The organism is Amycolatopsis sp. cmx-11-12, assembly GCF_046269425.1.
GTDB lineage: Bacteria > Actinomycetota > Actinomycetes > Mycobacteriales > Pseudonocardiaceae > Amycolatopsis.
In genome coordinates this window covers 454,197-497,234 of sequence record NZ_JADNQM010000001.1, presented here as the reverse complement: position 1 = coordinate 497,234, position 43,038 = coordinate 454,197, and the positions used below count along the sequence as shown (strand labels likewise).

The following is a 43,038-nucleotide window of genomic DNA, read 5'->3' as shown; positions in this document are numbered from 1 at the left end:
GCCCAGCCAGCACCCGCTACGACACGCCACCAGTCATCACAATCCGTGCCCGAAGTGGACTGGAACAGCCTCCAGCACCCTCGCCTACCTGCGGAAATGCTAAGTAAGTGGCATTGGTCCCAGGGGGCGGCCCCACGGCCAGTCTATCGGGGGTTTGGGGGCGGGACCGGGGGAAAGTGCTGGTCGGGGTGGGGTTGTCCACAACGGTGCGGGGCTGTGGACAACTGGGCTGAGGTCTCGGTTGGTTGTCGGGAAGGCGTGTCCTGAAGGCCGCGGGGCTCGGGCCAATGCCGAGTTTGGGACGCTCAACGTCACCAATGAGGCATTGGGAGCGTTGAGTGCCACCAAAGCCACATTGGGGGCGCGAAGCACTCGGGGCGCACGGCAGCCAATGCCGAATTTGGGACGCTCAGCGCCACCAATGCGGCATTGGGAGCGTTGAATGCCACCAAAGCCACATCGGGGGCACGAAGCACTCGGAGCGCACGGCAGCCAATGCCGAATTTGGGACGCTCAGCGCCACCAATGCGGCATTGGGGACATCAGCAGCGAACGCGGGCTAGACCAGGCCTCGTGGGCGGAGGGTCACGTCCGTCGGGTGGGCGTCGGCGGTGGCGGAGACGGCGGCGAGGACGGCGGACGCGACGGATTCGGGGCGTAGGAAGCGGTCTGGCTCGTACGAGCCGCCTTCGTCGGCGACGATCGCCTGCTGCATCTCGGTGTCCGTACGGCCGGGGTAGATCGACGTCACCCGCAGCGTGGTTTCTTCGTCCCGCAACGCGTCGGCGAAGGCGCGGACGGCGAATTTGCTCGCCGCGTAGGGGCCCCAGCCCGGACGCGCGTTGTGCCCGGCACCCGAGTTGATCACGACGACGTGGCCCTTCGCGGCACGCAGCGCGGGCAGCAGCTGACGGGTCAGCGTGACGACCGCGAGGACGTTGACCTCGAAGTTCGCCCGCCAGTCGGCATCGGTGGCGGTTTCGACCGTGCCGAGCCGCGCGACGCCCGCCGAGTGCACCAGCACGTCCAGTTCGCCGAATTCGGCGGTCGCCGCTTCCAGTGTTTCGGCGTCGGTCAGCTCGACAGGCCACGCCCGGGCGCCGGGCAGGGTGGCGGCGAGTTCGCCGAGCGCGTCGGCGTCGCGGCCGCCGAGCAGCAACCGGTGCGTGGGAGCGAGCGCGCGGGCGACCGCCGCGCCGATGCCACGAGTGGCGCCGGTGACGAGAGCGAGGGGAAGATCAGCCATGCCCGCCACGCTAGTCACCCGCAGGCGACCGGCACCGACGCCACCCGCGGGAACCGCACGGAACCCCTGGTGAACGACCCGATGAGGTTGTCCGCGAACCGTCCAGCCGTCAGCGGATCCCGCACCGACGCGTCGATCGCGACGATCGCCGGGCAGCTGAGCGCCAGCCGCGCGGCGGCGACGTCTTCGGCGCGGACCGGGCCGCCCTCGGCGATCGGGAGCCGCGCCGAATTCGCCAGCTCCCAGACCGGCGGCAGCCATTTCTGGTGCCCGGTCCGGCCGTCGGGGAGCGACGTCGAATGCGCGGCGAACGGGTTGGCGAGACCGTAACCGTCACGCAGCCGCGTTTCGAGCGGGATCAGCAGGCCGAGGGCGCCCATACTGTCCGCGGCGACGGTCACGTACGGCCGGTCTGTCGGGTACGCGTACCAGCGTCGGGTCGAGTAGTCCTGGATCAGCACCGCAGGGCCCTCGACGGCGCGGATGGCGTCCAACGTCGCCGGCATCGACGGATAGTCGGCGTAGTCCTCGGCCAGGACCGGATGTTCGTGCCCGGTCGAGCGCGACCAGAACGCCCGCTCGTCGGTGATGCCGACGGCACGCGGCGCGGCGGAGTACGGCGGCCGCAGCGAGCCGGCGGCCACGGTCGCCCAGACGCCGACGACCAGGAGGACAACCGTCGTCGCTCTGGTCAGCGGCAGGGCCAGCACGGGCAGCAGCAGGCAGAACAGCGCCGGGAGCAGCATGCGCCCGTGCATGAAATCCCCGCCCACTCGGATCACGTACAGCGACAGCAGCACCGCGCCAGCGATCGGGACCGCGGTGAGCACCAGGAAAGTTTTGTCCACAGTGGACGTGAAAAGAGCGGCAGCGAGAACCAGTAGCGGGAGCCACAGCCAGTACGGCTGGACGAGATCGACCAGGTACGCCCAGCCACGAGCCCAGTTCGCCTCCGACGCTTCCTTGACCAACGCGGTGTTCGGCGTCAGCAGGCCGTAATAGCCCATCCGGAACACCTGATACGCCAACGGGAGCGCCGCCGCCACGGCCAAAAGGCCCAGCGCGCCACGACGTCCTGGCCGTGAAAGCACGAGCAACGCCATCAACGCGACGCCGCTGAAAAGCGCGAGATCCGGTCGCACCAACGGCCCCAACCCGGCGACCAGCGCGACCGGCCAGGTACGCGGTCCGTCCACTGTGGACATACAGCGGACGAGTAGCCACCAGGTTCCGCCCAGCCACAGGGTGATCAGGCCGGTCTCCAGACCGGACGTCGCGAAGTCGCGGAACGGCGGCAGCGCGCAGACCACCAGTGCCCCGGCGGGCGCGAGGCCGTGGAACGCCAGCGGCTGGTAGAGCCGCCGGGCGCCGTCCAGGCCGAAGAACAGCCCGGCGACCGAGAAGACCAGTCCGGTGACCACGGAGATCCACTCCAGGGGCACTCCCGGTAACAGGCCGAGAACGCTCAGTATCACTGTCCACAAGGGACTGGTGTTGGTCTCGACCCGCTCGCCGATGTTGAACACCGGACCGTTGCCCGCGAGGATCTGCCGGACCGTCCGCAACACGATCAGCCCGTCGTCGCTCATCCAGCGGCGGCGCCAGGCGAGGTCGGCGTAGGCCACCAGCACCAGGCCGAACCCGAACCACGTCCAGGTCGAGGGCCGCAGGAACCAGCCGCGCGAAGGCCACGCAGGCGTGTTTTCGCCCGTGGTCGTACTCGTTTGCGCCATGATCCCGCCCGACTCGGTTGCGTGCGCAGGAGATCAGGTCCGTGACCCGCGAGTCAAACCGTCTTGGCGAGTAAGCACGATTGCGGTCGCTTCCTCCCTTCCATGGCCAGGCGTGCGGTGACCTCGAACCCCGCCTCGCCGAGCAGGTCGACGACCCTCTCGGGCCGCAGCAAGTAGGCGTCGTAGGAGACCGGGTGGCCGTACGCCCTCTCCGGACTGAGGCGCTCGTCTCCGACGTGGAAACCGATCAGCAGATGCCCTCCGGGAACGAGCACGCGGCGGAACTCCGCGAACACCGCCGGAAGCACCTCCGGCGGCAGATGGAAGATCGACCACCAGGCGACGAGACCGCCCAGTTCACCGTCCGGGAGGTCGAGCGCGGTCATCGATCCGACGGAGAACCGCAGGTCAGGGTACTGACGCCGAGCGACGTCGATCATTTTCGGCGACAAGTCGACACCGGCGACGTCGAGTCCCAGTGCCGCCATGTGCGCGGTGACGTGCCCAGGTCCGCAGCCGACGTCGGCGACCGGACCGCGTACCTGTTCGGCGAACGCGGCCAGCATCGCTCGCCCGACAGGGTCCTGGCGGAAGAGCTGTTCGACCAAGACCGCGTAGTCCTCGGCGACAGTGTCGTAGGACTCGCGGGTGGCATCGAGGTGAGTGGTCACGGTGGGCGACGCTAGCGGCACCCACCGACAATTCAGGGCGCCGCGAGGTGACGTCCTCTACTTCCCGTAGTGGTAACGGCAGGCAGCGAACTTGATTTCGCCTTCAGCGACCTTATAGACGAGTCGATGTTCATCCGTGATCCGGCGAGACCAGTAACCCTGAAAGCCGTGCTTCAACGGTTCGGGCTTCCCGATACCTTCATTGCCGTTGCGCACGATGTCCTTGATGAGGTCATTGATGCGTTTGAGCACTTTCCGGTCCTGGGTCCGCCACCAGAGGTGGTCTTCCCAGGCGTTTTCGTCCCAGATCAGCTTCATTCAACGAGTTCGTGCTGTGTCCCGCCGCCCGACTCCAGTCGCTCGATCGCGGTGATCAGCCGCCGCGCGTTCTCCGGACTGCGGAGCAGGTACGCGGTTTCCTTGAGCGACTGATAGTCGTCCAAAGACACGATCACGACGGGCTCGTGCCCAGCGCGGGTGATCACAACCTCTTCGCGGTCGTTGACCACAGAGTCGAGTGTCTCGGCATACTTCGCACGAGACTCGGAGTAGCTCATGGTTTTCACTAGCACCCCCCTTCGACGTACAGATTATTGTACGTCTGGGGGTGGTGGGGGCAAGGGTGTCTGATAGGCCACGGGTCGCACTGCTCAGGGCTCGATCAGCCCGGCGTCCCTGGTCAGATCCTCCGGCGCGCCCAGTTTGGTCACCGGTGTGCACCCGGTCGCGGGGTCCGCCGCCGAATCCGTGCCGTTGTATTGCGCGGCGCCGGATCGGGTCAGCTGCCGGGCGCCGACGTCGAAGCAGACCTGGTACGAGCCCCAGCGCAGGCCCTCGAAGGCGTACCGGCCGTCCGGCCCGCTCACGGTCGAGCCGGCCTCCTTGCCGTTCGCGTCCTTCAAAGTCACCTTCACGTCCGGGACCCCGATCTCGTCCCGTGTCTGCAAACCGTCCTTGTCCTTGTCCAGCCAGACGAAATCGCCCAGTTTGCCCCTGGGCTCGACGAGACCCGCGGCGAGCGTCAGGTCCTGGCGTTTCCGGGGGCCGACCGTGGTGGTCGCGGTGCAGCCGGTCGCCGGATCGGCGTCGGAGTCCTTCGCGTCGTCACCCACGTCTTTCGAGGTGTAGCTGTAGCCCGGAAGTGCGCTGATGTCGAAGCAGACCTGGTAGATGCCGTCCTTCAGCTTGGCGAAGCGGTACTTGCCGCCGGCGTCGGTGGTGACGGTGCCCAGCGCCTTGCCCGAGGCGTCCTTCAGCGTCACCTTGACTCCGGCGACGCCCGGTTCGCCGGCGTCCTGCGACCCGTTCCGGTCGACGTCGTTCCAGGCGAACTCGCCGATCTCGTCGATCGCGGGTGGCGGGGTGACCTTGATGGTCGTGGTCGCGGTCTTCTTCGGCAGCGTGCCGCTGGAGACGGTCACGGTGCTGACGTGGCCGTTGTCGGCTTCGGTGACGTTCTTGTGGTCGCAGGTGACGGTGGCGGACTTGCCGCCGTCGAGACTCGCGATCGGGGCGGGCTTCACGTCGCAGTACGGGTCGTCGACCTTGATGTCGGCCAGCGTCGTGGTGCCGTCGTTGGTCACCGTGAACCGGTAGTTCGCGGTGGTGCCCGCTTCGATGGTGGCCGTGGCTCCCCAGGCACCGCTCGCCGGATCCCGCACCTCCGCCTTCGCCGCGAACGAGGCGACCTGGAGGTGGACGCAGTCCCACATGACCCAGTTGCGGTCGGTGGCGGCGAAGAACTTCACCGAGGTCGCCGACGCCGGGGCGGTCGACGGCGGGAAGTCCTGCCGCGCCAGTTTCCCGTCGGTCTCGACGGCGTGCGTGACCTTGAGCTTGTTCTCCAGTACGACCTTGTCCGACGCGTTATAGAAGCGCAGTCCTGTTTCCTGGACGGCGTCCGCGCGCCGGAGGTTGCCGTCTTTCGTGCCGGTCCAGTCGGTCAGCGTGTAGACGGCGCCGGGCACGAATTTCATCGCCGCGTAGGCGGTGCTGACCATCTTGTCGGGCGTCGCGATCAGGGCATACTTGCCGCCGTCCTGCTGGTAGCCGCCGGCAGTGGACAGCCGGGGCTGTTTGCTCTTCGGCGTGCCGGGCGGTACCGGGGCGGCCGGGTTGAACGAGTACCCGGCGGGTGGGCTGCCCTGCTCCACACTCGGGTTCGGCGCGACGCCACCGGTGCAGCCGGACGGAACGGCGGGTGACTGTGCCTGAGCGGGCGCGAAGCCCGAAATCAGTGCCAGCGTCCCTGCCGTCATCAAGACCAGTGCCCTTTTCACAGGGCCGAAGCTAGCCACCCCGTGGCCGTTCCGTAATCGCTGAACCGTGTCGACGATCGCCCCGATCAGGCAGAACCCAGAGTGATCGGGGTGCCGCCGCCGTCTTCCCACGGCGGCGGCGCCCCGCCTCCCCTATTTGACGCCGATGCGGCCGACCTGGCCCCAGCGGCCCTTCTTCCACACCGACACGATCGACGGCCGAGGCTGTGACGTGCCACCGTCCGGCCAGTGCGAGGTCGGGCTGCCGGAGTTGGCCGCGTCCTCACCGGGGTGCTGCACGGCGACGAGCACCAGGTGGTCGGTCACCACCGGACCGCAGCACTCCGCGCCGACCGGCACCGACAGGAACTGCTTGACGTGCCCGCGCTCCGGACCGTCGACCGGCACCGAGAACAGGCCGTCGTGGGAGCCGAGCGCGTTGCCGTCGGTGGAGATCCACAGGTTCCCGTGCCGGTCGAACGCGACGTTGTCCGGGCACGAGATCGGGCTGACCTGCTCCTTCGGGAAGCCGCCGAAGTAGGTGTCCGCGGTCTTCGGGTCACCGCAGACGAGCAGCAGGCGCCAGGAGAACTTCGTCGACGCGGCGTCCCCGCCGTTCTCCTCCCACTCCAGGATGTGCCCGTTGCGGTTGTTCGGCCGCGGGTTCGCCTCGTCGACGTCCGCCTTGCCCGCGGGGCCACGCTGGCTGTTGTTGGTCAGCGCCGCGTAGATCCGGCCGTTGACCGGGTTCGGCTCGATGTCCTCCGGACGGTCCATTTTGGTCGGCTGGACCTTGTCCGCCGCCTGCCGCGTGAAGACGTAGACCTCTTCGGCAGTGAAACCGTCCACAAAGGACTTATCGCCGGAAGCCAGCGGGATCCACTCGCCGACGCCGTCGAACTCGCCGTCCTTGGGGAGCTTTCCGGTGCCGTCGATCTCGCCGGGGCTGTCGCCGGTGAAGCGGCCGACGTACAGGATGCCGTCGTCGAGCAGGGCGGAGTTGTGCCGCCGCGCGTGCGCGCTCTTGCCCGGCTTGTACTTGCCCTTGGAGACGAACTTGTAGATGTACTCGAAGCGCTCGTCGTCACCGGAGTAGACGGCGACGCGGCCGTCCTTGGTGATCTTGATGTTCGCGGCCTCGTGCTTGAAGCGGCCGAGCGCGGTGTGCTTGATCGGCGCCGAGTTCGGGTCGTTCGGATCGATCTCGACGACCCAGCCGAACCGGTTGGCCTCGTTCGGCTCCTGCGCGAGGTCCCAGCGCTTGTCGTACCGCTCCCACTTACGGGTGCTCGCGGTACCGGAGAAGCCGTAGCGCTTCAGCCGCGCGGCCGCGACCGGGTCGGTGACCGACGCGGCGTTGGCGAAGTACTGGTTGACGTTCTCCTCGCCGGAAAGCACGGTGCCCCAAGGGGTCACGCCGCCGGCGCAGTTGTTCTGCGTGCCGAAGACCTTGCGGCCGGTCGGGTCCGCGGAGGTCTTGAGGTACTTCGAACCGGCGGCCGGGCCGCGCACCTCGAAGGCGGTGTTCAGCGTGATGCGGCGGTTGTACCGGCTCGGCGTGACGTGCAGCGCGCCGCCGACCGGGTCGCGGAAGGTCTGCACCACGGAGAGGCCGTGTGCCGCCCAGGCGATCTTGACCTGTTCCTCGGTCGGGTTGGCCGGGTCGTACTGGTCGGCCGGGAACATGTGGACCTCGGTGGTGTACTCGTGGTTCACCACCAGCAGGTTCCGGATGCCCAGCGGGTCCTGCGGGATCAGGCCGACGAAGTCGCAGTTGTAGCCGAACTGCTTCGCCTGCGCGGCCGCGGTCTGCTTCGCGAAGTCGAACTTCGGAGCGCCGAATTCGACGGCGTCACCCCAGCGGATGACGACGCGCTGGTCGTAACCCTCGGGGATGGTGACCGCGTCGAGCGTGTTCGGCGGCACCGCTTCGAAGTCGGTGCCCGGAATCGGCCGCCCCGGGCGGCCAGGCTTGCCGTGTCCCGCGGCGGCGACGTCGGCCGGTTCGGCAGCGGCGGCCGTGCCGGACAGCGCGGCGAAGCCACCCGCGGTGGCGGCCATCACCGCACTGGCCTTCAGCGCGCCGCGCCGGGACAGCACGTTCTTGACCATGTCGCCGAAGTACTCGTTGTCCGAGGTGTTGGGCTCGGGGTGGGCGCACGCGTTGCCGCAGCGGTACTCACAGGTGACCGCGGAGCGGCCGCCGGGATGGGAGGTGATCAACGGCAGGAGCCGCTGAGGCTCGAAGGACACAAGGCCTCCATGTTCGCGGTGGGTTCACGTAGTCCAGTCGGGGGGATCGCCGTGACGGTAAGCGACCAAAACGATCCAGTCCTGGACGGCAGATGAACAGCGCGCGAACGAGCGATGGCGCGCTGCCGGGACCGGCCGCGCGCCATCGACGGAAAGTACTGCTAGGACGTTGCTTACGACTAGTAGCGCGTCGCAACGTGCTTTAAGAGAACCAGCCTAAGAACCGATGTCGGACAGGCCGCGCCTGCCGGGTTTCCACACCGCCACCACCGACGGCCTTGGCTGGTTTTCGCCGCCGTCCGGCCAATGGGAGGCCGGTTTGTCGGCGTTCGCCCCGTCCACTTCACCCGGATGCTGGACACAGACTGTGACGATCTTCTCCTCGACGATCGGCCCACAGGTTTCCGCGCCACGCGGCACGGTGAGGAACAGCTTCAGCTCCCCGCGGTTGCGGCCCTCCAGCGGCACCGAGTACAGGCCGTCGTTGATGCCGAGCGCGCCCGCCGAATCGGTGGAGATCCAGAGGTTGCCGTGTTTGTCGAAGGCCACGTTGTCCGGGCTGGAGATCGGCGAGACCTGGTCCTTGGGGAATCCGGCGAAGTAGGTGTCCGGCGAGGCCGGGTCACCGCACACCAGGAACAGCCGCCAGCTGAACGTCAGCGCGAGCGCGTCGCCTCGGCGCTCCTCGAACTCCAGCACCTGACCGTGCTTGTTGTTCAGCCGCGGGTTGGGCTCGGTGGCACCTTCCTTGCCCGGCTTGCCGCGATCGACGTTGTTGCTCAGCGCGCAGTAGATCCGGCCGGTGCGCGGATGCGCCTGGATGTCCTCCGGGCGGTCCATCTTGGTGGCGCCCACCTTGTCGGCCGCCTCACGCGTGAACACGTACACCTCTTCGGCGGTCATTCCGTCCACAAAGGACTTCTTGCCCGAGGCCAGCGGGATCCACTCGCCGCTGCCGTCGAATTCGCCGTCACTGGGGAGTTTCCCGGTGCCGTCGATCTCGGCGGCCGGGCTGTCGCCGGTGAACCGGCCGACGTACAGCGTGCCGTCGTCGAGCAGGGTCATGTTGTGCCGCCGGGCATGTCCGCTGTCGCCCGGCTTCACGCGACCCTTGGAGATGAACTTGTAGATGTACTCGAACCGCTCGTCGTCCCCGGAGTAGGCGACCACGCGGCCGTCCTTGGCGATCCGGATGTTCGCCGTCTCGTGCTTGAACCGGCCCAGATGCGTGTGCTTGACCGGGGTGCTGTCCGGATCGTTCGGATCCAGTTCGATCACCCAGCCGAAGCGGTTGGCCTCGTTCGGTTCCCTGGCGATGTCCCAGCGCGCGTCGAACCGCTCCCACTTCCGGGTGGTCGCGGTGCCGTTGATGCCGTAGCGCGCGAGCCGTTTGCGCGCCACGGGATCGGTCACCGTGTCCGCGTTCCCGAAGTACTGGTTGATGTTCTCCTCGCCGGACAGGATCGTGCCCCACGGCGTGACGCCGCCGGCGCAGTTATTCATCGTGCCCAGTACGACCGTGCCGGTGGGATCGGCGGCGGTCTTGAGCAGGTCGCTGCCCGCCGCCGGACCGGTCACCTTGAACGGGGTGTGCAGGGTGATCCGCCGGTTGTAGCGGGACATCTTCGGCCGCAGGTGCCCGGTGTCGCGTCCGCGCGACACCTGGACGACGGTCAGCCCGTGGGCCGCCCAGGCGATCTTGACCTGTTCCGCGGTCGGGTTGTTCCGGTCGTAGCCGCGGAACATGAACTCTTCCGAGGTGTACTCGTGGTTCGTCACCAGGAGCGAAGAAAGCCCCGAATGGTCGAGCGGAAGCAGCGCGGCGAAGTCGCAGTTGTAGCCGAACTGCTTCGCCTGCGCCGCGGCGGTCTGGTGGTCGAAGTCGAACTCCGGCGCGCCCGGCAGCACCGCGTCACCCCAGCGGATGACGATGCCCTGCTGGTAGCCCTCGGGCACCACGACGGCGTCGAGCGTGTTCGGCTGGACCCGTTTGTAGTCGGTGCCGGGTGGCGGCTTCGGGCGTCCCCCGGGTGCGGCGGTGGCTGGCGCGGCGAGCGCGAGCGGCGTCCCGGCGGCCAGCGCGACGACGGCGGTCGCCTTGAGCGCGCCGCGGCGGCTCACCGCGCCGAGCACGTCGGCGAAGGTGGGGTTGTCCGAGGTGTTCGGCGCGTCGTGGAAGCACGCGTCGCCACAGCGGTAGGTACAGGTCACTGATGCCCGGCTTGGTGAGTGGCCGGCCAGCAACGGAAGGAACTTCACGGGACCTCCGGTCAGGCAGTTCGGGAGGTCGACGCTAAGGCACCGGACCAACGAGAGGAAACCCCTCGTTGGTCCGGCGTTCACCTTTTGTTCCGATTCACATCTCTTCGCCCACGAGGACCGCTTCGGCCGGAATCGTGTGCGGATCAGCGGACTTCTCACGAATCGTCAGCAGCGCGCCGGCGAGTACGCACAGGATCGCGGCGATCACGAACGGCGCCTGCTTGGCGCCGAACCACTCGGCAAGGTGACCGACGACGGTCGCGGCGACCGCACCACCGAGCCAGCGGCAGAAGTTGTATCCGGCGCTCGCGACCGGACGCGGGGCGTCGCTGATCGACATGGCCGTCCCGGTGAAGAGCGTGTTCAGCAGACCGGAGACCAGCCCCGACAGGATGATGCCGACGACCAACACCGGCTTGCTCGGGATCGCCATGATCAGCAGCAGTACGCCGTAGCCGAAGACGGCGACCACGGTCGCGTGCCGCTCGCCGAGCTTCGCGGCGAGTTTCGGCGCCAGCACCACGCCCGCGACGGCGACCGACAGGCCCCAGCCGCAGAAGATCAGGCCGACGGCGACGGCGCTCCACTCCAGTACGAACGGCGACCAGGCCAGCACCACGAAGAACGCGGCGGTGTAGAGCGCGGAACCGATCGAAGTGCGCAGGAGCCCGCCGTGCTTCAGTGCGCGGAACGGGTCGAGCAGGCGGACCTTCGGCCGCTTCACCTTGGCGTCACTGGTCAGGAAGATCGAGCACAGCACGAGACCGCACAGCATCAGCAGCGAAGTGCCGACGAACGGGCCACGCCACGAGATGCTGCCGAGCAGGGCGCCCAGCAGCGGACCGACCGCGAGACCGACCCCGAGCGCGGCTTCGTACAGCAGGATCGCGCCAGCCTGGCCGCCGGTCGCGGCGCCGACGATGACCGAAAGCGCGGTCGCGATGAAGAAGGCGTTGCCGAGACCCCAGATCGCGCGCAGCCCGATGAGCTGCTCGATCGACCCGGACGCGGCACACAGCGCGGTGGCGACGACGACCAGCGTCAGCCCGACGACCACGGTCCGCTTGGCCCCGAACCGGGCACTCATCGCGCCGGTCACCAGCATGGCGACCGCCTGGACGCCGAGATAGCTGGAGAACAGCAAGGTCACTTCGGACGGCGTCGCGTGCAGGCCTTCGGCGATCGACAGCAGGATCGGGTCGACCAGCCCGATCCCCATGAACGCGATGACCGCGGCGAACGCGGTGATCCATACCTGTTTGGACTGTCCTTTGAGGGCGTCCAGCAGGCTCGAGTGGGACTCAGCGCTCATCGCGGATCAGTTCCTCCTTCTTGTCTTCGTGCAGCAACCTGGCGAGGGCGGGGAGCGCGGCTTCGATCGCGTCGCGGTCGGTCTCGTCCAGTTCGATGAGCCGCTCGCGGAGGAATTCCTCCCTGGCGACGATCAACTGGCGATGGAAGCGCTGCCCCACCTCGGTGACCTCGACGAGCACGGCCCGGCCGTCGGCGGGATCCGGACGGCGACTGACCAGGCCTAGCCGTTCGAGACGGCGGACGACGTCGGTCATCGTCGGCATCCGGACCCGTTCGAGGTCGGCGAGCGTGCTCATCCGGCGGGGGCCGCCGTTCAGCAGCTCCGACAGCACCGACCCCTGGGTGAGGGTGAGCTGCACCTGCGGGGTCTCCCGGCGGACGAGGTAGTACAGCCGGAACACCAGCGGGCGGAGCCGGTGGGCGAGGTCGGCGACTTTCGAGGTCACTTAGTCATGCTAACTAAAATTACTGAGCATGGCTAAGTAATCTGCCGCACAAGTCTCCTCGGCCTAGGGTTGAGGGTGTGGAAGCGGTGATCTTCGATCTCGACGGTGTCCTGGTGGATTCGGAAAAGATGTGGGACGAGGTCCGGCGGGCGGTCGCCCACGAGTTCCACGGCACCTGGCGGGATGAGTCGACCAGGGCGATGCAGGGGATGAGCACCCCGGAATGGGCCGCCTACCTGGCACACGACCTGGGCGTTCAGCTCCGCCCGGCGGATGTCGCGCAGGTGGTGGTCGAGCGGATGGCGCGGCGGTACGCGGAGAAGCCGCCGATCATCCCCGGCGGGCCGGACGTCGTGCGCGAGGTCGCGAAGCACTGGCCGGTGGCGATCGCGAGTTCGTCGCCGCCGCTGCTGATCAAGGCGTTCCTGGACATCACGCGGCTGCCGGTGCCGACAGCGGTGTCCTCGGAGCAGGTCGGTGCTGGAAAACCGGCGCCCGACGTGTACTTGCGGGCGGCCGAGCTGCTGGGCGTGGAGCCGAAGAACTGCGCGGCCGTGGAGGACACGACGAACGGGCTGCGCGCGGCGCTGGCCGCGGGGATGACGGTGTACGCGGTGCCGAATCCGCACTTCCCGCCGGATCCTTCGGTGCTGGCGCAGACGACGGTGGTCTCGACGATCACGGATCTTCCGGCGGCCCTGGAGAGGGCTGAAGGGGCTTATTGAGGGAAGGGCAAGGGCGGCCCTGACGGCCGCACGCCACGTTCGCCTTACCCCTCAATAGCTCGCTTGAGATGCTATGAACGGCCCGTTACTTGCAAAATTTGCAAGTAACGGGCCGTTCATAGCGCGCTACAGGGGGCTTACGCCTCGCCCGCGATGAACTTCTCCACCTCGTCGCGAGCGGTGGCGTCGTCGTACTGTTCCGGCGGCGACTTCATGAAGTACGAGGAAGCCGAGAGGATCGGGCCGCCGATGCCGCGGTCCTTCGCGATCTTCGCGGCACGCACGGCGTCGATAATGATGCCCGCCGAGTTCGGCGAGTCCCACACCTCGAGCTTGTACTCCAGGTTCAGCGGCACGTCGCCGAAGGCGCGGCCCTCGAGCCGGACGTAGGCCCACTTGCGGTCGTCGAGCCACTGCACGTAGTCGGACGGTCCGATGTGGACGTTGCCCTTGCCGAGCTCGCGGTCGACCTGCGAAGTGACCGACTGGGTCTTCGAGATCTTCTTCGACTCGAGCCGCTCGAGCTCCTTCATGTTCAGGAAGTCCATGTTCCCGCCCACGTTGAGCTGCATGGTCCGGTCGAGCTGGACACCGCGGTCCTCGAACAGCTTCGCCAGCACGCGGTGCGTGATGGTGGCGCCGACCTGGGACTTGATGTCGTCACCGACGATCGGAACGCCGGCCGCGCGGAACTTCTCCGCCCACTCGGGGTCCGAGGCGATGAACACCGGCAGCGCGTTGACGAACGCCACACCGGCGTCGATGCACGCCTGCGCGTAGAACTTGTCGGCCTCTTCGGAGCCCACCGGGAGGTAGGAGACGAGCACGTCGACCTCGGCCTCGCGCAGGGCGGCGACGACGTCGACCGGGGTCTCGTCCGACTCCTCGATGGTCTCGCGGTAGAAGCGGCCGAGCCCGTCGTAGGTGTGACCGCGCTGCACGGTGACGCCCAGCGGCGGCACGTCGGCGATCTTGATGGTGTTGTTCTCGCTGGCGAAGATCGCCTCGGACAGATCGCGGCTGACCTTCTTGGCGTCCACGTCGAACGCGGCGACGAACTCGATGTCGCGGACGTGGTACTCGCCGAACTCGACGTGCATCAAACCGGGCACGCGGGTGCTGGGATCCGCGTCGCTGTAGTACTGAACGCCCTGGACCAACGAGGCCGCACAGTTGCCGACGCCCACGATGGCCACCCGAACGCGGCGGTTCTCGCCCATGCCGGTTTCTCCTTCAATTCGTCCAACAGTTGTAGGTAGTGCCCAGCGGGGCACGGAGAGCGCCTCAGGTCTCCGGTCCACGCTGCTCGGCCTGTTCGTGCGCGATCAGCTCGTTGAGCCAGCGCACCTCCCGCTCGCTGGACTCCAGCCCGAGCCGGTGCAGCTCGCGGGTGTAGCGGTCGATCTTCTCCTCGGCCCGCGCCATTGCCGTCCGAAGTCCTTCTCGGCGTTCCTCGACCCGACGACGACGGCCTTCCAGGATTCGCATCCTGACGTCGGCCGGTGTCCTCGAGAAGAACGCCAGGTGGACGCCGAAGCCTTCGTCGTCCCATGTCTGCGGGCCCGCGTCGCCGAGCAGTTCGGCGAACCGTTCCTTGCCCTCGGCGGTGAGCTTGTACACCCGCTTGCCCCGGCGTGCCCACGCCCGGTCTTCCACCTCTTCGAGCTCCTCGACGAGGTAACCGGCGCGGAGCAGCCGACGCAGGGTCGGGTACAGCGAGCCGTACGAGAACGTCCGGAACATCCCGAGCGTCTCATGCAAACGTTTGCGCAGCACGTAACCGTGCATGGGGGTTTCGTGCAGCAGCCCCAAGATCGCGAGCTCGAGCACACCGCACCCCCTTCCGGGAACAAACCGCGACCGATCACGTTGGCCACCGAGACCGGCTCGGTCAACCTACCGGCCCACTATATCGCGCCGATACATCGGAGTGGTGTAGCTAACCCCGATCGAGTTACCGGATAACCGGACGAAATTCACCGGAGAGTTATCGAATCGTCGGCGTGTCCGACTGTGCACGCACCGTTCCGCCGAGAACGGGGCGTGGACCACACAGCAAGAGCCCGTACTCTGTTGGCGTGCGAAACCAGCGGCAGGTCGTGGACTACGCCTTACAGCGGCGCGCGCTGCTCAAGGGCGTCCACTCCGGACGGGTCGGCACATACGACGTCTGCGACGCGGGTCCGTACCTCCTGCGGGCCGCGAAATTCCACGGACGACCTGGTGAGCAGGACTGCCCGGTCTGTCACCGGGAGGAACTGACCCTGGTGTCCTGGGTCTACGGCGACGAGCTCAAGCACGTCGCCGGATCCGCCAAGACGCCGGACGAACTGGTGCGGATGGACGGGCTCTTCGCGGAGTTCACCGTCTACGAGGTCGAGGTATGCCGGAGCTGTCACTGGAACCACCTGGTGCGGTCCTACGTCCTCGGAACGGGAGATCCTGGGACCACCAGGCCACGGACCCGGTCACAGAGGACAGCGGGTCAGTGACAGGTATCGAAAACGCAGTTGACCACAGAGCGGCGTCCCCCGAAGCGCCGGTCTGGGAGGCCCATTCGTGAACGACGACCGCAACCGCTCCTGGCCGGGTCAGGAGCCTGATGCACCTCGCCGTGCCCAATGGCCGGGCGAAGCCGACGATCCCGGCTGGCCGGGCGAGGAACCTCCGCGCCGCCCCCAGCGCCGGACACCCCCGAACGGCGCCCCCCGGGCGGCCGCGCCACGCTCGGCGGCCCCGCGCTCCGAAAACCCACGCTCCGCGGCCCCGCAATGGCCTGCCGGTGACGGTGGCGGTCCGGAGTGGCCGTCCGACGACGAACCGCGCCGTCCCGCGCCGCCGCGCCGCCCCAACGGCATGCCCCCGCGCAGGCAGGGGCCCCCGCCCCCGCCGCCGCCCGGTGGCCGTCCCGTCGGTGCCGGTGCCCAGCGTTCCCAGCAGGGCGCCGTCGGTCACCGCCCGCCGCCGCCTCCGCCCGGCGACCGGCGTCCTCCCGCGCCGGTCGATCAGGCGACCGCGCTGGTCCGCCCGGTCGAACCGGACCCGTACGAGCGCGAGCCGGACCTCATCACGCATCACGCGCACAACGGCACCGAAGACCCGTACGGCTACGACCCGTACGACGATCGCTATGACGATCGTCACGAAAGCGCGGCGCTGGGCGCCGAGGGTGACGACCAGTACGACGAAGAGCCCGCCGACGACGAAGACGACGACAAGAAAAAGGTCCTCACCCCGAAGCAGCGCAAGAAACGGCGCTGGCGCATCGTCCGCCGGGTGCTCTACGCGATGTTCGGCCTGTTCGTCGTGGTGCCGGCGATCGCGTTCGTCATCACCTACTTCCTGGTGGACGTCCCGTCGCAGGAAAGCATCGCGAGCCAGCAGAGTCAGCCGATCACGCTGATGTACGCCGACGGCAGCCCGATGGGCAAGATCGCGCCCGCCAGCGGCGGCAGCCGGTACCTGCTGAAGCCGGGCGATGTCCCGGACGCGGTCAAGAAGGCCGTGTACGCGGCCGAGGACTCGTCGTTCGAAACCAACTCCGGGTTCGACGTCGGCGGCATCCTGCGCGCGGTCTACAACAACGTCACCGGCGGCCAGGGCGGCGGTTCGACGATCTCCCAGCAGTACATCAAGAAGGCCACGGCCAACGAGGCTCCGACGCTCACCCGTAAATGGACCGAGCTGGCCAAATCCTTCAAGATGAACAACCAGATGTCCAAAGAGGAGATCATCACCGCCTACCTCAACACCATCTACTTCGGCCGCGGCGCGAACGGCATCGAAGCGGCCGCGCAGGCCTACTTCAAGAAGCCCGCCAAGGAGCTCGGCGCGTCCGAGGCCGCCTTGCTCGCCGGCCTGATCCAGGGCCCGAGCAAGTCCGAGAACGACGCGTACGCGCAGAGGCGCTGGAACTTCGTGATGGACCAGATGGTGGCGAACAAGTGGCTCGACCCGGGTCAGCGCGCCACCGCCGAGTTCCCGAAGCCGATTCCGAAGGCGCAGGCGAAGGCCGACGACGCCGGGACGCTGAGCCTGCACATCCGGAACCGGGTGATCGACGAACTCGAGGCCCGCGGCTACGACCAGGACCGGCTGCACCAGGGCGGTTTCAAGATCACCACGACGATCGACCCCAAGGCGCAGAAGATGGCCGAGGAGTCCGTCGCCGAGGGGATGAAGGGCCAGACCGACGAGAGCATCCTGAACGCGCTGGTCGCGGTCGATCCCAAAACGGGCGGCGTGGTCGCTTACTGGGGCGGCCCGGACTGGACGAAGAACGACCAGGGCCAGGACGTCCAGGCCCATGACTGGGCGAACGTCCCGCACAACCCGGGTTCCGCGTTCAAGGCCTTCGACCTCGCCGCGTTCCTCAAGATGGGCAAGGGCCTCGGCGAGACCTTCGACGGTTCCAACAACCGGAAGTTCGACGTCGGCAACGGCACCTACCGCACGATCCGGAACGCGGGCGAGAGTTCCAACTGTGGCTCCCAGTGCACGGTCGCCGAGGCGATGAAGGTCTCCGCGAACACCGTGTTCTACGACATGGTGATCAACAAGACCAAGGTCGACCCGGTGGCGAAGGCCGCGAAGGAAGCCGGCGTGCGGACGGAGGACGAGAACGGCAAGTCGGTTCTCTACCCCGACCTCAACATCGCGCTCGGCGGTGGCCGCACGGTCACCACGGCGGAGGACATGGCGGCCGGATTCGCCACCTTCGCCGGTGAAGGCGTCCGGCAGAAGCAGCACTTCGTCGCCAAGATGACCAACTCCCAGGACGAGGTCGAGTTCGACGAGACGACCCCCAAGGGCACTCCCGCCTTCAGTGACGACGCCGACAAGAGCAAGCAGATCGCCGGCAACGTCACGGACGCGCTCGAAGAGGTCATCCCGTACTCGAAGCTGAAGTGCCCCAAGGGTCAGGAATGCGCGGGCAAGACCGGGACGCAGCAGTACGACTTCAAGGACAGCGACCCGGCGAACTACCACGACCGCAACGCGCAGACCTGGATGGTGGGCTACACGCCGAGCATCTCGACCGCGGTGTGGGTCGGCGGCGACGGCAACAGGCCGCTGCACGACAAGAGCGGCAAACCGATCTACGGCCGGACCATCGCGGGCCCGATCTGGGAAGACTTCATGTCCCGGTATCTGACCGGCAAGCCTTCGGAGAAGTTCGACAGCGTCAAGCCGATCGGCAAGGACGCGCGCTACGTGCCACCGGCGACGACGGCCCAGAAACCGCCGGAGACGACGACGCCGCCGCCCGAGACGCCGTCGACCACGCCGACGCCGACGACTCCCACCGAGCCGACCGAGCCGACGGAAACCGGTGGCTGGCCGACGAAACCGACCAAGCCCACGAAGCCGACCAGGCCGGGGCCGGGGACTTCGGATCCGTTGTTCCCGAACGCCGAAGATCCGTGATGAACGGGCGAAGCGACTGAAGAAGGTGTGCTGGGCAGTGGCCCGGCACACCTTCTTTCGTCACACCGGTGAACCTGAACCGATCCGATACGTCTTAACTAGAAGGAGACCTGCGACCGCAGGACCGCGCTCACCCACGAAAGGTTCGGAGGACGTCAAAGTGAACGACGATCCCCACGGCGGATGGCCAGGTCAGGACCCTGACCCCGCACGTCGTCCGCAACGCCCGGCCGGACCACCCCGCCGTCCCGCCGGTGGGCCGCCACCGGGCCACGGTCAGCGGCCGCCCGGCCCCCAGGGCCCGGGTCAGGCCCCGTGGCAGCGGCAGGGCGCGCCTCAGCAACCACCTCAGCAGCCACCGCGGCGTCCGCAGCGACCGCAGGTCGCGCCGCAGCACGAGCCGGACCTCATCACGCATCACGAGCACAACGGCACCGAGCACCGGTACGACGCGGATCGCGGCTACGAGGAGCCTTACGAAGACGACCAGTACGTCCAGGAGACCGGCGAGGACGGGAAGCCGATCCTCACCCCGGCGCAGCGTAAGAAGCGCCGGTGGAGACGGATCCGGCGAGTGCTGCTCGCGCTGTTCTGCCTCTTCTTCGTGCTCCCGGCGATCGCGTTCGTGATCACCTACTTCGCCGTCGACGTCCCGTCGCCGCAGGCCGTCGCGGCCACGCAGGGCCAGGCGGTGACCTATTACTACGCCGACAACACCGAGATGGGCAAGGACGTGCCCAAGGGTGGCAACCGGCAGATCCTGACGCCGGAGCAGATCCCGGACATCGTCAAGAAGGCCGTCATCGCCACCGAGGACGCCTCCTTCGAGACGAACTCCGGCTTCGACGTCGGCGGCATCCTGCGCGCGGTCTACAACCAGGTGACCGCGGGCAAGGGCGGTGGTTCGACCATCTCCCAGCAGTACATCAAGGTCGCCAGCGGGGACGACGAATCGTCGCTCACCCGTAAGTGGACCGAACTCGCCAAATCCTTCAAGATGAACCAGACGTACGAGAAGAAGGACATCATCTCGGCGTACCTGAACATCATCTACTACGGCCGCGGCGCGTACGGGATCGAATCGGCCGCGCAGGCGTTCTTCGGCAAGCCCGCGGGCGAGCTGAACGCGTCCGAGGCGGCGCTGCTCGCGGGTCTCATCCAGCAGCCGGGCCGCTCGGAGAACCCGAAGGTCGCGAACGAACGCTGGAACGTGGCGCTGAACCGCATGGTGCAGAACAACTTCCTGTCCGCCGCGGACCGCGCGAACCTACAGTTCCCGACGCCGATCCCGCAGACCGACAAGCAGCAGGCCGGGGTGGTGAACCCGTTCATCCGCGACAAGGTCAAGGAAGAGCTGGCCGCGAACGGCATCACCGACGCCGTCTATTACACGGGCGGCTACAAGATCTACACGACCATCGACCCGAAGGCGCAGGCCGCGGCCGAGCAGGCGGTGGCCGAAGGGATGAAGGGCCAAACCGACGAGAACCTGCTCAACGCGCTCGTCGCTGTCGACCCCAAAACCGGTGGGGTGAAGGCGTATTACGGTGGCCCGTCCATCGTGAAGGGACCGAACGGCCAGGACCTCAAGGGCCGTGACTGGGCGAACACGCCGCAGAACCCCGGATCGTCGATGAAACCGTTCGACCTCACCGCGTACCTGAAATCGGGCAAGGGTGGCATCAACTCGACGTTCGACGGGTCCAACAACAGGCAGTTCGGGAAGCAGACGATCCGGAACGCCGGGCCCGGCAGTTCGTGCTCGGCGCAGTGCACGGTGTCCGAGGCGATGCAGCGTTCGGCGAACACGGTGTTCTACGACATGGTCGCCAACGTCACCAAGACCGGGCCGGTGGCCGAAGCGGCCAAGGACGCCGGGGTCAAACCCTCGCCCGACGGCACCGCCGAACTGTTCACCGGTGACAACAACATCGCGCTCGGCGGTGGCAAGACGGTCATCAGCCCGGAGGACATGGCCGCCTCGTACGCGACCTTCGCGGCCGATGGCCAGCGGCGGACCAAGCACTTCGTCGCCAAGGTGACCAACTCGCAGGACGAAGCCGCGTACTCGGCCCCGGAGGAGGCGAAACCCGCGTTCTCCGACGACTCCGACAAGAGCAAGCAGATCGCGGGCAACGTCACCGAGTCGCTCAAGGGTGTCATCCCGTTCTCGAAGCTCAAGTGCCCCAACGGTCACGAGTGCGCCGGCAAGACGGGAACCCAGCAGCACACCTACCGGTCGGGCGAGCCCTCGTCGGCGAAGGACTCCAACTCACAGACCTGGATGGTCGGCTACACGCCGTCGATCTCCGTCTCGGTGTGGGTCGGCGGCGACGGCGACAAGGCGCTGAAGGGCAAGAACGGCAAGGCGATCTTCGGTTCGACGATCGCCGGGCCGATCTGGCAGAAGTTCCTCACCCAGTACCTGAACGGGAAGCCGGGGGAACGCTTCGACAAGGTCAAGATCATCGGCGGGGGAGACAACAACAACACCGTCCCGTCGACGCAGACCCCGCCCGAAGACAACGAGGACACCAGTGAGACCGGGACGCCGTCGACCGGCCCATCGAGCGGTCCGTCGTCCTCGCGGAACGAGGAGGACCCGCCGTCCAGCTCGCGGAACCCTCCGTCGTCCAGTGAGAACAACGGCGAAGAAAGCAACGGCCGCGGTGGCGGCCGGGGCGACAACGGCTAGTGTCGCGCGTCAGAAATTCGCGCCGTAAATTGATGCTGGAATCCGGTCACCCATCGCTGAATGCTCCTGACCTGATGCGTCGCGAAAGCCACTTTCGGGACGTCAGATGTCGCGAAAGTGGCTTTCGCGACACGTGCTGGGCGGCTGGGCGGCTGGTACGCCGAACAGCGTGACACAACACCGGAACCTAAGCACGAACTCAAGTCGCGAACTAACGAATCGCCACACTAGCTAGAGGGTGACGACGCGCCGCTCGGCACCGGAAAGGTGGGCGGCTTCGATGACCCGGAGCGCCTCGACGGCGGAGCCGGGGTCGACCGGGAACTCGCCTTTGCCGAGTAGCGCGTCGCGCACCTGCGCGTAGAAGTCCTCATAGCGGCCGACCTCGGTGGGCACGGTCTCGACGTCGTCGTTCACGCCGAGCCGTCCGGCGTCCGACGGCGGTTCCACGGCCCAGCCGGGATCGCCGGGCCGCAGCCCGTCCTTGATCTGCGGCTCCTGGACGTCGAGGCCGTACTTCGTGAAGGTCGCCTTGTCGCCGAGTACGCGGAAGCGCGGGTTCCGTGTCCCCGCGAGCGCGGACGCCCACAGGTGCGAGCGCACGCCGTTGGTGTGATGAAGGGCGACGAAGACGTCGTCGTCGACCGATACCCCGGCACGGCGCTTGTCGACCTCCGCGTAAACCTCGTCGACCGGGCCGAACAGCTGGAGCGCCTGGTCGACGATGTGCGCGCCGAGGTCGTAGAGCAGCCCGCCCGCCTCGGCGGGGTCGCCGAATTCGCGCCAGTTGTCCCGCGGCTTCGGGACCCAGCGGTCGTAGCGCGACTCGAAGCGGAAGACGTCACCGAGGCGGCCCGCGTCGATGAGCTTCCGGACGGTCAGGAAGTCCGAGTCGAACCTGCGGTTCTGGAAAACCGTCAGTCCGACGCCCTTGGCCTTCGCGGCCTCGACGACCTTCGCCGCTTCGGCCGCCGTCGGCGCGAAGGGCTTGTCGACGACGACGGGCAACCCGGCCTCGATCGCCCGAAGCGCGAGCGGGACGTGCGTGCGGTTCGGCGTGCTGACCACCACCAGATCCAGTTCGTCCGCCTTCGCGAACAACGCGTCCGCGTCCGGCAGCACGTCGGCGGCCGGATAATCGGCGCCGGCCTGCCTGACCCGGTCCGGATTCGAAGTGACGATGGCGGCCGGGGTCAGCCCCGGTGTCGCGCTGATCAACGGGGCGTGGAAGACGCGCCCCCCGATGCCGTATCCGAAGATCCCCACTCGCAAGTCAGCCATGACTCCATTAAACAACAGTGTTGCGTAATCAGCCAGTCGTGGCAGGATGCGCGCTATGCCGGAGACCGGGGTCAATCTGCGCGGCCTGCGCCAGCACAACCGAACGCTGCTGCTCACGCACATCCTGCGCGCGGGCGGCCTCAGCCGCGTCGAACTCGCCGACCGCACCCGGCTCACGCAACAGGCCGTCTCGAAGATCGTCCCCGAACTGCTCGAAGCCGGCCTGCTGGACGAGGAGCGCCAGCCCGCGTCCGGCGTCGGCAAGCCGCGCACGCTGCTGCGCGTTCGCGCGGACGCCCGGTACGCGCTCGGCGCCCAGCTCGATCGGGACTCCTTCCGGGTACTCAGGACCGATCTGACCGGGAAGGTCATCGCGTCGCGGGGCGGCCCGCTGTCCCCGGGATTCACTCCTGATCATGCCGTTTCCGCCCTCGCCGAAGCGACCGAAGCGCTACTCGACGGTGTCGAGCGCGAACGCGTACTCGGCCTCGGCGTCGGCGCCGTCGGACCGCTCGACCACCGCGAAGGGCTGGTCCGTGACGCCACGAACATGCCGGGCTGGCACCACGTCCCCCTGCGCGACCTGCTCGCGAAGCGCACCGGGCTGCCCGTGCGGCTCGACAAGAACACCAATGCCGCCGCCTTCGCCCAGCACTGGACCGACGGCGACCAGGCCGCGACCGCCGTCGTGCTCGTCGGCACCGGGATCGGCGTCGGCCTGCTGATCGACGGCAGGCTGTACCGCGGCCCGCGCACCAACGCGGGCGAGTTCGGGCATACGACGCTCGCCTTCGACGGGCCGCGCTGCGCGTGCGGGCGCCGCGGCTGCGTCGAAGTGCTGCACAACGCGGCGGCGACCACGGAGGAGGCGGCGGGCCTGCTCGGGATCGGACTCGCCGACCTCGTCCAGGTGCTCGACCTCGAACGCGTCGTGCTGACCGGGCGTTCGGTCCGCGCCGAGCCGGAGATCTATCGCGACACGGTCGCCGCACGGCTGCGGGAACTGCTGCCTTTGCCGCACTGGCAACGGATCCAGGTCGACCTCGACGAGATGGGCGACGACGTCGTCGCGTTCGGCGCGGCGGTCGAGGTCCTGTCCGGGTTCTACGACAGCGGCGATATCACCGGGGGTCACCCGGATAGGCGCTAACATCCGCCACGTGTCCGACCAGACGACCCAGCCCGAGGCCCCGCTCTCCCTCACCCCCGGCGAGCGGGTCATCCCGAGCTGGAACGAACCGCTCGTGGCCGCGGCCACCCGGCCGATCGGCGGCCCGCTCGGCGAGCACGCGGCCGTGGGGCGGCACTGGTTCTGGTCGCCGCAGCGCGTCGGGCTGCTGCTGGCCTGCCTCGCGCTGCTGCTCTCGTGGTTCGGCAAGGCGTCCTGCATCCAGGAGTACACCGACGACTCCGGGACGCATCAGCTCGACTGGCGGGCGGGCCGCCCGTTCGTCGCGATGTGCTATTCGGACATCATCCCGCTCTACAGTTCCGAGCGGCTGAACGACCCGGACACCTTCCCGTACGTGACTTCGTGGACCGAGGACGAGGGAACGGCGAAGGAGACCACGCGGTACATGGAGTACCCGGTCGCGACCGGGTTGTTCCAGTGGATCAACGCGAAGCTCACCGAAGCGTGGCTTTCGGTCGCGAAAGCGGGCTGGCTGCCCAGCGCGCTCCCGGTCGCCGTTTACTTCAACATCTCGGCGCTCTGGCTCGCGCTGGCCTGGCTCGTCACCGTATGGGCGACCGGCCGATCGATGAAACGCCGTCCGTGGGACGTCGCGCTGGTGGCAATCTCACCGCTGGTGCTGGTGCACACCTTCACCAACTTCGACGCCATCGCGACCGCGTTCACCGCGACCGCGCTGCTGGCCTGGGCCCGGCGCAGGCCCGAAGTCGCGGGATTCCTGCTCGGCCTCGGCGCGGCGGCGAAGCTGTATCCGCTGCTCCTGCTCATCCCTCTGTTATTCCTGTGCCTGCGCGCGGGGAAGGTCAAGCAGTGGGCGCTCACCGCCGGACTCGCCGCGGCGACGTTGGTGGTCGTCAACGTCCCGTTCGCGCTCGCCGCGCCGACCGGCTGGTGGGAGTTCTTCCGGCTCAACACGGTGCGCCCGATGGACCCGGACTCGCTCTACAACGTGATCTCCCATCTTTCCGGCTGGGCCGGTTTCGACGGGAAGCTCGCCGCGGGCGAGACGCCGGTCGTGCTCAACGTCGTCGTCGCGGTGCTGTTCCTCGCCGCTTGCGCCGGCATCGGGTACGTCGCGCTGAAGGCACCGCGCCGTCCGCGGCTCGGCCAGCTGGCCTTCCTCGTGGTGGCCGCGTTCCTGCTGACCAACAAGGTGTGGAGCCCGCAGTACTCGCTGTGGCTGGTGCCGCTGGCGGTGCTCGCGATCCCGCGCTGGCGGTTGCTGCTCGGCTGGATGCTCATCGACGCGCTGGTCTGGGTGCCGCGGATGATGTACTACCTCGGCGTCGACAACAAAGGCCTGCCAGAGGACTGGTTCCTCGGCACCGTCGTCGTCCGCGACCTCGCGGTGCTCGGCCTGTGCGCGCTGGTGATCCGCGACATCTACCAGCCGCGCACAGACCCCGTCCGCCTCGCCGGGGACGACGATCCCGTCGGCGGTTTCCTCGATGGCGCACCGGACGCTAAGCGCGCTTCAGCACCTCGGGTCCAGGACGTTCCAGCTTGATGTGCCTGCCGAAGTCCTCGGCGCCGAAGTCATCGATCTGGACGACGACCTCGTCGGGCGAGGTCTCGACCAGGCGGCAGGCGAACCAGTCTTCGCCGTACTTGACCGACCAGCGCTCGGCGAGAATGGCCAGGCCTTCGGCTTCCAGCAACGCGACGGAGTCGTCGAAGGCGGCGGGCCCGCCGAGCGGGTAGCCGAAAACGGTCAGCGCCTGCCAACGGGTGTCCGGTGCGGGGACGACGTAACCGACGTGCTCGCCGTCCTCCGCCCGGTACACGGTGCGATTCTTCATGCGGATCAGGTTCGACCCTCCCGTGGCGTGAGGGTCAAGCCGATTCAGCGGACGGTGTAGCCGCCTGTGCTCGTCCGGAAGAACGGCACCGGACCGGTGCACGGCAGGACGTCCTGCTCGAACCCGCCGTAAGCCCAGCTCCAGCCGATCCGATCGTGGCCGCGCGGCTCGTCCTGCACCGAGAAGCCGACCCGGCGGCCGACGACGTTCACCGGGAGGCCGGGGATGTCGGCACGTTCGATCACCCCGGTCAGGATGGCGAGGCTGCCGGCGCGGGAGACGCAGTCGACCCGGCCGTCGAAGTCGGCGACGAGTTTTCCGTCCTTGGTCACGTGATTCACGTGGAACCGGCCCGAGGACTTGCCGGGTTCGCCGAACGCGGCGAAATCGAAGCGGACCGGGTCGTTGTCGTAGCCCGGGAACGTCAGCGGTCCGCCCGCCGATCCCAACACGACCGAACCCCGCTCCGGCGCCGCGCTCGCCTGTGTCGCCCCCAGCGTTCCCGCCACGGCGGCTAACACGGCGATCGCGGCGATCTTCGACTTGATGTTCATGGCTTTCCCTCCAGTACCAGGTGTTTCCCTGGACTGAAGCCTTTCGCGATCCGCGTGCCCGGCCCTCCCGCTGGAGAGGGAAGGGCCTCCCGCTTGAGTAGCCAGCGCGCAGGGCACCACCCCGCTGCCGCGGGAGGAGGGCGCGTCGCGTTTAGCGGGCTAAACGCGACGCGCGTCCAGGGGCGCTAGGCGGAGGCGACGCGTTCGCGGACGTAGGCGATGTCGGCGGCCTGGCCGTCGGCCGGGGTCTCGACGATCACGGGAGCACCCGCCTCGGCGGCGACCGCGGCCAGCACCTCGGGGTCGATCGTGCCGTCGCCGCCGACGACGTTGGCGTGCCGGTCACGGGTGGAACCGAACTCGTCGCGCGAGTTGTTGAGGTGCACCAGGTCGATCCGGCCGGTGATGGCCTTGACCTTCTTGACCGCCTCGGTCAGGTCCCAGCCCGCCGCGTACGCGTGGCAGGTGTCGAAACAGAAGCCCGCGCCGAATTCGCCGACCTTGTCCCAGAGCCGGGCGATCGTGTCGAGGTCGCGGGTCATCGCGTTGTCGCCGCCGGCGGTGTTTTCGATCAGGATGGGAACGGCGAAGCCGCCCTTCTCCTGTTCGCGCTCGAAAAGCTTGCGCCAGTTGACAAGGCCTTCTTCGACGTCTTCCGAAGAGCCGACGTGGCCGCCGTGCACGACAAGCCCTTTCGCGCCGATCTCGGCCGCGCCGTTCGCGTGCTGCGTGACGTTCTTCCGCGAGGGGATGCGAATGCGGTTGTTCATCGACGCCACATTGATCAAGTACGGCGAGTGGATGAACACCTCGACCGGCGATTCATTGATCGCTTCGCCGTGCGGGTGGGGTTTGGGAGCCTTCCAGCCCTGCGGGTCGGAAAGGAAGAACTGGAGGACCTCGGCGTCGCGTTCGGCTACCGCGGATAGGGGGTCGTCGTCGCGGACGTGGGCACCGATTTTCATGCAAGCAAGGTACTACTGGGGATTTCTCCCCGGCGCGGCCCAGGTCGTCACGCTCGTGGGGTAGCGTGAGCGCGTTCCGTTAAAACCGCGTTGGGTCTGAGGGGCGGAGGACGAGCTCGATGGGGAAGACTGCCGGGCGGATCACGGCATTGGGTTTCGCACTTTCGGTTTCGGCCGGTCTCGCGTTCCCGACGTTCGCGATGGCCGCCGAGGGACCGAATCCGACCCTTTCCGGCAAATGCGCCGCGACACTCCAGAACGGGGAGACCGCGGACGGCCTCGTTCTCGACGCGGGCGCTCCGCTGAACTCGCCCGAGGCGCTGACCGTCGGGCTGGACTCGAAGGCCAAGACCGCCGAAGGCCGGAAACCGCTGCTCTCGCTGCCGGTCGGTGACCTGGTCAAGGCGACCGGCCTCACGGACAACGCGGTCGGCGACCTCGCCGCGAAGAGTGTCTGCCCGCCCGCGCAGGGCGCGGTGAACGCGGTCGGCAACCTGACCCAGGGTGTCGTCGAAGAAGTTCCGGGGCTTCCCGAGATCCCTCCGGGACCGGGCCCCGGCCCGCAGCCTCCGGAGCCCGGTCCGAAACCTCCGCAGCCCGAGCCCCCGAAGCCGGGACAGCCCGGCGGACCGGGTAGCGAACTCCCGGTCGAATCCGGTCCTGGTTCCTCCACCGGCATCGGCGGCGACTCGATCGCCGGCGTCATCAGCAACGCGGCGCTGCTTCCCGGCAACTTCGTGCAGGCGCCGGTGATCACCGAGATCATCCCCGGCGAGGTGCCGCCGCCGACCGTCGACGAGAAGGACACCGGCAACGCGCAGGCCGTCCAGGCGCCGGTCGCCCCGGCCAAGCTGCCGCTGCTGCTCGCGGTGCTGGCGCTGGCCGTCGTCGCCGCGGCGCTGGTCCGTGCCTGGCTGCGGGGCAAGCCCGCCTGATTTCACCCTCAGTGACGCCCGCTTCCACTCGAATGCCTGACCTCTTCGAGTGAGCGGGCGTTACTCGTCTCCATTAGCGTCGTTGTGCTGGTTAGGTGAACCCGACGACGGAGGAGTCGAAGGCATGCGCGAACGGCCACGGAGGGCGACCGCCCTGGGTGCCTCGGCCTTCATTCTCGCGGGCTCGGCCGCCCTCGCCATGCCGGGCACGGCCGCCGCCGCCGAGACGAAGACCGCCGCCTGCGGCGGATCGGTGACCGCGAAGCCCGGCGACAAGATCCTCGGGAAGACGCCGTTGCTCGGCATCCCGCTGGACCTCGGCCACGCCGGTCCGGTCTCCGGAGTGCTCACGGGCACGATCAACGCGCTGCTCGGCACGGTCTGCAAGGTGACGGTGACCGTGGTGAACGCCGTGGTCGCGCCGGTCCCGGTCATCGGCGAACCCGCCGCGGAAGCGTTGAACGGTGCCGTCACCGGCACCACCCAGGCGCTGACCGGCGGTGGCAAACCCGCCCCCGGCACCCAGCCCCAGCCAGGGAAACCCGCTCCCGGCACGGGCGGCCCGCAGACAGGCGGACCCGGCGCCCCGGCGCAGGGCGGCAACCCGGCGACCGGCCCCGGCATCCCGGCGGCGAACAGCCCGCTGCTGCCCGGCACCTTCACCCCGAACTTCGGCGGCCTGCCGTGGGGCGTCAGTACGGGCTACGCCCCGATGCGCGACTACAGCTCCATCCCGATGGCGATGGCCGGTCTTTTCAGCCCTTCGCCCGGACTGCGTTACGGCGGTCAGATCCCGGGTTACGCGCCGCAGTTCGGCGTCACGACCGAAAACCAGACCGGTGACCCGGATGTCCAGAATGCGGGACAGGCCGAGGCGCTACCCAGCGTGAGCGACGGATTCACTCAGGACGGGAAACTGCCGCTACTGATCGCCGTTTTGCTACTTTCCGGGGTCAGTGCGGGCCTGGTCCGCACCTGGGTCCTCCGCCGAATGGCCGCTACAAATTAGGCCTACCGCCTAGTATCTTTCGGATCACTCCCTCGTTATCCCCGTTAGGTAGTGCTTTCTCTCTGGTGAAAACCTGATGCACTGCCTCACGCCCCCACCGACCCGGAGGATCGCGCTCGTGCGGAAGACCACCATCTGGCAGACCACCCGCAACGCGCTCACCGTCACCGCACTCGCGGCCTTGGTCACCGGTGGCGCGTTCCTGACCTCGGGCACCGCCTCGGCGGCGACCACGCTGGCGAACGCGTGCAGCGGCACCGTGAACGGCGGGATGGGCGACACCGTCGCGATCACCGGCACTTCGGTCAAGGAACTGGTGCGAGCGGGCGCGAAGGAAGCGGGCACGCTGGCCCTCTACGACGTCGCCGCGAACGACATCGCGAAGGTCAACAAGATCGACCTCGGCACGGTCCCGAACGCCGCGGGTGGCTCGGTCGACGGCAAGGCCATCGGCGCGGCCGTGAAGCAGGCGGTCAGGGAGACCAAGTCCTGGGGTCTCGGCCTCAACCCGGAAAAGACGCTGAACAGCATCGAGCACAAGGTCGCCGGCAGCTGCGGCCTGACCACCGTCGCGACGAACTACGTCGCCCCCACACTGCCGGCCCCTGGCACCACGTCCCCGCAGCAGGGCGGCGCCGGCGGCGGTACCCACGGCCTCCCGTCGAACCCGAGCCTGCTGCCCGGCGGCAGCAACGGCACCGGCTACGCCCCGCCGCGCGACTACGGGAACCTGCCGGTCGCGCAGCCGGGTGTCGCGGTGGCGCCGGGCGTGCGCTACCCGGCCAACAGCCCGCTCCCCGGCGAGGGCGGCCCCCAGTACGGCGTCCCTGGTGCTCAAGACCAGAACAGCGACGTCCGCAACGCGGGCAACGCCGAGGCGCTCGCGACCGACGGCATGCCCGGCGGCGACGTCCAGCTGCCGATGCTGCTCGCGGTGCTCGTGCTCGCCGGGGTGACCGCCGCGCTGGTCCGCACCTGGGTCCTGCGCCGCGTCTCCTGACCTGAGGCGAGGCCTTCGAACGCCGCCAGGTACGCTTACCTGGACAAACCCTCCTGCCACGGACAGTCCGTGGCCGCGAGCCCATAGGAGGTGAGTGGTTGTGTCACGCCATTACGAGGTAATGGTCATCCTGGACCCCACGCTCGATGAGCGTACGGTCGCCCCGACCCTGGACAACTTCCTCAACGTGATCCGCACTTCCGGCGGAAGCGTGGAGAAGGTCGACGTCTGGGGCCGCCGCCGTCTGTCGTACGAGATCAGGAAGCACGCCGAGGGCATCTACGCGCTCCTCGACCTGAACTCGACGTCGGAAGCGGTCAAGGAGCTGGACCGTCAGCTCTCCCTCCAGGAGACCGTGCTCCGCACCAAGGTCATGCGCCGCGAGATCAAGCCGGCCAAGCCCGTCGCCGCCGCCAAGGCCTGAGCCGAAGGACTTCCCGATGGCTGGAGACACCGTCATCACGGTGATCGGCAACCTCACGTCCGACCCGGAGCTTCGCTTCACCCCTTCCGGTGCGGCGGTCGCGAACTTCACGGTCGCGTCCACCCCGCGCACGCTGGACAAGCAGTCCGGTGAGTGGAAGGACGGCGAGGCCCTGTTCCTGCGCTGCAACATCTGGCGCCAGGCGGCCGAGAACGTCGCCGAGTCGCTGACGCGCGGCGCGCGAGTCGTCGTGCAGGGGCGCCTCAAGCAGCGGTCTTTCGAGACCAAGGAAGGCGAGAAGCGCACTGTCGTCGAGCTCGAGGTCGATGAGATCGGCCCGTCGCTGCGCTACGCCACCGCCAAGGTGAACAAGGTCAGCCGTGGCACCGGTGGCGGTGGAGGCGGCGGCTTCGGTGGAGGCGGCGGCGGTGGCCAGTCCGGCCCGCCAGCCGACGACCCGTGGGGTTCCGCCCCGCCCGCCAGTGGTGGCGGCGGCGGTGGCTTCTCCGACGAGCCGCCCTTCTGATCGACAGTCGCACCAGGTGCGTCCACCGCGGGCGAAAGCTCCGCGAGACGCCTCGAGACAACCACTACGTAGGAATCCAGGAGTAAAACCGTGGCCAAGCCACCCATCCGCAAGCCCAAGAAGAAGGTCTGCGTTTTCTGCAAGGCCGAGAAAAAGGGCCGCCCGGAGAACATCGACTACAAGGACACCAACCTGCTGCGGAAGTACATCTCCGACCGCGGCAAGATCCGTGCCCGCCGGGTGACCGGCAACTGCAGCCAGCACCAGCGTGACATCGCCATCGCGGTCAAGAACTCCCGCGAAATGGCGCTGCTGCCCTACACCTCGACCGCGCGCTAAGGAGGCACGTCAATGGCGAAGATCATTCTCACCACCGACGTCTCCAACCTCGGTGGACCCGGCGACATCGTCGAGGTCAAGGACGGCTACGCGCGCAACTACCTGCTCCCCCGCGGCTACGCGATCGTGGCCTCCAAGGGTGCGGAGAAGAACGTGCGCACGATCAAGCGGGCGCAGGAGAGCCGTCGCATCCGCGACCTCGACCACGCCAAGGAGATCAAGGCGACCCTGGAGGGCCTCGGCGCCATCCAGCTGACCGGCAAGGCGGCCGAGGGCTCGAAGAAGCTCTTCGGTTCGATCACCACCGCCGAGATCGTGGACGCGATCAAGGCCGCCGGCGGCCCGCTGCTCGACAAGCGCGTCATCGAGCTGAAGGACCACATCAAGACCGTGGGCAAGCACTCGGTCGGCGCCCGTCTGCACCCCGACGTCCGCGTCGACGTGCGGCTCGAGGTCAAGGCCAAGTAACACCGCTTCGGTAACGGGCGGGACGTCTCCATCGCGGAGAGGTCCCGCCTTTTGCTTTCTGTGCTTGTCCTCGGAACCCCACTCCGCAGGGCTACGTCTTAGGCTTGACGGGGGATCGGGGCATTATCGAGACTCGACGTCGAGGCACGGGGACTCAAAAGGGGATCTGGGAGCTATGGCTTACGACAGCAACGCCGAGCAGAACCGGCAGGAGAAGGTCACGGTGTCCGCGCCGGCCAACCCGGACAAGCCGTCGTCGACGTCGGGCGGGGGTGGCGGCGGGTTCACCTTCGACAAGGACAAGATCGACGGCATCATCAAGAAGTGGACCGACCTGCAGGTCGAGCTCAAGAAGGACTTCGCCGACGCGAACCTGATGGCGAACGTCAAGGCGCCCGGCAAGGAGTTCGCGAGCGGCGACTGGGAGAAGCTGGCCAACCCCTCTGGCAAGGCGTTCCTGGAGCAGAACCAGAAGATGCAGGACTACGTCAAGAACTACATCGACCAGCTGACCGCGGCGAAGCAGAAGATCGCCACGAACGAGGCCGAAACGCAGGCTTCGCTCAACAAGCACAAGGCCGTGTGATGCGACGTTCCCTCGTACTCGTTTTCGCCGCCGCCGCGCTGGTCGCGGGCTGTTCCGGCACCAAGAGCGGCACGGCGTCCTCGGAGCCGTCCTACACGACTGGCGCCGGCTCCCCGAGCGCGTCGAGCGGCTCGTCCGGCTCCGCGCCCAAGGTGCCGAGCCCGTTGAAGACCTCGTCGATCGAGAGCGACGCGTGCTCCGCACTCTCGGCGGCGAAGCGGTCCGAGCTCGGCCTCGGCGAAGGCGAACCGCGGACCACGAGCGTCGGACCCGGCTGCTCGATCTTCGCCGCGGACGACCGGCTGAACCAGATCGAGATCAGCCCGGTGCTCGCGAACAAGAACGGCCTCAGCGACGTCTACGACACGAAAGCCAACGACGAGTACTTCGAGCCGACCGAGGTCGGCGGGTACCCGGCGGTCTACGCCGCGGCGCTCGACGGCCGCAAGAGCGGCAAATGCGGCCTCTTCGTCGGCGTGACCGACCAGCTGGCCGTGAACATCCTGGTGCAGTACGACAACGGGCCCGGCGCGAGCGATCCGTGCCCCGTCGCGCTCAAAGTGGGGGAAGCGATGATCCAGACGTTGAAGGAGGGCTGACGCGTGTTCCTGCTGCCGATCATCGCCGGGTACTCGGCCTACAACCTGGCGACCACGAAATCCGGCGACTTCGAAGCGTCGGGCGGCGATCGCAAGATCGACTGCTACAACATCTGGGAGAAGATCGTCACCGGTCCGGGTACCGGGTCGATCTCCGAGGGCCAGGCCGCGGCGACCCGGCTCAAGGCCGGTTACCAGGACAGGCTGACCACCATCGACAACCTGTCGAAGGAGATGGACGCCGCCTGGACCGGTAAGAGTGCCGAAGCCGCGCAGCAGTCCGGCGCGCATCCGCTGCGGACCTGGATGGACGACTCCGGCAAGAAGCTGGTGGAGTCCGACAAGTACCTCGGCGAGCAGAACACCGCGTTCACCACGGTGAAGGCGAAGGTGCAGCAGGTCCCGAAGGATCCGCCGAAGAACAACCTGCTCAACTCCATCACCCCGTGGACGACCGACACCGACCGCGCGATCCGGGACTACAACCAACGGGGTCAAGCGAACGTCGACGCGTTCAACGAGTACTTCAAGGCCAGTTCCGAGAACGGCAAGAAGCTGCCCACCTACAACAAGATGGAGGGGCAGAACACAGGCGTCGACGTCAACGGCGGCGGCAAGGGCAAGGACAAGGACGGCAACGGGAACGACAACGGCCAGGGCGACCGGAACGGGAACAACGGCATGCCGCCCGGCGGCATCTCGACGCCGCCCGGTTCGATGCCGCCCGGCGGGATGCCGAGTGTTCCCGGTTCGAACATGCCCGGCATCGGTACGCCGGGGTCGAACCTGCCCGGATCCAACCTTCCCGGCTCGAACATGCCCGGCAGCAACATCCCGGGGTCGAACCTGCCCGGATCGAATCTGCCGGGCGGGCAGTACAACCCGAACATCCCCGGCAGCAACTACAAGCCGCCGTCCTGGGACGACGGGACGAACGCGTCCGGTTTCACCCCGCCGAAGATCCCCGGTGCCGGAGGCTTCGGCCCAGGTGGCGGCGGCGGCGGTGGCGGCGGCTTCGGTGGCACCGACATCCCCGGCGCGGGCGGTTTCGGCCCGGACGGCGGCTTCGGCCCCGGTGGTTTCGGTCCAGGCGGACCGGGCAGCGCGAGTGGCGCGGCCATCCCCGGTGGCGCGGCCGGGATGGGCGGCGGCATGGGTGCCGGTGGCGCCGGGGCCGGCGGTGCCGGAGCGGGTCGCGGTGCCGGCGGCATGATGGGCGGCGGCATGGGCGGTATGGGTGCCGGTGGCGCCAAGGGGAAGGGCGGCGAGGACGAGGAGCGCAGCGCCAAGTACCTCGTCGGCGACGACCCCAACGACATCTTCGGGACCGACGAACTCACCGCACCGCCGGTGATCGGCGAGTAGTCAGCACGAGCGGGCCGGGCGCGTGCCAAGATTGGGGCCGCGCCCGGCTTGTCTTGTTCCGGGCTGGACGATCAAGAACGACTAGGGGGCAGTTCCGGTGCTGGACAAGCAGGTCACGATCACGACCGGCACCCTCATCACGCTGATCCGCCGCCGGGGCGGCGAGCCGCACACGATCCTGTCGGAAACACCGACCTGGTACGACGAGAACGCGCAGCGGACCGAGGACGAGCGGACCAACAAGGAGCTGGCGAGCCAGGGCCTCTTCGGCGCGCGGGGCCTGCACCCGGGGTTCAAGGCGACGCTCGAAGCGATCGCCAGGCCGAGCCTGGAGTACTACGGCTGGGTCGACGGCGGGTTCGAGGGGAAGGCGCTGAGCTACACCCTGTTCGCGGGCAGTGCCGGCGGGGAGGGTTTCGTCCTCGCCCGCCACAGCGAGCACGACGGCGTCGCGCTCGCCTCGGTGCGGCCCGAAGAACTACTGACCGAGTTCCTCGACCAGATCCCGAAGCTCGCGCCGGGACGCGGCCGGCCGGTCGCCGTCCCGAAGAGCCAGGTCGAGGCCCCGCGCTCGTCGTCGACGGCGCAGGACGAGGGCTTCGAGGTGCTTCGCAGCGGACGGCAGAGCGCCGGCAGCCAGGAGGCCGATGAGCTTCGCCGCATCCTCGCGCTACGCCGAATGGGCAGTGGCAGCCTGTACGTCGCCGCTCGCGGCCGGAGCGGCGCGCGGCAGCGGATCGAACGCCCGGTGAACTACATCGATACGTCCGAGGGCCGGTGGCTGACCGAAGAGATACCGGGGAGTGGCGAGCCGAGGATCGCCTTCACACCCGCCGACCAGCAGGTTCTCGGAGAACGACTACGGAGCGCACAGGGCAGGTTGTTCGCCTCCTGAATCCGACGCCGTTCAGCCCAGCGGGTCACCCCTCTACCCTCCGTAGCATTCATCCACAGGGCACCCCTGTGCGCCGCCGTGCGACACGCCGAACGACGTGTTTCGCCCGACACGCCGCACGGATTCGAATAAAGTTCTCCACAGTGTGTACACAGTCCCTGACCAGCGCTTTTGTCAAACCATCCCGCCGTTGCCCACAAGTTGTACACAGGCTATGGGCCACCTGTGAAGGGATGCCCGCAGTCATCCCCAGGTTGTCCACAGGGCGGTCCCCAGGCGAAATTGCGCTGGTCCTTTCGGGGGGCCTACCGTGCCCGATTGGCCGGTACGCACAGTGGCGTTCTTCCGGCCGAGGGGAAGCACCGGGAGCCGAGGGAGGGCGGCCGGTGGGCACAGGCGGACCGACCGGGGAAAATCTGGCATAATCGAACGCGTGTTCGATGCTTGAGGAGGTGGCAGCAGCGGTGGCGCTGACCGACGACCGCAATCCGATGTACGCGGAGTCCGACCCGGGTCCCAGCGACCCCGGTCCGCGTGGTGGTGAGTACGACCGCCAGCCGCCGCAGGACATCGCGGCCGAGCAGTCCGTGCTCGGCGGCATGCTGCTGTCGAAGGACGCCGTCGCCGACGTCATCGAAGCCCTCGGGCCCGACGACTTCTACCGGCCCGCGCACCAGGCGATCTACGACGTCGTCCTCGACCTCTACGGACGCGGCGAGCCCGCCGACCCGATCACCGTCTCCGCCGAACTGGAACGCCGCGGCGAACTCGGCCGCGTCGGCGGCGCCCCGTACCTGCACACCCTGATCGCGACGGTGCCGACGGCGGCGAACGCCGGGTACTACGCGGAGATCGTTTCCGAGAAGGCGGTGCTGCGGCGCCTGGTCGAGGCTGGCACGCGGATCGTCCAGTACGGCTACGGCGCGGCCGCGGCCGACGGCGCGAACATCGACGAGGTCGTCGACCGCGCACAGGCCGCGATCTACGACGTCACCGAGCGGCGCACCAGCGAGGACTACGTCGCGCTGGAAGAGCTGCTCCAGCCGACCATGGACGAGATCGACGCGATCGCGTCACGCGGTGGGCAGTCGCAGGGCATCCCGACCGGGTTCGCCGACTTCGACGATCTGACGAACGGCCTGCACCCAGGGCAGATGATCATCGTCGCCGCCCGTCCCGGTGTCGGAAAATCGACGCTGGGACTGGATTTCGCCCGTTCCGCGTCCATCAAACACGGTCTGACCAGCGTCATCTTCTCGCTGGAAATGAGCAGGACCGAGATCGTCATGCGCATGCTCTCGGCCGAGGCTCGGATCCGGCTGGCGGATATGCGCGGTGGCAAGATGTCCGACGACGACTGGACGCGGCTCGCGCGCCGGATGAGCGAGGTCTCCGAAGCGCCGCTGTTCGTCGACGACTCGCCGAACATGACGATGATGGAGATCCGCGCGAAGGCCCGGCGGCTCAAGCAGCGCAACGACCTCAAGCTCGTCGTCCTCGACTATCTCCAGCTGATGACCTCGGGCAAGCGGGTCGAGTCGCGGCAGCAGGAGGTCTCGGAGTTCTCGCGGCAGATGAAGCTGCTGGCGAAGGAGATCGAGGTCCCGGTGATCGCGATCAGCCAGCTGAACCGTGGTCCCGAGCAGCGGACCGACAAACGCCCGATGCTGTCCGACCTCCGTGAGTCCGGTTCGCTGGAGCAGGACGCCGACCTCGTCATCCTGGTCAACCGCCCCGACGCCTGGGAGCGGGACGACCCGCGCGCCGGCGAAGCGGACCTGATCATCGCGAAGCACCGTGCCGGGCCGACAGCGACGATCACCGTCGCGCACCAGCTGCACTACAGCCGGTTCGTCGACCTCTCGCACGACTAGGCGCTGCCGGAGTACGGTCTCACGGCTGAATTCATCTCGACTTCAGTTGTGAAGTGCGATTGAGACAGCGGACTGAGGCCGGCGGCGCAACGGTCAAAAAGACAAGGGCCCCACGCGAACGCGGGACCCTTCGGACCTGGCCCGGCTCGAACGGGCAGCCTCCCCCTCCGACTACGGACGCGCCCTCACCGGGTAGGCGCGCCTAGGGCAGGTTCGTATCAAAGGCTAGGCGATGGTCTCGGCTCAAGTGAACGTCTTTCGCATCGACGGTGCCATCGCAAGGGCACACCGACTGTTAGAGAAATGCCCCGAAAAGAGCGGCTCTCAGTTGTGAAGTGATCGAGAGCCGCTGTCCGGTGCGGCGTCGGCGGGAAGTGGTTCGCGCTGGTCGGCGCGCAGGCCGTCGAGGGAGATGCGCAGCAACCGGCGCCACAGTTGCGGGCGGCAGTCGTCGGTGATCTGGACGGCGTGGCCCAGCGAGACCAGCAGGAGCAGTAGGTCATCGACGGTCACGCCGGGACGCAGCAGTTCCGCCGCAGTGGCACGGGCGCGCACAGTTCCTCGATGACGACCCGGAGCCGCTGTAGGCCGTCCAGATCGGGATCAGCCCGTTGTTCTGCCAACCGGTCGGCGATGGCTGGGCCGTCTTCGGGACCTATGGCGGCAGTCCTCGTCATCCGGCCTGGTACCGGAATCTCATGGCGACCCCTCAGGCCACAGTCGAGGCGGGCACGGAGAAACTGCCGGTCGTGGCACGGCTCGCGCGGGGCGCGGAGCGTGAGCGGATCTGGGCGAAAGAAGTAGCGCTCGTCCCGAAGTTCGCCGAGTTCGAGGCGGCCTCCGGCAGGGAGGTCCCCGTTGTCTTGCTGGAGCGGGCGGCCGCGGGTCAGGGGATCAGCACGAGCTTGCCGGGGGCGTGTCCGGCGATGCCGACCTCGTGAGCCTTCGAGGCCTCGGCGAGCGGGAAGGTGGAATCGACGATGACACGCAGCGAGCCTGACCCGGCGCGTTCGACGAGGTCACCGCGGGCGGCGTCGCGGAGTTCGGCGCCCGCGTCCTCTCCCGGTCCGTAGCCGAGCCGCTTGATGCCGGTTTCGGCGCGGCGGGAGCCTCCGGTGATCGAGGAGATCCGCGCGGGGTCGGCCACCAGTTCCAGTGAGACGTCGAGCGCTTCGTCGGTACCGGCGAAGTCGACCGCGGCGGTGACGCCCTGCGGCACGACGGCGCGCACCCGGTCGGCGAGCCCGGGGCCGTAGACGACGGGGACGGCGCCGAGCTCTCGCAGCAACGCGTGGTTGCGCTCGGCGGCGGTGGCGATCACCGTCGCGCCCTGGGCGGCGGCCAGCTGCACGGCCATCAGGCCGACCCCGCCCGAACCGCCGTGGACGAGCACCGTGTCGCCTTCACCCACGCCGGCGGCGTGCAGCGCGTGGACCGCGGTGGTGCCGGTCAGGATCAGCGACCCGGCCTCCGCCCATCCGAGCCCGGCGGGCTTGCTGATGATCGAGGTGGCCGGAGCAGTGACGTAGTCGGCATAGGCGGCCGTCACCGGGTAGACGACGACCTCGTCACCGACCTGCACGCCGGTGACCTCCGGACCGACCTCGGTGACGACGCCCGCGCACTCGAGACCGATGGCGGGCATCGAAGCGGCGATCCCGGCGGCGTCCTTGTGGTCGTCGTCCACGTCGTGGAAGGCCCCGCTGTAGAGCTTCCAATCGATCGGGTTGACCCCCGCGGCCCGGACTTCGACGACCACCCCGTCGGCGGCCGCTCGCGGGATGGGTGTCTCGGTCACGGCGAGTACATCGGGGGTGCCGTAGGCGGTCGGGCGCACGATTCTGGGCATGACTGAACTCCTGTACTGACGGGGATGGTGATCGGCATATCCGCTGCCGAAGGCTTCTGAAATCCAGTATCGAGGCCCCGGGACATGATTTCCAGTGCAATATCAATAAGGAGTAATTGCGTTCAACGCAAACCACTTTTGGCCGTGTCAGCGCGGTGACTGCGCCGTGTCAGCGCGGCACGCGAACGTGGTCACATGACCAAGTCACTGAGGGGTACCAAGAACAAGATCTTCCAGCGCGTGGGGGTGACGGCGCTGGCGGCCACGCTGCTGGCGGGCGTCGCCGTGCCGACGGCGTCCGCCGCCGGACGGGATCGGCCGGAGCTGCGGCAGGCCGTCCAGGAATTCGTCGACGCCGGGTTCGCCGGGATGCAGTTGCGCGTCCGCGACGAGCGCGGCGAGTGGACCGGCAGTGCCGGGGTGCGCGAGCTGGGCGGGACCGCGAAGCCACCGACCGACGGCCACTTCCGCGTCGGCAGCACCTCGAAGAACTTCACCGCGACCCTCACGATGCAGCTGGTGGCCGACGGCAAGATCGGGCTCGACACCCCGATCGCGGGATTCCTGCCCCGGTTCGGCTTCGACAAGCGGATCACCGTGCGGATGCTGTTGCAGCACACCAGTGGGCTGTTCAACCACACCGGCGAGTACTTCCCGGACGGGACGATCGTGCCGGGGATCCCGTGGTCGGGCCCCGAATGGGTGAAGAAGCGCTTCCACACCTACCAGCCGGAGGACCTGGTAAAGCTGTCACTGTCCAAGCCGCCGCGGTTCGAGCCGGGGGCGGGCTGGAGTTACTCCAACACCAACTCCGTGGTGCTCAGGCTGCTGGTCGAGAAGCTCAGCGGCCGCCCCTTCGCCGACGAACTGGACCGGCGGATCCTGCGGCCGCTGAAGCTGCGGGACACGCTGTCGCCGGGATCCTGGTCAGGGATGCCCAAGCCGTACGCCCACGCTTACTACCCCTACGAAGACGCCGGACAGTGGAAGACGATCGACGTCACCCACCAGAACCCGTCCTGGGCCTCCGCCGCCGGGGACATGATCTCGACGACCAAAGATCTCCAGACGTACTTCTCGGCACTGCAGAGCGGCAAGCTCCTCCCCGCCTGGCTGCTGACCGAGATGCGCAAAACGCACCCGCAGAGCGAAAGCCTCTACGGCTTCTACGGCCTCGGGCAGTTCACGCAGGACCTGGGCCCGGGCTGCCCCCGCACCATCCTCAACCACAACGGCAGCAACAACGGCTACGCGGCGCTGATGTACAGCACGCCGGACGGCAGCAAGACGCTGACCGCCTCGATCACCGCCGGAGAGGCCGCGGACGCGGGGCAGAAGTTCCCGGCGGAGCTGAACAAGCTGCTCAAGACGGTGTTCTGCGGTAAGTGAAAGAACCGGGACGGCAGGCGGCTAGCCGCCTGCCGTCTCGTCGTCGTCAACGACCGCCAGCCGGGTGGTGAGGTCGTCGACGAAGCGTCCGAGGAGGGCCCCGAAGATCTTGCGGTCCTCCTCAGACCAGTCGGTCATCGCGTCGCCGAACCAGCCGAGCAGGGTCCGCAGGTACCGGTCGGGGATCGTCTTCCCGTCCGGGGTCAGCTCGATCAGACGTGCCCGTTGGTCGTCCGGGTCCGCGATCCGGACGACCAGCCCACGCCGTTCGAGGCCGTTGAGATGCCGGGTGACATGCGGCCCGACGACCTGCATCCGTTCGGCGATCTCCCCGACCCGCAGCGGCCGGTCGGCCATGTGCAGCGTGACCAGCACCGTCATCGCCGGCCGGTCGAGGGTGATCCCGGCGCTTTCCATCGCCCGCTCCACCAAATGGCTGCGGTTGAGCACGGTGCCGAGCTGGGTGAGGCGGGGGAGTACCGCCATCAGGTCGAGTTTCGGGGAGCCAGTGTCTTCCATCACACCTCGTTTAGATACCTAAGTTAGGTATATAGTTGCCTTGGGCCCGTAAGGATACCTAAGTTACCTATCCAAGGAGCACTCATGCGCACTGTCCTGATCTCCGGCGCCAGCATCGCGGGTCCGGCACTCGCTTACTGGCTGCGTCGCTACGGCTTCGACGTCACAGTCGTCGAGAAGGCGGACGCGGTACGCGGCGGCGGCTATCCCATCGACATCCGCGGCACCGCCTTGGACGTCGTCCGGCACATGGGCGTCCTTCCCCTGCTCCAGGACGCCCACATCAGCACTCGCAGGCTCGCCTTCCTCGACGCCGACGGCGCACTGATCACCTCGCTCCGGCCCGACGCCGTGACAGGCGGAGTCGCCGGCCGCGACCTGGAGGTACCCCGCGGTGACCTCACGTCGATCCTCTACGACACGGTCCGCGACGACATCGAGTTCCTCTTCAACGACTCCATCGACACACTCGACCAGCACGCCGACGGCGTGGACGTGCGCTTTCGCGGCGGAACCGAACGCACCTTCGACCTCGTCGTGGGCGCGGACGGGCTGCACTCGCAGACCCGCGCGCTGGTGTTCGGTCCGGAAGAGCAGTTCCATCACTACATCGGCTACTGCTTCGCGGGCTTCACCATGCGAAACGACTTCGGGCTCTCGCACGAGGGCGTCCTCTGGAACACCCCTGGCCGGTCCGCGGCGCTCTACGCCGCGGGAGACGGCGACACGGTGCACGGCTTCCTGAACTTCGCCCGGCCAGAACCGCCCATCCACGCCTTCCGGGATCCCGCCGCGCAGCGTGACCTGGTCGCCTCGGTCTTTGAGGGGGACGGGTGGCACCTCCCGGTCATGGTCGACGCCATGCGCGCCGCGGACGATCTCTTCTTCGACGTCGTGAGCCAGATCCGCCTGCCGCGGTGGTCCAGCGGCCGGGTCGCCCTGGTCGGCGACGCCGCGCACGCCCCGTCGTTCCTCACCGGGCAGGGATCGAGCACCGCACTGGTCGGCGCCTACATGCTGGCCCGCGAGCTGGCCATGACGGCCGATCACACGGCGGCGTTCGCCGCCTACGAACAGGGCACGCGGGAGTTCGTGGAGTTGAACCAGGCACTGGTCACCACGGGGAACTCCACCATGTTCCCGAGCACGCCCGAAGCACTGGAGCAGCGCAACGCCGCGTTGCGTGAACTGTCGATGCTGCCCGAAGACACGGAAGAGCCCGCGCACTCGGCGCTCACCCTTCCCGCGCCCGCTCTGACAGCCGATTCGCCAGCGCGGTGACCAGGTCGCGGAGCTCCGCGGGCCGCTCGATGACGAACGGCCGGTCGAGTGCGGCGAGCAGCGACGGGATCCAGTCGAGCCGCTGGGCCCTGATCCGGGCACGGACCCGGTCGCCGTCGGTCTCCAGGATCGCGACGGACGGCGGGAAGACGGCCCGGACCTGCTCTGGGGTCGCCTGGATCCACACGGACACCTCGTGCCGGTGCGGTGTCTCGGCGAGGGCGGTCAGCACTCGCTCGGCCGGGTCGAATCCGGCGGGTACCTCGAAGGTCCCGGCCCGCGCCTCGGCCGATTTGATCCTGTCGACGCGGAACGTGCGCACCTCGCCGCTCACCGAGTCGAAGCCGGTCAGATACCACCGTCCGGAGTGCGCGACGACGCCGTAAGGATGGACGACCCGTTCGCTGGCGCCGCCGTGACCGGCGAGGTACGCGAGTCCGACCGGCCTGCGATCCCGCGCCGCTTCCGCGACGGTGAGCAGCACCTCGGCCTCCGCCGAGAGGGCGGGCCGGGTGGGCGCGGTGAAGTCGGCGGTCTCCAGCAGCGCGTCGAGACGACGGCCCAAGGCCTCGGGCAACACCCGCCGGACCTTCGCGACCGCGCTCTCGGCCGCCGCGACCGAGGTGGTGATCAGCCCGGCACGCCGCCCGGCGACCAGGCCGAGCAGGACTGCCATGGCCTCCTCGTCGGTGAGCATCAGCGGCGGCATCCGGTAGCCGGGGGCGAGGCGGTACCCGCCGTACCGGCCGCGCACCGAACGCACCGGGATGTCCAGGTCGAGGAGGTGTTCGACATAGCGGCGGACGGTCCGCTCGTCCACGTCGAGCCGCCCGGCGAGTTCGGCGACGGTGCGGGTGCCCCCGCTCTGGAGGATCTCCAGCAGGGCGAGCACACGGGCGATGGGCCGGGTCACACCGGGAGCTTCCCAATACCGGGCGGGTTGTGTCCAGTATTGCTCTTAGCGTGGCCGGTGTTCCTCTTTCCATTCCGAAAGGACCTGCCGTGCAGTTCGTCTCCGTCCGCGTGATCAGCAACGATGTCGCCCGCCTCGCCGGGTTCTACGAGAAGGTGACCGGCATCGACGCGCGATGGCGCTCCGAGCAGTTCGCCGAAATCGCCGGCCCTTCGTGCACCCTCGCCATCGGCAGCGCCGAGACGA

The 43,038-nt window shown here is 68.1% G+C and carries 42 protein-coding genes (1 of these 42 cut by a window edge); 22 read left to right on the top strand and 20 right to left on the bottom strand.

Translation table 11 applies throughout. From position 1 onward, the window contains the following. Positions 1-559: 559 nt before the first annotated feature. The 10 genes from ACLARN_RS02360 to ACLARN_RS02315 form a co-directional block, all read right to left on the bottom strand. Positions 560-1,246, bottom strand: a complete 687-nt coding sequence (locus ACLARN_RS02360) for an SDR family oxidoreductase (RefSeq protein ID WP_409489618.1) — start codon at positions 1,244-1,246, stop codon at positions 560-562. A gap of 14 nt (positions 1,247-1,260) precedes the next feature. Next, a complete protein-coding gene (locus ACLARN_RS02355; RefSeq protein ID WP_409489617.1) occupies positions 1,261-2,979 on the bottom strand; it encodes a hypothetical protein in 1,719 nt (572 codons plus the stop codon). Positions 2,980-3,032: 53 nt separating this feature from the next. Beyond that, positions 3,033-3,650, bottom strand: coding sequence for a class I SAM-dependent DNA methyltransferase (locus ACLARN_RS02350; protein ID WP_409489616.1), 618 nt, complete (start codon positions 3,648-3,650; stop codon positions 3,033-3,035). Positions 3,651-3,707: 57 nt separating this feature from the next. Next, positions 3,708-3,968 carry a Txe/YoeB family addiction module toxin gene (locus ACLARN_RS02345; RefSeq protein ID WP_409489615.1) on the bottom strand — a complete coding sequence of 87 codons (261 nt, stop codon included), beginning with the start codon at positions 3,966-3,968 and terminating at the stop codon, positions 3,708-3,710. Further along, entirely contained in the window at positions 3,965-4,207 is a 243-nt protein-coding gene (locus tag ACLARN_RS02340; protein ID WP_229907886.1) for a type II toxin-antitoxin system Phd/YefM family antitoxin, read from the bottom strand. The genes ACLARN_RS02345 and ACLARN_RS02340 overlap by 4 nt, the downstream gene beginning before the upstream one ends. A 93-nt stretch (positions 4,208-4,300) precedes the next feature. Next, positions 4,301-5,908: an SdrD B-like domain-containing protein gene (locus tag ACLARN_RS02335; protein WP_409489646.1), complete on the bottom strand. Its 1,608-nt coding sequence runs from the start codon at positions 5,906-5,908 to the stop codon at positions 4,301-4,303. A 153-nt stretch (positions 5,909-6,061) separates the two neighbouring features. After that, on the bottom strand, positions 6,062-8,161 hold the full coding sequence (locus ACLARN_RS02330) for a PhoX family protein (RefSeq protein ID WP_409489614.1): 2,100 nt from the start codon (positions 8,159-8,161) through the stop codon (positions 6,062-6,064). A gap of 216 nt (positions 8,162-8,377) precedes the next feature. After that, complete coding sequence (locus ACLARN_RS02325; RefSeq protein WP_409489613.1) at positions 8,378-10,420, bottom strand: PhoX family protein; 2,043 nt, start codon at positions 10,418-10,420, stop codon at positions 8,378-8,380. A gap of 97 nt (positions 10,421-10,517) precedes the next feature. Further along, entirely contained in the window at positions 10,518-11,735 is a 1,218-nt protein-coding gene (locus ACLARN_RS02320) for an MFS transporter (protein ID WP_409489612.1), read from the bottom strand. Continuing rightward, positions 11,725-12,183 (bottom strand): MarR family winged helix-turn-helix transcriptional regulator, encoded by a 459-nt coding sequence (locus ACLARN_RS02315; protein WP_409489611.1) that lies wholly within the window; start codon positions 12,181-12,183, stop codon positions 11,725-11,727. Before ACLARN_RS02315 ends, ACLARN_RS02320 begins: the two co-directional genes overlap by 11 nt. Positions 12,184-12,260: 77 nt before the next feature. On the opposite strand from ACLARN_RS02315, the gene ACLARN_RS02310 reads away from it, so the two are divergent. Further along, complete coding sequence (locus ACLARN_RS02310; RefSeq protein ID WP_409489610.1) at positions 12,261-12,908, top strand: HAD family hydrolase; 648 nt, start codon at positions 12,261-12,263, stop codon at positions 12,906-12,908. Between the two features lie 137 nt (positions 12,909-13,045). Here ACLARN_RS02310 and ACLARN_RS02305 read toward each other — a convergent pair whose 3' ends face one another. Continuing rightward, on the bottom strand, positions 13,046-14,128 hold the full coding sequence (locus ACLARN_RS02305) for an inositol-3-phosphate synthase (protein WP_409489609.1): 1,083 nt from the start codon (positions 14,126-14,128) through the stop codon (positions 13,046-13,048). 64 nt (positions 14,129-14,192) lie between these two features. After that, positions 14,193-14,738: a PadR family transcriptional regulator gene (locus tag ACLARN_RS02300; RefSeq protein ID WP_005168208.1), complete on the bottom strand. Its 546-nt coding sequence runs from the start codon at positions 14,736-14,738 to the stop codon at positions 14,193-14,195. A gap of 248 nt (positions 14,739-14,986) precedes the next feature. Here ACLARN_RS02300 and ACLARN_RS02295 point away from each other — a divergent pair, with 248 nt between their 5' ends. The 3 genes from ACLARN_RS02295 (at position 14,987) to ACLARN_RS02285 (ending at position 21,030) form a co-directional block, all read left to right on the top strand. Beyond that, the gene (locus tag ACLARN_RS02295) at positions 14,987-15,400 is read left to right on the top strand and encodes a DUF5318 domain-containing protein (protein ID WP_076156714.1); all 414 of its coding nucleotides are present in this window, start codon (positions 14,987-14,989) and stop codon (positions 15,398-15,400) included. A 526-nt stretch (positions 15,401-15,926) separates the two neighbouring features. Continuing rightward, complete coding sequence (locus tag ACLARN_RS02290) at positions 15,927-18,335, top strand: transglycosylase domain-containing protein (RefSeq protein WP_409489645.1); 2,409 nt, start codon at positions 15,927-15,929, stop codon at positions 18,333-18,335. A 160-nt stretch (positions 18,336-18,495) separates the two neighbouring features. Next, positions 18,496-21,030, top strand: a complete 2,535-nt coding sequence (locus ACLARN_RS02285) for a transglycosylase domain-containing protein (protein WP_409489608.1) — start codon at positions 18,496-18,498, stop codon at positions 21,028-21,030. Between the two features lie 231 nt (positions 21,031-21,261). On the opposite strand, the gene ACLARN_RS02280 is transcribed toward ACLARN_RS02285, so the two are convergent. Then, positions 21,262-22,311 carry a Gfo/Idh/MocA family oxidoreductase gene (locus tag ACLARN_RS02280; protein WP_409489607.1) on the bottom strand — a complete coding sequence of 350 codons (1,050 nt, stop codon included), beginning with the start codon at positions 22,309-22,311 and terminating at the stop codon, positions 21,262-21,264. A 55-nt stretch (positions 22,312-22,366) separates the two neighbouring features. On the opposite strand from ACLARN_RS02280, the gene ACLARN_RS02275 reads away from it, so the two are divergent. Continuing rightward, positions 22,367-23,461 carry an ROK family transcriptional regulator gene (locus ACLARN_RS02275; RefSeq protein ID WP_409489606.1) on the top strand — a complete coding sequence of 365 codons (1,095 nt, stop codon included), beginning with the start codon at positions 22,367-22,369 and terminating at the stop codon, positions 23,459-23,461. Between the two features lie 10 nt (positions 23,462-23,471). Continuing rightward, positions 23,472-25,010 carry a glycosyltransferase family 87 protein gene (locus tag ACLARN_RS02270; RefSeq protein WP_409489605.1) on the top strand — a complete coding sequence of 513 codons (1,539 nt, stop codon included), beginning with the start codon at positions 23,472-23,474 and terminating at the stop codon, positions 25,008-25,010. On the opposite strand, the gene ACLARN_RS02265 is transcribed toward ACLARN_RS02270, so the two are convergent. The 3 genes from ACLARN_RS02265 to ACLARN_RS02255 all read right to left on the bottom strand — a co-directional run bounded on the left by ACLARN_RS02265 (position 24,967) and on the right by ACLARN_RS02255 (position 26,821). Continuing rightward, complete coding sequence (locus ACLARN_RS02265; RefSeq protein ID WP_409489604.1) at positions 24,967-25,302, bottom strand: hypothetical protein; 336 nt, start codon at positions 25,300-25,302, stop codon at positions 24,967-24,969. The genes ACLARN_RS02270 and ACLARN_RS02265 overlap by 44 nt on opposite strands. A gap of 44 nt (positions 25,303-25,346) precedes the next feature. Beyond that, a complete protein-coding gene (locus tag ACLARN_RS02260; protein WP_409489603.1) occupies positions 25,347-25,856 on the bottom strand; it encodes a hypothetical protein in 510 nt (169 codons plus the stop codon). 185 nt (positions 25,857-26,041) lie between these two features. Further along, positions 26,042-26,821: a deoxyribonuclease IV gene (locus ACLARN_RS02255; RefSeq protein ID WP_409489602.1), complete on the bottom strand. Its 780-nt coding sequence runs from the start codon at positions 26,819-26,821 to the stop codon at positions 26,042-26,044. 119 nt (positions 26,822-26,940) lie between these two features. On the opposite strand from ACLARN_RS02255, the gene ACLARN_RS02250 reads away from it, so the two are divergent. The 12 genes from ACLARN_RS02250 to dnaB all read left to right on the top strand — a co-directional run bounded on the left by ACLARN_RS02250 (position 26,941) and on the right by dnaB (position 36,841). Next, entirely contained in the window at positions 26,941-27,756 is an 816-nt protein-coding gene (locus ACLARN_RS02250; RefSeq protein ID WP_409489601.1) for a hypothetical protein, read from the top strand. A gap of 124 nt (positions 27,757-27,880) precedes the next feature. Continuing rightward, entirely contained in the window at positions 27,881-28,765 is an 885-nt protein-coding gene (locus tag ACLARN_RS02245) for a hypothetical protein (protein WP_409489600.1), read from the top strand. A gap of 118 nt (positions 28,766-28,883) precedes the next feature. Continuing rightward, on the top strand, positions 28,884-29,765 hold the full coding sequence (locus tag ACLARN_RS02240; RefSeq protein WP_409489599.1) for a hypothetical protein: 882 nt from the start codon (positions 28,884-28,886) through the stop codon (positions 29,763-29,765). Between the two features lie 100 nt (positions 29,766-29,865). After that, on the top strand, positions 29,866-30,189 hold the full coding sequence (gene rpsF, locus ACLARN_RS02235) for a 30S ribosomal protein S6 (protein ID WP_409489598.1): 324 nt from the start codon (positions 29,866-29,868) through the stop codon (positions 30,187-30,189). Positions 30,190-30,205: 16 nt separating this feature from the next. Further along, positions 30,206-30,715: a single-stranded DNA-binding protein gene (locus ACLARN_RS02230; protein WP_409489597.1), complete on the top strand. Its 510-nt coding sequence runs from the start codon at positions 30,206-30,208 to the stop codon at positions 30,713-30,715. A gap of 90 nt (positions 30,716-30,805) precedes the next feature. Then, on the top strand, positions 30,806-31,054 hold the full coding sequence (gene rpsR / locus ACLARN_RS02225) for a 30S ribosomal protein S18 (protein WP_005168122.1): 249 nt from the start codon (positions 30,806-30,808) through the stop codon (positions 31,052-31,054). A 12-nt stretch (positions 31,055-31,066) separates the two neighbouring features. Beyond that, positions 31,067-31,522, top strand: a complete 456-nt coding sequence (gene rplI / locus ACLARN_RS02220) for a 50S ribosomal protein L9 (RefSeq protein ID WP_409489596.1) — start codon at positions 31,067-31,069, stop codon at positions 31,520-31,522. Between the two features lie 175 nt (positions 31,523-31,697). Then, the gene (locus ACLARN_RS02215; RefSeq protein WP_409489595.1) at positions 31,698-32,108 is read left to right on the top strand and encodes a hypothetical protein; all 411 of its coding nucleotides are present in this window, start codon (positions 31,698-31,700) and stop codon (positions 32,106-32,108) included. Further along, positions 32,108-32,707 carry a DUF3558 domain-containing protein gene (locus ACLARN_RS02210; protein WP_409489594.1) on the top strand — a complete coding sequence of 200 codons (600 nt, stop codon included), beginning with the start codon at positions 32,108-32,110 and terminating at the stop codon, positions 32,705-32,707. The genes ACLARN_RS02215 and ACLARN_RS02210 overlap by 1 nt, the downstream gene beginning before the upstream one ends. A gap of 3 nt (positions 32,708-32,710) precedes the next feature. Continuing rightward, positions 32,711-34,072, top strand: a complete 1,362-nt coding sequence (locus ACLARN_RS02205; protein ID WP_409489593.1) for a hypothetical protein — start codon at positions 32,711-32,713, stop codon at positions 34,070-34,072. A gap of 97 nt (positions 34,073-34,169) precedes the next feature. Further along, the gene (locus tag ACLARN_RS02200) at positions 34,170-34,967 is read left to right on the top strand and encodes an ESX secretion-associated protein EspG (RefSeq protein ID WP_409489592.1); all 798 of its coding nucleotides are present in this window, start codon (positions 34,170-34,172) and stop codon (positions 34,965-34,967) included. A gap of 464 nt (positions 34,968-35,431) precedes the next feature. Further along, a complete protein-coding gene (gene dnaB, locus ACLARN_RS02195; RefSeq protein WP_409489644.1) occupies positions 35,432-36,841 on the top strand; it encodes a replicative DNA helicase in 1,410 nt (469 codons plus the stop codon). A 324-nt stretch (positions 36,842-37,165) separates the two neighbouring features. Here dnaB and ACLARN_RS02190 read toward each other — a convergent pair whose 3' ends face one another. Further along, positions 37,166-37,396, bottom strand: coding sequence for a hypothetical protein (locus ACLARN_RS02190; protein WP_409489591.1), 231 nt, complete (start codon positions 37,394-37,396; stop codon positions 37,166-37,168). Positions 37,397-37,452: 56 nt separating this feature from the next. On the opposite strand from ACLARN_RS02190, the gene ACLARN_RS02185 reads away from it, so the two are divergent. Next, on the top strand, positions 37,453-37,782 hold the full coding sequence (locus tag ACLARN_RS02185; RefSeq protein WP_409489590.1) for a nitroreductase/quinone reductase family protein: 330 nt from the start codon (positions 37,453-37,455) through the stop codon (positions 37,780-37,782). Here ACLARN_RS02185 and ACLARN_RS02180 read toward each other — a convergent pair. Then, on the bottom strand, positions 37,728-38,690 hold the full coding sequence (locus tag ACLARN_RS02180) for an NADP-dependent oxidoreductase (RefSeq protein WP_409489589.1): 963 nt from the start codon (positions 38,688-38,690) through the stop codon (positions 37,728-37,730). The genes ACLARN_RS02185 and ACLARN_RS02180 overlap by 55 nt on opposite strands. A gap of 195 nt (positions 38,691-38,885) precedes the next feature. On the opposite strand from ACLARN_RS02180, the gene ACLARN_RS02175 reads away from it, so the two are divergent. Further along, positions 38,886-40,079 (top strand): serine hydrolase domain-containing protein, encoded by a 1,194-nt coding sequence (locus ACLARN_RS02175; RefSeq protein ID WP_409489588.1) that lies wholly within the window; start codon positions 38,886-38,888, stop codon positions 40,077-40,079. 21 nt (positions 40,080-40,100) lie between these two features. Here ACLARN_RS02175 and ACLARN_RS02170 read toward each other — a convergent pair whose 3' ends face one another. Beyond that, positions 40,101-40,598: a MarR family winged helix-turn-helix transcriptional regulator gene (locus tag ACLARN_RS02170; RefSeq protein WP_409489587.1), complete on the bottom strand. Its 498-nt coding sequence runs from the start codon at positions 40,596-40,598 to the stop codon at positions 40,101-40,103. A gap of 84 nt (positions 40,599-40,682) precedes the next feature. On the opposite strand from ACLARN_RS02170, the gene ACLARN_RS02165 reads away from it, so the two are divergent. After that, positions 40,683-41,879, top strand: coding sequence for an FAD-dependent monooxygenase (locus ACLARN_RS02165; protein WP_409489586.1), 1,197 nt, complete (start codon positions 40,683-40,685; stop codon positions 41,877-41,879). Here ACLARN_RS02165 and ACLARN_RS02160 read toward each other — a convergent pair. After that, positions 41,833-42,792: a helix-turn-helix transcriptional regulator gene (locus ACLARN_RS02160; protein ID WP_409489585.1), complete on the bottom strand. Its 960-nt coding sequence runs from the start codon at positions 42,790-42,792 to the stop codon at positions 41,833-41,835. The two genes, ACLARN_RS02165 and ACLARN_RS02160, sit on opposite strands and share 47 nt — an antisense overlap. Positions 42,793-42,881: 89 nt before the next feature. Here ACLARN_RS02160 and ACLARN_RS02155 point away from each other — a divergent pair, with 89 nt between their 5' ends. Beyond that, positions 42,882-43,038: the 5' portion of a VOC family protein gene (locus tag ACLARN_RS02155; RefSeq protein WP_409489584.1), read on the top strand. The gene runs 215 nt beyond the window's last position; 157 of the gene's 372 nt are visible here — the first part of the coding sequence; it begins with the start codon at positions 42,882-42,884; its stop codon lies beyond the right edge, outside the window.

Excerpts from the sequence above, each read along its gene's own strand:
- ACLARN_RS02360 (WP_409489618.1), bottom strand. The coding sequence starts at position 1,246 with ATGGCTGATCTTCCCCTCGCTCTCGTCACCGGCGCCACTCGTGGCATC.
- ACLARN_RS02355 (WP_409489617.1), bottom strand. The coding sequence starts at position 2,979 with ATGGCGCAAACGAGTACGACCACGGGCGAAAACACGCCTGCGTGGCCT.
- ACLARN_RS02345 (WP_409489615.1), bottom strand. The coding sequence starts at position 3,968 with ATGAAGCTGATCTGGGACGAAAACGCCTGGGAAGACCACCTCTGGTGG.
- ACLARN_RS02340 (WP_229907886.1), bottom strand. The coding sequence starts at position 4,207 with ATGAGCTACTCCGAGTCTCGTGCGAAGTATGCCGAGACACTCGACTCT.
- ACLARN_RS02335 (WP_409489646.1), bottom strand. The coding sequence starts at position 5,908 with ATGACGGCAGGGACGCTGGCACTGATTTCGGGCTTCGCGCCCGCTCAG.
- ACLARN_RS02320 (WP_409489612.1), bottom strand. The coding sequence starts at position 11,735 with ATGAGCGCTGAGTCCCACTCGAGCCTGCTGGACGCCCTCAAAGGACAG.
- ACLARN_RS02305 (WP_409489609.1), bottom strand. The coding sequence starts at position 14,128 with ATGGGCGAGAACCGCCGCGTTCGGGTGGCCATCGTGGGCGTCGGCAAC.
- ACLARN_RS02280 (WP_409489607.1), bottom strand. The coding sequence starts at position 22,311 with ATGGCTGACTTGCGAGTGGGGATCTTCGGATACGGCATCGGGGGGCGC.
- ACLARN_RS02275 (WP_409489606.1), top strand. The coding sequence starts at position 22,367 with ATGCCGGAGACCGGGGTCAATCTGCGCGGCCTGCGCCAGCACAACCGA.
- ACLARN_RS02265 (WP_409489604.1), bottom strand. The coding sequence starts at position 25,302 with ATGAAGAATCGCACCGTGTACCGGGCGGAGGACGGCGAGCACGTCGGT.
- ACLARN_RS02260 (WP_409489603.1), bottom strand. The coding sequence starts at position 25,856 with ATGAACATCAAGTCGAAGATCGCCGCGATCGCCGTGTTAGCCGCCGTG.
- ACLARN_RS02255 (WP_409489602.1), bottom strand. The coding sequence starts at position 26,821 with ATGAAAATCGGTGCCCACGTCCGCGACGACGACCCCCTATCCGCGGTA.
- ACLARN_RS02250 (WP_409489601.1), top strand. The coding sequence starts at position 26,941 with ATGGGGAAGACTGCCGGGCGGATCACGGCATTGGGTTTCGCACTTTCG.
- ACLARN_RS02245 (WP_409489600.1), top strand. The coding sequence starts at position 27,881 with ATGCGCGAACGGCCACGGAGGGCGACCGCCCTGGGTGCCTCGGCCTTC.
- ACLARN_RS02230 (WP_409489597.1), top strand. The coding sequence starts at position 30,206 with ATGGCTGGAGACACCGTCATCACGGTGATCGGCAACCTCACGTCCGAC.
- rplI (WP_409489596.1), top strand. The coding sequence starts at position 31,067 with ATGGCGAAGATCATTCTCACCACCGACGTCTCCAACCTCGGTGGACCC.
- ACLARN_RS02215 (WP_409489595.1), top strand. The coding sequence starts at position 31,698 with ATGGCTTACGACAGCAACGCCGAGCAGAACCGGCAGGAGAAGGTCACG.
- ACLARN_RS02210 (WP_409489594.1), top strand. The coding sequence starts at position 32,108 with ATGCGACGTTCCCTCGTACTCGTTTTCGCCGCCGCCGCGCTGGTCGCG.
- ACLARN_RS02180 (WP_409489589.1), bottom strand. The coding sequence starts at position 38,690 with ATGCCCAGAATCGTGCGCCCGACCGCCTACGGCACCCCCGATGTACTC.
- ACLARN_RS02175 (WP_409489588.1), top strand. The coding sequence starts at position 38,886 with ATGACCAAGTCACTGAGGGGTACCAAGAACAAGATCTTCCAGCGCGTG.
- ACLARN_RS02170 (WP_409489587.1), bottom strand. The coding sequence starts at position 40,598 with ATGGAAGACACTGGCTCCCCGAAACTCGACCTGATGGCGGTACTCCCC.
- ACLARN_RS02165 (WP_409489586.1), top strand. The coding sequence starts at position 40,683 with ATGCGCACTGTCCTGATCTCCGGCGCCAGCATCGCGGGTCCGGCACTC.